General features: G+C 70.9%; 53 protein-coding genes (2 of these 53 running past the window's edge). 25 read left to right on the forward strand and 28 right to left on the reverse strand.

Annotation, left to right across the window (positions count from 1 at the left end):
- Positions 1-243: the 3' portion of a glutamine-hydrolyzing GMP synthase gene (guaA, locus tag PKF00_RS26105; protein ID WP_425582355.1), read on the forward strand. 1,347 nt of this gene lie to the left of the window's left edge; the window shows 243 of its 1,590 coding nt (coding positions 1,348-1,590); its start codon lies off the left edge, out of view; its stop codon occupies positions 241-243.
- A 66-nt stretch (positions 244-309) separates the two neighbouring features.
- Here guaA and PKF00_RS26110 read toward each other — a convergent pair whose 3' ends face one another.
- Positions 310-723 (reverse strand): hypothetical protein, encoded by a 414-nt coding sequence (locus PKF00_RS26110; RefSeq protein WP_271220273.1) that lies wholly within the window; start codon positions 721-723, stop codon positions 310-312.
- Positions 724-886: 163 nt separating this feature from the next.
- Positions 887-1,252: a nuclear transport factor 2 family protein gene (locus PKF00_RS26115; RefSeq protein ID WP_271220274.1), complete on the reverse strand. Its 366-nt coding sequence runs from the start codon at positions 1,250-1,252 to the stop codon at positions 887-889.
- A 318-nt stretch (positions 1,253-1,570) separates the two neighbouring features.
- Here PKF00_RS26115 and PKF00_RS26120 point away from each other — a divergent pair, with 318 nt between their 5' ends.
- A complete protein-coding gene (locus PKF00_RS26120; protein WP_271220275.1) occupies positions 1,571-2,833 on the forward strand; it encodes an acyltransferase family protein in 1,263 nt (420 codons plus the stop codon).
- Here the strand turns inward: PKF00_RS26120 and PKF00_RS26125 are convergent.
- Positions 2,737-3,540 carry a polysaccharide deacetylase family protein gene (locus PKF00_RS26125; RefSeq protein WP_271220276.1) on the reverse strand — a complete coding sequence of 268 codons (804 nt, stop codon included), beginning with the start codon at positions 3,538-3,540 and terminating at the stop codon, positions 2,737-2,739. The two genes, PKF00_RS26120 and PKF00_RS26125, sit on opposite strands and share 97 nt — an antisense overlap.
- A 238-nt stretch (positions 3,541-3,778) precedes the next feature.
- Here PKF00_RS26125 and PKF00_RS26130 point away from each other — a divergent pair, with 238 nt between their 5' ends.
- From PKF00_RS26130 to PKF00_RS26140, 3 genes are read left to right on the forward strand one after another with little or no spacing between them, the layout of a single operon-like run.
- Positions 3,779-4,573 (forward strand): CDP-alcohol phosphatidyltransferase family protein, encoded by a 795-nt coding sequence (locus tag PKF00_RS26130; protein WP_271220277.1) that lies wholly within the window; start codon positions 3,779-3,781, stop codon positions 4,571-4,573.
- 25 nt (positions 4,574-4,598) lie between these two features.
- Positions 4,599-5,609, forward strand: a complete 1,011-nt coding sequence (locus PKF00_RS26135) for a sulfotransferase family protein (RefSeq protein ID WP_271220278.1) — start codon at positions 4,599-4,601, stop codon at positions 5,607-5,609.
- Between the two features lie 2 nt (positions 5,610-5,611).
- Complete coding sequence (locus tag PKF00_RS26140) at positions 5,612-6,655, forward strand: sulfotransferase family protein (protein ID WP_271220279.1); 1,044 nt, start codon at positions 5,612-5,614, stop codon at positions 6,653-6,655.
- Between the two features lie 188 nt (positions 6,656-6,843).
- Here the strand turns inward: PKF00_RS26140 and PKF00_RS26145 are convergent, their stop codons facing one another.
- From PKF00_RS26145 to PKF00_RS26205, 13 genes are all read right to left on the reverse strand, one after another.
- A complete protein-coding gene (locus PKF00_RS26145; RefSeq protein ID WP_271220280.1) occupies positions 6,844-8,037 on the reverse strand; it encodes a glycosyltransferase in 1,194 nt (397 codons plus the stop codon).
- Entirely contained in the window at positions 8,034-10,808 is a 2,775-nt protein-coding gene (locus PKF00_RS26150; protein WP_271220281.1) for a bifunctional glycosyltransferase/CDP-glycerol:glycerophosphate glycerophosphotransferase, read from the reverse strand. The genes PKF00_RS26145 and PKF00_RS26150 overlap by 4 nt, the downstream gene beginning before the upstream one ends.
- A gap of 255 nt (positions 10,809-11,063) precedes the next feature.
- A complete protein-coding gene (locus PKF00_RS26155; protein WP_271220282.1) occupies positions 11,064-12,182 on the reverse strand; it encodes an SRPBCC family protein in 1,119 nt (372 codons plus the stop codon).
- A gap of 41 nt (positions 12,183-12,223) precedes the next feature.
- Positions 12,224-13,117: an FAD binding domain-containing protein gene (locus tag PKF00_RS26160; protein WP_271220283.1), complete on the reverse strand. Its 894-nt coding sequence runs from the start codon at positions 13,115-13,117 to the stop codon at positions 12,224-12,226.
- On the reverse strand, positions 13,114-15,594 hold the full coding sequence (locus PKF00_RS26165) for a xanthine dehydrogenase family protein molybdopterin-binding subunit (RefSeq protein WP_271220284.1): 2,481 nt from the start codon (positions 15,592-15,594) through the stop codon (positions 13,114-13,116). Before PKF00_RS26165 ends, PKF00_RS26160 begins: the two co-directional genes overlap by 4 nt.
- The gene (locus tag PKF00_RS26170) at positions 15,591-16,112 is read right to left on the reverse strand and encodes a (2Fe-2S)-binding protein (protein WP_271220285.1); all 522 of its coding nucleotides are present in this window, start codon (positions 16,110-16,112) and stop codon (positions 15,591-15,593) included. The genes PKF00_RS26165 and PKF00_RS26170 overlap by 4 nt, the downstream gene beginning before the upstream one ends.
- 259 nt (positions 16,113-16,371) lie before the next feature.
- On the reverse strand, positions 16,372-16,809 hold the full coding sequence (locus PKF00_RS26175) for a nuclear transport factor 2 family protein (RefSeq protein WP_271220286.1): 438 nt from the start codon (positions 16,807-16,809) through the stop codon (positions 16,372-16,374).
- Complete coding sequence (locus PKF00_RS26180; RefSeq protein ID WP_271220287.1) at positions 16,806-16,997, reverse strand: ferredoxin; 192 nt, start codon at positions 16,995-16,997, stop codon at positions 16,806-16,808. Before PKF00_RS26180 ends, PKF00_RS26175 begins: the two co-directional genes overlap by 4 nt.
- 70 nt (positions 16,998-17,067) lie before the next feature.
- Positions 17,068-17,952 (reverse strand): pyridoxamine 5'-phosphate oxidase family protein, encoded by an 885-nt coding sequence (locus PKF00_RS26185; protein WP_271220288.1) that lies wholly within the window; start codon positions 17,950-17,952, stop codon positions 17,068-17,070.
- A gap of 16 nt (positions 17,953-17,968) precedes the next feature.
- Positions 17,969-18,412, reverse strand: a complete 444-nt coding sequence (locus tag PKF00_RS26190; RefSeq protein WP_271220289.1) for a VOC family protein — start codon at positions 18,410-18,412, stop codon at positions 17,969-17,971.
- 275 nt (positions 18,413-18,687) lie between these two features.
- Positions 18,688-19,263 carry a CGNR zinc finger domain-containing protein gene (locus PKF00_RS26195; RefSeq protein WP_271220290.1) on the reverse strand — a complete coding sequence of 192 codons (576 nt, stop codon included), beginning with the start codon at positions 19,261-19,263 and terminating at the stop codon, positions 18,688-18,690.
- A 51-nt stretch (positions 19,264-19,314) separates the two neighbouring features.
- Positions 19,315-19,524: a hypothetical protein gene (locus PKF00_RS26200; protein ID WP_271220291.1), complete on the reverse strand. Its 210-nt coding sequence runs from the start codon at positions 19,522-19,524 to the stop codon at positions 19,315-19,317.
- Complete coding sequence (locus PKF00_RS26205) at positions 19,514-21,229, reverse strand: PspC domain-containing protein (protein ID WP_271220292.1); 1,716 nt, start codon at positions 21,227-21,229, stop codon at positions 19,514-19,516. The genes PKF00_RS26200 and PKF00_RS26205 overlap by 11 nt, the downstream gene beginning before the upstream one ends.
- Before the next feature lie 142 nt (positions 21,230-21,371).
- Between PKF00_RS26205 and PKF00_RS26210 the strand changes: the two genes are divergently transcribed.
- The 5 genes from PKF00_RS26210 to PKF00_RS26230 all read left to right on the forward strand — a co-directional run bounded on the left by PKF00_RS26210 (position 21,372) and on the right by PKF00_RS26230 (position 26,475).
- Positions 21,372-22,586, forward strand: a complete 1,215-nt coding sequence (locus PKF00_RS26210; protein ID WP_271220293.1) for an ATP-binding protein — start codon at positions 21,372-21,374, stop codon at positions 22,584-22,586.
- Between the two features lie 55 nt (positions 22,587-22,641).
- The gene (locus tag PKF00_RS26215; protein ID WP_271220294.1) at positions 22,642-23,280 is read left to right on the forward strand and encodes a response regulator; all 639 of its coding nucleotides are present in this window, start codon (positions 22,642-22,644) and stop codon (positions 23,278-23,280) included.
- A gap of 38 nt (positions 23,281-23,318) precedes the next feature.
- The gene (locus tag PKF00_RS26220; protein ID WP_271220295.1) at positions 23,319-24,788 is read left to right on the forward strand and encodes a glutamate-cysteine ligase family protein; all 1,470 of its coding nucleotides are present in this window, start codon (positions 23,319-23,321) and stop codon (positions 24,786-24,788) included.
- 510 nt (positions 24,789-25,298) lie between these two features.
- Positions 25,299-25,562 carry a WhiB family transcriptional regulator gene (locus PKF00_RS26225; RefSeq protein WP_271220296.1) on the forward strand — a complete coding sequence of 88 codons (264 nt, stop codon included), beginning with the start codon at positions 25,299-25,301 and terminating at the stop codon, positions 25,560-25,562.
- 76 nt (positions 25,563-25,638) lie between these two features.
- Positions 25,639-26,475, forward strand: a complete 837-nt coding sequence (locus PKF00_RS26230; protein WP_271220297.1) for a CPBP family intramembrane glutamic endopeptidase — start codon at positions 25,639-25,641, stop codon at positions 26,473-26,475.
- Between the two features lie 171 nt (positions 26,476-26,646).
- On the opposite strand, the gene PKF00_RS26235 is transcribed toward PKF00_RS26230, so the two are convergent.
- The 3 genes from PKF00_RS26235 to PKF00_RS26245 all read right to left on the reverse strand — a co-directional run bounded on the left by PKF00_RS26235 (position 26,647) and on the right by PKF00_RS26245 (position 29,997).
- A complete protein-coding gene (locus PKF00_RS26235; protein WP_271220298.1) occupies positions 26,647-27,396 on the reverse strand; it encodes an ABC transporter permease in 750 nt (249 codons plus the stop codon).
- A 286-nt stretch (positions 27,397-27,682) separates the two neighbouring features.
- On the reverse strand, positions 27,683-29,185 hold the full coding sequence (locus PKF00_RS26240; RefSeq protein ID WP_271220299.1) for a M1 family metallopeptidase: 1,503 nt from the start codon (positions 29,183-29,185) through the stop codon (positions 27,683-27,685).
- Positions 29,186-29,277: 92 nt separating this feature from the next.
- A complete protein-coding gene (locus PKF00_RS26245; protein ID WP_271220300.1) occupies positions 29,278-29,997 on the reverse strand; it encodes a PIG-L deacetylase family protein in 720 nt (239 codons plus the stop codon).
- A 121-nt stretch (positions 29,998-30,118) separates the two neighbouring features.
- Between PKF00_RS26245 and pcrA the strand changes: the two genes are divergently transcribed.
- Positions 30,119-32,374, forward strand: coding sequence for a DNA helicase PcrA (pcrA, locus tag PKF00_RS26250; protein WP_486389275.1), 2,256 nt, complete (start codon positions 30,119-30,121; stop codon positions 32,372-32,374).
- A 135-nt stretch (positions 32,375-32,509) separates the two neighbouring features.
- Here pcrA and PKF00_RS26255 read toward each other — a convergent pair whose 3' ends face one another.
- The 5 genes from PKF00_RS26255 to PKF00_RS26275 form a co-directional block, all read right to left on the reverse strand.
- Complete coding sequence (locus PKF00_RS26255) at positions 32,510-33,421, reverse strand: hypothetical protein (RefSeq protein WP_271220301.1); 912 nt, start codon at positions 33,419-33,421, stop codon at positions 32,510-32,512.
- A 321-nt stretch (positions 33,422-33,742) separates the two neighbouring features.
- On the reverse strand, positions 33,743-34,612 hold the full coding sequence (locus tag PKF00_RS26260) for a hypothetical protein (protein WP_271220302.1): 870 nt from the start codon (positions 34,610-34,612) through the stop codon (positions 33,743-33,745).
- A 431-nt stretch (positions 34,613-35,043) separates the two neighbouring features.
- Positions 35,044-36,126 (reverse strand): hypothetical protein, encoded by a 1,083-nt coding sequence (locus PKF00_RS26265; RefSeq protein WP_271220303.1) that lies wholly within the window; start codon positions 36,124-36,126, stop codon positions 35,044-35,046.
- 145 nt (positions 36,127-36,271) lie between these two features.
- Positions 36,272-37,099, reverse strand: coding sequence for a hypothetical protein (locus tag PKF00_RS26270; protein ID WP_271220304.1), 828 nt, complete (start codon positions 37,097-37,099; stop codon positions 36,272-36,274).
- A gap of 4 nt (positions 37,100-37,103) precedes the next feature.
- On the reverse strand, positions 37,104-37,961 hold the full coding sequence (locus tag PKF00_RS26275) for a hypothetical protein (protein ID WP_271220305.1): 858 nt from the start codon (positions 37,959-37,961) through the stop codon (positions 37,104-37,106).
- A gap of 170 nt (positions 37,962-38,131) precedes the next feature.
- Here PKF00_RS26275 and icmB point away from each other — a divergent pair, with 170 nt between their 5' ends.
- From icmB to sucD, 3 genes are all read left to right on the forward strand, one after another.
- Entirely contained in the window at positions 38,132-38,539 is a 408-nt protein-coding gene (gene icmB, locus PKF00_RS26280; protein WP_271220306.1) for a coenzyme B12-dependent isobutyryl CoA mutase small subunit, read from the forward strand.
- Positions 38,540-38,690: 151 nt separating this feature from the next.
- Positions 38,691-39,872: an ADP-forming succinate--CoA ligase subunit beta gene (gene sucC, locus PKF00_RS26285; RefSeq protein WP_271220307.1), complete on the forward strand. Its 1,182-nt coding sequence runs from the start codon at positions 38,691-38,693 to the stop codon at positions 39,870-39,872.
- Complete coding sequence (sucD, locus tag PKF00_RS26290) at positions 39,872-40,747, forward strand: succinate--CoA ligase subunit alpha (RefSeq protein ID WP_271220308.1); 876 nt, start codon at positions 39,872-39,874, stop codon at positions 40,745-40,747. Before sucC ends, sucD begins: the two co-directional genes overlap by 1 nt.
- A 70-nt stretch (positions 40,748-40,817) precedes the next feature.
- Here the strand turns inward: sucD and PKF00_RS26295 are convergent, their stop codons facing one another.
- Complete coding sequence (locus tag PKF00_RS26295; RefSeq protein ID WP_271220309.1) at positions 40,818-41,753, reverse strand: MBL fold metallo-hydrolase; 936 nt, start codon at positions 41,751-41,753, stop codon at positions 40,818-40,820.
- 525 nt (positions 41,754-42,278) lie between these two features.
- Between PKF00_RS26295 and PKF00_RS26300 the strand changes: the two genes are divergently transcribed.
- The 3 genes from PKF00_RS26300 (at position 42,279) to PKF00_RS26310 (ending at position 45,208) form a co-directional block, all read left to right on the forward strand.
- Positions 42,279-43,943, forward strand: coding sequence for a cell division protein PerM (locus PKF00_RS26300; protein WP_271220310.1), 1,665 nt, complete (start codon positions 42,279-42,281; stop codon positions 43,941-43,943).
- Positions 43,944-44,147: 204 nt separating this feature from the next.
- Positions 44,148-44,696 carry an NUDIX domain-containing protein gene (locus tag PKF00_RS26305; protein ID WP_271220311.1) on the forward strand — a complete coding sequence of 183 codons (549 nt, stop codon included), beginning with the start codon at positions 44,148-44,150 and terminating at the stop codon, positions 44,694-44,696.
- Between the two features lie 38 nt (positions 44,697-44,734).
- On the forward strand, positions 44,735-45,208 hold the full coding sequence (locus PKF00_RS26310; protein WP_271220312.1) for a TIGR00725 family protein: 474 nt from the start codon (positions 44,735-44,737) through the stop codon (positions 45,206-45,208).
- Positions 45,209-45,376: 168 nt separating this feature from the next.
- On the opposite strand, the gene PKF00_RS26315 is transcribed toward PKF00_RS26310, so the two are convergent.
- Positions 45,377-45,787 (reverse strand): hypothetical protein, encoded by a 411-nt coding sequence (locus tag PKF00_RS26315; RefSeq protein ID WP_271220313.1) that lies wholly within the window; start codon positions 45,785-45,787, stop codon positions 45,377-45,379.
- Positions 45,788-45,866: 79 nt separating this feature from the next.
- Between PKF00_RS26315 and purN the strand changes: the two genes are divergently transcribed.
- From purN to PKF00_RS26335, 4 genes are all read left to right on the forward strand, one after another.
- Positions 45,867-46,487, forward strand: coding sequence for a phosphoribosylglycinamide formyltransferase (gene purN / locus PKF00_RS26320; RefSeq protein ID WP_271220314.1), 621 nt, complete (start codon positions 45,867-45,869; stop codon positions 46,485-46,487).
- Positions 46,488-46,530: 43 nt separating this feature from the next.
- A complete protein-coding gene (purH, locus tag PKF00_RS26325) occupies positions 46,531-48,075 on the forward strand; it encodes a bifunctional phosphoribosylaminoimidazolecarboxamide formyltransferase/IMP cyclohydrolase (protein ID WP_271220315.1) in 1,545 nt (514 codons plus the stop codon).
- A gap of 199 nt (positions 48,076-48,274) precedes the next feature.
- A complete protein-coding gene (locus tag PKF00_RS26330; RefSeq protein ID WP_271220316.1) occupies positions 48,275-48,409 on the forward strand; it encodes a hypothetical protein in 135 nt (44 codons plus the stop codon).
- Between the two features lie 43 nt (positions 48,410-48,452).
- Positions 48,453-49,310: a bifunctional methylenetetrahydrofolate dehydrogenase/methenyltetrahydrofolate cyclohydrolase gene (locus PKF00_RS26335; RefSeq protein WP_271220317.1), complete on the forward strand. Its 858-nt coding sequence runs from the start codon at positions 48,453-48,455 to the stop codon at positions 49,308-49,310.
- Positions 49,311-49,549: 239 nt separating this feature from the next.
- Here PKF00_RS26335 and PKF00_RS26340 read toward each other — a convergent pair whose 3' ends face one another.
- On the reverse strand, positions 49,550-50,200 hold the full coding sequence (locus tag PKF00_RS26340) for an FHA domain-containing protein (protein WP_271220318.1): 651 nt from the start codon (positions 50,198-50,200) through the stop codon (positions 49,550-49,552).
- A 180-nt stretch (positions 50,201-50,380) separates the two neighbouring features.
- On the opposite strand from PKF00_RS26340, the gene PKF00_RS26345 reads away from it, so the two are divergent.
- From PKF00_RS26345 to PKF00_RS26355, 3 genes are all read left to right on the forward strand, one after another.
- Positions 50,381-51,502 (forward strand): citrate/2-methylcitrate synthase, encoded by a 1,122-nt coding sequence (locus PKF00_RS26345; RefSeq protein ID WP_271220319.1) that lies wholly within the window; start codon positions 50,381-50,383, stop codon positions 51,500-51,502.
- An 87-nt stretch (positions 51,503-51,589) separates the two neighbouring features.
- A complete protein-coding gene (locus tag PKF00_RS26350) occupies positions 51,590-51,937 on the forward strand; it encodes a DUF3017 domain-containing protein (RefSeq protein ID WP_271220320.1) in 348 nt (115 codons plus the stop codon).
- A gap of 111 nt (positions 51,938-52,048) precedes the next feature.
- Entirely contained in the window at positions 52,049-53,263 is a 1,215-nt protein-coding gene (locus tag PKF00_RS26355) for an NADP-dependent isocitrate dehydrogenase (protein WP_271220321.1), read from the forward strand.
- Positions 53,264-53,532: 269 nt separating this feature from the next.
- Here PKF00_RS26355 and PKF00_RS26360 read toward each other — a convergent pair whose 3' ends face one another.
- Positions 53,533-55,101 carry a sigma factor-like helix-turn-helix DNA-binding protein gene (locus PKF00_RS26360; RefSeq protein WP_271220322.1) on the reverse strand — a complete coding sequence of 523 codons (1,569 nt, stop codon included), beginning with the start codon at positions 55,099-55,101 and terminating at the stop codon, positions 53,533-53,535.
- A gap of 285 nt (positions 55,102-55,386) precedes the next feature.
- Between PKF00_RS26360 and PKF00_RS26365 the strand changes: the two genes are divergently transcribed.
- Positions 55,387-56,675: the 5' portion of a protein kinase domain-containing protein gene (locus tag PKF00_RS26365; protein WP_271220335.1), read on the forward strand. It continues 1,006 nt past the right edge of the window; the window shows 1,289 of its 2,295 coding nt (coding positions 1-1,289); it begins with the start codon at positions 55,387-55,389; its stop codon lies off the right edge, out of view.

The raw sequence follows: 56,675 nt of genomic DNA on the forward strand, positions 1-56,675 counted from the left end.
TGCCCGGTGGTCCTGCTGGCCGACGTCCGCTCGGTCGGCGTCCAGGGCGACGGCCGCACCTACGGCCACCCGATCGTCCTGCGTCCCGTCTCCAGTGAGGACGCCATGACCGCCGACTGGTCCCGCGTCCCCTACGACGTGCTCGCCCGCATCTCCACCCGGATCACCAACGAGGTCCGCGAGGTCAACCGCGTCGTCCTCGACGTGACCAGCAAGCCCCCGGGCACCATCGAGTGGGAGTAGGAACGACGGCGCGGCCCCCGGAGATCCTCTCCGGGGGCCGCGCCTTTTTCGTGGACGCGGAGGCCCTCACCGGCTCGCGCGGAGACCGAGGTACTGCAGGGCGGCGAAGCCGCCGACGGTGACCGCCTGCATGACGACCCAGAAGGCGCCGACGACTGTGACGTCCAGGCCGCCCAGCGCCAGTTCGGCGACGCTCGCCACGGTCCACAGGGCGTTGACGGCGACGACCCCCAGGACGGCGGTCCGGTTGACGGTCGCGGGGCGGGCGAGCAGCCAGACCGCGACGCCGTAGACGGCGAGGAACGCGCCGACGCCCCGCTGGAGGGGGACGGACAGGCCGAGCAGGTCGTTGATCGGTTCCGCCAGCAGCAGGTAGGCCAGGCCGTTGCCGCCGGTGACGACGGCGTCCAGGCGCAGGGCCAGGCGCAGGAGCTTGCCGGTGCCGGTGGTGGGAGGGGTGGCGGGGGCGATGGAGGCCATGTCGAAGTCCTTTCCGATCTGCTGCTGTGAGGTGGTCGGCCCGCGACGGAGGTGAGCCGGGACGGGCCGGAGGGGCGGACGCGCCCCTCCGGGGGGCGACGGGGATCACGGGGCCGGACGGGGATCACGGGGGCCGGTGGCCGGGGGGCGGAACCCGGAGGGATCAGGCGGCGGGCACCCGGTCGAGGAAGCCGTGGACGGTCCTGATGCGCCCGTCCTCGGTCAGCGCCGCGACGTCGAAGCCGACCACGATCGCCTCGCCGCCCTCGGGGCCCAGGTTCCAGGTGAAGCGGACCAGGTCGTGGTGGGCGTCGACGCCGTCGCCCAGGGTGAAGACCAGCCCGGGGAACTGCCCCTGGACGGCGGCGACGGTCGCGTCGATCGCGTCGCGTCCGGTCACGTCGACGAGGGGGTCGACGTAGCGGGCGTCCTCGGTCCAGATGTCGTCGATCTCCGCGCGGCGCTCGGCGGCGTCGGTGATGTTCCAGGTGGCGATGTAGCGCTCGACCAGCTTGACGGTGTCGCCCATGTCGTGTGCCTCCTCGGTGCCTGCGGTGTTTTCCGCTGTCGTTCTCGCAGGTCAAACGCTACGGAGATCCACGGCTGGAGGAATCAGTCATCCACCGGTACTTCCGGGGCTCCCTATCCGTCTCTTCGGGCGCCACCGGCTTCCGCCGACCGTCGGCGATCCGCGTGCGCGGTCCCCGGCATCGGAAGGCCTGGCCTGACGCCCGCCCGCCAGGACGGAGGCCGGACCATAGGGATTGGGAGTGGGAGTTGTAAAGATTGGGGTTCTTTGTAGGGGTTAATCCGGTTTAGGAGGGAATGGGTGGGTACCTTGGGGCGGGTGTCGAATCCCGCCGCTGTCCCCCTGCCCTCTCGAACCGCGCCCGGCGCGCGGCTGGCCTGGCTGGACGCACTCCGCGGGCTCGGCGCCGTCGCGGTGTTGCTGGAACACCTGCTGCCCTGGTTCCTGCCCGTGCTCCGACCATACTGGTTCAACCTCGGAATGTACGGCGTCATGGTGTTCTTTCTGGTGAGCGGTTACATCATCCCGGTGTCGCTGGAGAGTCGCGGGGACGTCCGCGCCTTCTGGATCGGCAGGGCGTTCCGGCTCTACCCGATCTACCTGGTCGTCGTGGCCCTCGTCCTGGTCATGGGATTCTGGCTGCCGGTCCGCGAACAGGTGCCCCGCGACCTGTCGGCCGTCGCGGGGCACGTCACGATGCTGCTGGACGTCGTGCACATGGGCGGCGTGACCGACACGATGTGGACGCTCTCCTACGAGATGGTCTTCTACCTGCTGGTGACCGCGCTGTTCGTGCGCGGGCTGCACCGGGGGAGCGGGGTCCTCGCCGTGGGCTTCGGCGTCGTGGCGGTCGTGGCGGGCCTGGTGCTGTACGGGCCGTCGGTCACGGGATCATGGCCCGCCCACGTGTCGGGGGCGCTGTTCTGCGTGGGCATGGTCTGCCTGATCAGCGGCCGGTTCAGGACCCTCGCCGCCTGCGTTCTCGGGGTGATGGCCGTCGTGCTCACGGTCTTCGCCGGGTTCACGCCGTGGATGGGGGCGGCGATCCTGGCGGTGATGTTCATCGGGACCGCGATCCGCCGCTGGGAGCAGGGCGAGGGCGGGCTCCTGCCGGTTCTCGTCGCGACCGTGCTCGTGGCGCTCGCGCCGGTGTGGTCGATCCAGGCGGACTGGTGGTGGGCCGAGCCCGGTGTGTGGCTCACCACGACGGCGCTCGCGGGGGCGACGTTCGCCGGGGCCATGGCCCTGCGCGAACGTCGCCTTCCCCGCTTCCTCGTCTGGCTCGGACTGGTCAGCTACTCGCTCTACCTCCTGCACCATCCGCTGCTGAAGCTCGTCTTCGCCGTCGTCGGCGACGTGCGGTTCATGCCGCTCGCGACGCAGGTGACGCTGTCGGCGGCCGTCGTGGCGGTGACGCTGGGCCTGAGCTGGCTCAGTCACCGCTACGTCGAGCTGCCCATGCAGCGGCTGGGCAGGAGGCTGGCTCAGAGGCCGTCCGCCGGAGACTCCGCCGCGCCGGGCCCGTCCTCCGAGGTCGGCGTGTCCGCGGAGAGCCTCTCGAGGTCGGCGTCCGCGGGGTAGATGTCGCCGGGCTCCAGCTTCCCGGCACCGCGCAGGGAGGAGACCGACACGATGTGGTAGCCCTGCTTCTGCAGCGCGGCGATCAGCTTGGGCATCACCTTGACGGTCTGCTCCACCCAGTCGTGCATGAGGATGACCCCGTCACGCTTGGCGTTCTTGAGCACCTCGTCGTAGATGGCCTTCTCGTTCTTGGTCGCCCAGTCGCGGGAGCCGCCGTTCCACAGCACGATCGGCAGGCGCATCTCCTTGGCGATCGCCTGGACCCGCTGGTCCAGCTCGCCGTACGGCGGGCGCAGCATCGTCGGCGTCTTGCCGGTGGCCTGCTTGACGATCTCCTGGGTCCGGGTCAGCTCCTCGCGGATCCTGTCCTCGTCCAGGTCGCGCAGGTGAGGGTGGGTGTAGCTGTGGTTGCCCAGCTCGTGGCCCTCCTGGGCCATCCGCTTGGCGAAGGCGGGCCTGGACTTCACGTACTGGCCCTCGAGGAAGAACGTGGCCTTCGACTTGGTCTTCTTGAGAGTGTCGAGCAGCTTGTCGGCGTACTTGCCGGGGCCGTCGTCGAACGTCAGCGCGATGCACTTGACCTTCGTGCAGTCCACCGAGTTGGTCTTGTCCGCTTTCGGCTTTTCAGCACTCCACGCTGCGGTGGGCGCGGACAGCAGGGCCGCCGTACACGAGGCGGCCAGGAGCAGTCGGGCGGGAGACTTCATGAGGGAGCTTCCGGGTCGAGTGATTTTTAGGAGAATTGGCATCCTATCGAGGCCGTACGGCTCTCCTGGGGCGCAAGTGTCACGATGTCCTGTGAAAAGCGGACACATGCGGATCCGGCATGGCAGGCGGGAGCCTGGCGTGACCGTATGACACTGCTGGTCAAGAACCGGTATGGAGATGCTCTCTTGGCGTCAGAGTGTCAGCATCCGATCGCTGTGGGTGGTCATGCTTGATGGCATGAGGGCCTATTCGTTGAACGACGTTCACGCGACCCGGAAACGAAAAGACTCCTGGTGGACTGTCTTCCTGGTCGACCCGGTGGCGTGCAGGCTGACGCTTCTCGTCGCGAACCACACCGACGTCACGCCGAACGGGCTCACCCGTCTGTCGCTGCTCCTCGGACTGGGGTCGGCGGCCTGTTTCGCGCTGGGGCAGCTCGTGGCGGGGGCCGCGCTGTTCTACGTGAGCTTCATGGTCGACTGCATGGACGGGAAGATCGCCCGTCTCAAGGGGACGGGGACCGCGTTCGGGCTCTGGCTGGACTACGTGGGAGACCGCATCCGGGTGGTCTGCTGCGCGGCGGGCCTGGCGTTCGGCCAGTACGCGGCGACGCAGGACGTCTCGTACGTCCTGCTCGGCGCCGGGGTCGCGGTGCTCGACCTGTTCCGCTACGTGAACGCGCCGCAGATGAGGCGCGTCAGGGAGACGGTCAGGGAGAACCGGGCCGAGCGCCCGCCGAAGGACCGCACCGGGGCGTACCGGCCGCCGAGACCTCCGAGTCTGCGACGCAGGATAGGGCGCCTCCTCGCCAACCACCGGGTGCGAAGTCACCTGATCAGCGGAATCGAGTTCCACGCCGCCGTCTTCGTGGTCGGCCCCCTGATCGGGACGGTGGCGCTTGTGCCCCTCTCGACCGTGGCGGGGGTGCTGCTCCTGCTGAACGAAATCTTTCTGATCTACCGGATGTGGCGGTTCGCCCGGCTCTCGCCGGCCGTGCCGCGCCAGGAAAACGCGCAGCGCGTACCTGTTTGATCATCTTTTACGGGGGTTCGTTGTCATGCAGTCCGACCGTCCGATCTTCGTGATCGGCTGTCCGCGTTCAGGCACCACCATGTTGCAGCTCATGCTGCACTCCCACCCGCGCATCGCGGTGCCGCCGGAGACGCGCTTCGTCGTGCCCGGCTACTACCGCAGGTTCGTCTTCGGCGACCTGCGGGAGCAGGGGAACCGGCGCAGGCTGGGCCGGTGGATCGTCAGCGACAAGGACACCAAGTTCAAGGAGCTCAGACTCGACGGGGAGAAGCTGGTCGAGGACATCGTCGCCGGTCCGCCCACGCTGGGCTCGGCGATGGGCATCGCCTTCCGCTCCTACGCCGAGCAGTACAGCAAGTGCCGCTGGGGCGACAAGCGGCCGAGCTACTTCCACCACGTGGACCTGCTGCTGCGGCTCTTCCCCGACGCGCAGTTCGTCCACCTGATCAGGGACGGCAGGGACTGCGTCGCGTCGCTGAAGGAGATGCCCTGGTACACCAAGGACGTCTTCCACGCGGTGACCAACTGGGCCGAGGCGATCGACTACGGCCGCAGGCACGCGAAGAACCTCCCCGCCGACAGCTACTACGAGCTGCGCTACGAGGACCTCACGGCCTACCCGGAGACCGAGCTGAGCAAGCTCTGCGACTTCCTCGGCGAGGACTACGACCCGGCGATGAGCGAGCCGTACCACGTCGCCCGGATGGCGATCCCGCAGCACAAGGTCTGGCACAGCAACACCCACGGCGACGTGACGACCGCCAGGTCGGGTTCGTGGAAGTCCAGGCTGGAGCCGTGGGAGATCTCGGTCTGCGAGACCGTGCTGGCCGAGCGGCTGACGGCCAACGGCTACGAGCTGAGCGGCGCGCCGAAGGCCGACAAGGCCCACGTCGAGGCGTGCGCCAGGGCCGCCTCGAAGCGGCGCTGGGCACGCAGGCGCAAGGAGCTCCGTGACCGCGTCAACCGGTTCCGTGAGCCGGGCCCGGTGGCCGCGCAGCTCACCACCCGGCAGCTGGGCGAGCTGGCGAAGGTCTGAGAATGCAGTCGGATCGACCGATCTTCGTCGTGGGCTGTCCCCGGTCGGGGACGACGCTGCTGCAGCTCATGCTGCACTCCCACCCCCGCATCGCGATTCCCCCGGAGACCCGCTTCATGGTCGCCGCCTACCAGCGACGGCTGCACTTCGGCGATCTGAACGATCCGGCCCGCAGACGCGAGCTGGCCGAATGGGTGGTCAACCGTAAGCAGTCGCGCTTTCACGAGCTGCGTCTCGACGGTGAGGAGGCGATCAGGCAGATCGTCGAGGGGCCGCCGACGCTCGGCTCGGCGCTGGGCATCGTGCTGCGTCTCTACGCGACCCAGCACGGCAAACCGCGCTGGGGGGACAAGCGGCCCTCCTACTTCCAGAACATCGACGTGCTGCTGCGGCTCTTCCCCGACGCCCAGTTCGTCCACCTGATCAGGGACGGCAGGGACTGCGTCGCGTCGCTGAAGGAGATGCCCTGGTACAGCGGGAGCGTCTACAGCGCGGTCGCCGCCTGGGCCGAGGCGATCGACTTCGCCAGGCACGGCGCGCCCAAGCTCCCCGAGGGCAGTTACCACGAGCTGCGCTACGAGGACCTGACGACGGACCCCGAGGCCCACCTGCGCAGGCTGTGCGACTTCCTCGGGGAGGACTTCGCCCCGGTCATGTGCGAGCCGAAGCGGATCGCGGGCGTCGCCGTGCCCGAGCACAAGACCTGGCACAGCAACACCCACGGCGACGTGACGACCGCCAGGTCGGGCTCGTGGAAGTCCAGGCTGGACCCCTGGGAGACCTCGCTGTGCGAGAGCGTCCTCGGCGACCGGCTCGAGACGTACGGCTACGAGCTGAGCGGCGCGCCGAAGACCGAGACCTCACGGATGGTCGCCTACGAGCGGACCGCGGCCAAGCGCAAGCTGGCCAGGGTGAAGAAGATGGCGTTCGACCGGTTGATGCGGCTGCGCGAGCCGAACCCGCTGGGCGCCCGGCTCACCTCGGGCCAGCTCGTGCTGGCCGGGGTCCCCCTGCCGCGCAACGAACCGGCCAAGGTCAACGGGTGACCTGTCCGGCCGGGGACGCGGCGCGAGCCGGAACCGGCTGACGGACGACCCGCCCGGTCCGGGGGGTGCGCCGCGCCGGAGACGGTCGGTGAAGGGGCCGCCCGGTCCGAAGCGTGCGCCGGGCCGGAGACGGTCAGACGGTCAGTGAACGGCCGCCGGGCCCGAAGCGTGCGCCGCGGCGGAGACGGTCAGCGGAGCACCTGCTCGAACAGGGCCTCCCAGCGGTCCAGGACCCGTTCCAGCCGGAACGCCTCGACGTGGACGCGGGCGGCGGCCCCCAGCCGCCGCCGCTCCCGCTCCGAGGCCATCAGCCGGGCCAGCGCGATCCCGAGGGCGGTCACGTCGGCCGGGGGCGCGAGCAGCCCGGTCCTGCCGTCGACGACCAGCGACCGCACCCCGCCGGAGACGTCGAACGCCACCGAGGGCACCCCGTGGGACGCGGCCTCGCCGAGCACCAGCGGCAGCCCCTCGTGCTCGCTGGACAGCGCCAGCACCGACCCCTCCAGGTACTCGCGGCCCATCTCCGCGGCGCGCACCGCGCCGCGGAAGACCACCCGGTCCGCCACCCCGCACGCCCGCGCGTGCGCCCTGAGCCTGTCCAGCTCGGCGCCCTCGCCGATCAGGTGCAGCTCCCAGTCGTCGGTCGCGGCGTCGGCGTTCCCCGTGACCTCCACGTCCCGCACGCCGTCCACGCCGTCCACGCCGTCCACGCGGCCGTTCACGGGGCCGGGCGTTCGCAGGGCGCGGCGGGCGTCGGCGAAGGCCGAGATCAGCCGGTCGAACCGTTTGACGCCCTCAAGCCTGCCGACCCCGAGCACCCGGTGCCCCGCCAGCGCGGCGGTCCGCGACGGCCACGCGGGCAGCGGGTTCGGGATCGCCCAGGTGTTGGGGAGCAGCGCGTGCTCGGAGAACAGCCACGCGTCCTCCTCGCTGAGGAACACCGCCTTCTCCAGCTCGCCGTAGTGGCGGCGGACCGAGCCGAGGTGCCACGATCCCCGCGCGTGCTCGTACGACCCGTGGTACTGGCCGACGGGCAGCAGCCGTTCGGGAAGCAGGTCCGCCAGCCGGGAGACCACGCCCGGCGAGGCGAGCACCGCGAAGCCGGGCCCCAGGGCCCGCAGCAGCCCGCGCAGCCTGAGGCGTTCCCCGCGTGTGCCCAGCCAGGAGACCCGGCCCGGCGGCGCGCGGTGGATCACGTGACGCCGGTAGCCGGGCCGCTCCACGTAGCGGAACGGATGCTCGGCGCGGTGCAGGCCGAGGACGTGGACGTCGTGCCCCCGCTCGGCCAGGCCCTGCGCCACGGTGTGGGTGACCCGCTGGATCCCCCCGAGGGTGTCGGCGTCCATGCAGGCGAACAGGACGGAACCGGGACCGCCGCTCACGGCGGCCGTCCCGGCAGGGAGGTCGTGACCGGCCGCCGTCCGGCGGGAAGGCCCGCCGCGGGCCCGAAGAAGGCGTCGACCACCCTCGCGGCGGCGTGCCCTCTCTCGTCCGCGCACCACATCCGGCGGAAGTCCGCGTACTTGGCGGCGTACCTGGCGGTGAACGCCGCGGCCCCGCCGCCGAGGTCGCGCAGCGCCTGGATCAGCTCCTCGGTCCCGGTGACGCAGGGGCCGGGGGCGATCGCGGGCAGGTCGTGGTTGACGCCTCGCTCGACGCGCCGGTACTCCTCCCAGTCGTCGATCAGGAAGATCATCGGCCTGCCGGTCACCGCGTAGTCGCACATCAGCGACGAGTAGTCGGTCAGCAGCGCGTCCGAGGCCAGCATCAGGTCGTTGACCTCGGGATACGACCCGGCGGGGCGGACGAAGTGGCGCAGGTGCTCCGGCACCGTGTAGCGCTCGACCGGGTGGGTGCGCAGGATCACCACCCAGTCGTCGGCGAGCGCCTCGGCCATCCTGGCCAGGTCGGCCCTGACCGACCGCCCCGAGAACTTGGCCCGGTCCCGATAGGTGGGCGCGTACAGCAGCACCCTGCGGTCCCGCGGGATCTCCAACAGGTCCCTGGCCCGCCGCGCGGCCTCGTCGTCGCCGTGGACGAGCACGTCGCACCGGGGCGAGCCGTACCGCAGGACCGGTCCCTCGTACCCGTTGGACGAGACGAAGATCCGCTCGAACTCGGCGCTGGGCATGACGAGCGCGTCCCACCGGGCGACGGCGGCCCGCCAGCGCGCCCTGGGCTCGGCGAAGTCGGCGCGCAGGTCGGGGGCGTCGAAGCCGACCGTCTTGACGCCCTGGCCGTGCCAGGTCTGCAGGTAGCGGGTCCCCGCGGGCTTGGGGTAGGCCAGCGGCAGACCGTGGCTGTCCACCCAGTAGCCCGCCCTGGCCATGGTCCACAGGTAGCGCCAGCTCATCCGCCGCACCAACCTGGCGTTCCCGGGGAAGTTCCGCCGGTTCCCGGCCACCGACCAGACCATGTCGAGGGGCGCGCGCCGCCGCCTGAGCTCCTCGTAGACGTAGCGCGGGTTCCCGGTGTATCCGGCGCCCACGTCGGCCTCGAACAGCACCAGGTCCTCGCGGGGCGGGACGATCCTCACCAGCCCCCGGTAGACGCGGAGCTTCAGGGCGGACCCGCTCAGCCGCCGCACCAGCTCGGCGCGTGCCCCGCGCAGCCAGGGGGCCGCCCGCCGCAGCAGGCCCTCGCGCCGCCACCGCACCCGCAGGAACGCCGCCTGCCCCTCGGGACCGAGCGTGACCTCGTGGCAGGGGACGGGAACCTTGACGGGCTCGGCCGCCGGATCGACGAGCACCCGGTCCGAGGTGACCCGCCCGTCGGCGCGGACGATCGAGACCTTCGGGTCGTAGTAGCTGTCGCGGCCGAAGCGCCCCTGCCCCAGCGCGGCGAGGTCGACGGACACCTCGCTCAGGTGGCTGCCGTCGCCGAGCCCGCGCGGCGTCAGCTCCACGCGCTCCCTGCCGAACTGGGCGAACGCGCTCCAGCCGGGGTTGGCGGTCAGCACTCCGAACGGGTCGTAGGTCCTGATCGTCAGCCTGACCCGCGGGCCCTCGCGGCGGAAGGCCGCCTCGTGGCGCAGCCGGGCCGCGCTGTAGGGCAGCTCGGCCATCCTGAGCGAGGTGATCTCCAGTCCCTCCGCCGGGGTCGTGCCCCAGTAGGTCCGCCCTCCCTCCCGTACGGCGAAGCGCGGCGCGGCCTTCGGCCCGTTCAGCGACCGGGCGGCGACCACGAGCTCGTCGGCCTGTCCCCCGAGGACGAACCGGCAGCAGACCCGGACGACCGGGTCGACGTCCTCGAACGCCGCCCGGTCCAGTTCCGCGAGGTAGGGGCGGACCAGTGCGATGAACTCCTCGGCCCACACCCGGTCGCGGGAGGGCAGCGGGTTGAGGTAGACCCGCAGGTCCTGGCGGACGAACCGGCGCTGCCGCTCCGGCACCAGCCCCGCGAGGCCGTTGTCGCGCAGGATGCCGTCGCTCAGCCTGGCCGCCCTGATCCGCTGCCTGACGTTGTCGAGCTCCCTGACGCTCAACGAGATCGACAGCCGTGAGTCGGCCTCCTCGGACGCCCGGTGCCAGAGGTAGACGACCCACGGGACCACGGCGAACCGCCGCGCCGCGCAGTAGAGCTCGGTGGTGAAGACGTGGTCCTCGTAGAGCAGGTCCTCCCTGAACGGCAGCCGCCTGAGCGTCTCGGTCCGGTAGAGCTTGTTGGTGCTGAAGGAGTCGAGGAACATCTCGGGCTCCTCGGCGATCCCCTCGACGGTCCTGCGGCGGGCGAACAGGCCGGGGTAGTAGCGCTGGGTCCTGCCGTTCCACTCGTACAGGCGGGATATCTGCCCGGTGACGAAGTCGGCGCCGGTCCGTTCCAGCTCCAGGAGCATGCTCTTGCAGGCGTGCCGGGTGAGCTCGTCGTCGCTGTCGAGGAACATCACGTACGGCGCGCGGGCCGCCGCGACCCCGTCGTTCCTCGGCGCCCCGCAGCCGCCGCTGTTGGCGTCCCTGCGCAGGTAGCGGACCCGTCGGTCCTGCCGCGCGAGCCCGCGCGCGACCCGTTCCGTGCCGTCGGTGCTGCCGTCGTCAGAGATGATCACTTCGATGTTCCGCAACGACTGGCCGAGCACGGACCGTACTGCCCTGGGCAGGCGGGCGGCGTCGTTGTAGGCGATGACGACCACGCTGCAGTCCGGCGGATTGATCACATTATGCGGTGTTCCCTGGGTTCAGGTATGCATTGTCCGCTTTATTGATCTCTGTATGGGGTTTTACTGCTTTCTGGCCCGGCAAGACACGCGGCCCGGGCGTTTCGTCCCGCCGTTCCCTCCCGCTCCTTCGGGTCGCCGTTCCCTCCCGGGCCTCCGGCGTCGGCACGGACGTCGCCGGCACGGACGCGGTCGCCGACACGCAGGTCTCGCCGACGCGGGTGTCCCCGTTCAACGGCGTGCGGGTGTCCCCGTTCAGCGGCGCGAGGACGTCCCCGTTCGGCGGCGTGCGGACACTCCCCGGCGGCGACGCAGGGCGCGGCGGACGAGCCATCCCGCCAGGACGACGCCGGCGAGGGCGGCCGCCAGCGGGGCGGCGCGTTTGAGGAGGGGGATTCCCGCGATCTCCAGGAGGTCGAGGGCCTCCTCGTCCGGGGTCAGAGAGGTGCGGGCGGTGCCCGCGGGATGGGTGTCGCGACCGAGGGACTCCTCGGCCGTCGCGGTCTCACGGGTCGAGGGCACGGCGGTGAGGTGGCGGCGCGACGCCTCCTGCTCGGAGAGCCTGTCACCGCCGTCCAGGGTCACGCCCGCGGGGCGGCCCCTGACCTCGGAGGCCGCCACCCCCTCGGAACCCGCCAGCCCTCCGGCGCCCGTGAGCTCCTCGGTGCCCGCCGGTCCGCCGGTTCCCGTCGGTCCGTTCGCGTCCGCCGGTCCCCTGACGCCCGCTGGTCCGCCGGTTTCCGCTGGTTCCTCCAGGTCCGCCGGTCGTTCCCGGCCCCCGGAAGGCTCAGGGGCCCGCGTCTCCCGCGCCGCCGCGCCCTCCGCCGCGGCCTGCTGGGGGACCGGTGAGGGAGCGGCCCCCTCCGTTTCCCCGGTTCCCGACGCTCCGGCCGCCGTGCTCCCGGCCTGCTCTCTTCGGCCTTCCAGCAGCGCGGACAGGTTCGCGGCGAACCTGTCGATCAGCTTCGCGCCGACCTCGGCCATCACTCCTCTGCCGAACTGGGCCGGACGTCCTGTCACGGTGAAGGCGGTCTCGACGGTCACCCGGGTGCCGGAGTCGCCGGGCCCCTCGGGGCGCAGCCGCGCGACGACCGCGGCGGAGGCCGTTCCCGGGCCGCGCGACTCCTTGCCCGACGCCCTGATGGTCAGGGTCCTGGCCTCCGCGTCCACGTCCTCGAACGTGGCCTTTCCCCGGTAGACGAGCGTGATGGGCCCGACCTTCACCTTCATCCGCCCGGTCATGTGGTCGTCCTCGACCTTCTCCAGCGCGGCTCCCGGCAGGCAGGGGGCGACCCGCTCGACGTCGAGCAGCGCGGACCACGCCCGCTCGACCGGCACCGGAACCGTGAACTCGTGTTCGAACCGCATCGCCATCGATCCGCTCCTTGTCGATCCACCGCTCGCGCGGCGTCACCTCAGCCTCCGGCGGCCCTGACCGCCCGGTAGGTCAGCACCCGGGCCAGGTGACGGCGGTATTCGGGGCCGCCGTGCAGGTCGGTCGGGGGCACGCTCCCCTCGTCCGCGCGGTCGCAGGCCTCCCTGATCCGGTCGGGCGCGCCGTTCGACCCGGAGGGCGCGAAGTCGGCGCCGCGCAGCGCGGCCTCGACCGCGTGCGCCCGCACCGGCGTCGGGCCCATGTTGGTCAGCGCGATCCGCGCCTCCTCGACGGTCCCTCCGCCCCCCTCGCCCAGCCGTACGGCCGCCGCCACGCCCACGGTCGCCCAGGACTGCGCGGTCCGGTGGAACTTCTCGTAGTGGAAACCCCAGCCGGGGCCGAGCTTCGGCACCCGGACGCCGACCAGGATCTCCCCGGGTTCGAGGGCGGGCTCCAGGTAGTCGACGAAGAACTCGGAGGCCGGGATCTCCCGCTCGCCGTCGACGGACCTGACGACGAACACGCAGTCCAGCGCCAGGGCGACGGCGGGCAGGTCCCCGGCGGGGTCGGCGTGGGCCAGCGAGCCGCCGAACGTGCCGCGGTGCCGTACGGCGGGGTCCGCCACGGTCGCGGTGGCCAGCGCGACCAGCGGGATCAGCTCCCTGACCACGCTGGAGCGCATCACCTCGTCGTGGGTGGTGAGCGCGCCGACGAACACGTGGTCGCCCCTGTCCTCGACGCCGCGCGGCTCGGGCAGCCGCCCGATGTCCACCAGCGCGGACGGGTAGGCGAGCCGCAGGCGCAGCAGCGGCAGCAGCGACTGGCCGCCCGCCAGCACCTTGACGTCGTCGCCCGCCTCCTCCGCGTCGCCGAGCGCGCGGCAGGCCTCCTCGAGGGAGGCGGGCCTGATGTAGTCGAAAGGCGCGGAGATCATCGGAGGCCTCCCTCTGAGGTGGGCGCGGACCCGGCGGCGGACGCCTCCGGCGGTCCGCCTGTCCCCGCGGGGCCGGTCGACCGGGCCTCGGCGATCGTCCGCCAGACCCGCTCCGGCGTGCACGGCATCCGCACGTCGTGCACGCCGTACGGGCGCAGCGCGTCCACGATCGCGTTGACGACGGCCGGGGTCGAGGCGATCGTGCCCGCCTCGCCGACGCCCTTGACGCCGAGCGGGTTGCTGGTCGCGGGGGTCTCGGTCCTGTCGGTGGTGAACTCGGGCAGGTCGGCCGCGGACGGGATCAGGTAGTCCGACATCGTCGTGGTCAGCAGGTTGCCCTCCGAGTCGTGTATCGCCTCCTCGAACAGGGCCTGCCCGATGCCCTGCGCGATGCCGCCGTGCACCTGGCCCTCGACGATCAGCGGGTTCACCACCGAGCCCACGTCGTCGACGGCGACGTACGACCTGATCCTGGACGCGCCGGTCTCGGTGTCCACCTCGACCGCGCACAGGTGGGTGCCGTGCGGGAAGGAGAAGTTGTCCGGGTCGAAGGTCGACTCGGCGTCCAGGCTGGGCTCGAAGCCGTCGGGCAGGTCGTGCGCGGCGAAGGCGGCCAGCGCAAGCTCCTGGATGGTGCGTCCCTGCGCGGTCCCGCGCACCTTGAACGAGCCGTCGCTGAACTCGATGTCGTCGGCTGAGGCCTCCAGCATGTGGGCGGCCAGCTCCCTGGCCCTGTCCTTCACCTTCTCGCAGGCGGACAGCACGGCGACGCCGCCCACGACCAGCGAGCGGGAGCCGTAGGTGTCCATGCCCTTGTGCGAGATCGCCGTGTCGCCGTGCAGCACCGTGACGTCCTCGAACGGCACGCCCAGCGCGTCGGCCGTGATCTGGCTCCACGCCGTCTCGTGCCCCTGGCCGTGCGGGCTCGTGCCGGTGACCACCTCGACCTTGCCGGTCGGCAGCATCCGGACCGTGGCGTGCTCCCAGCCGCCCGCGCCGTAGCTGAGCGAGCCCAGCACGCGCGAGGGCGCGAGGCCGCACATCTCGGTGTAGGTCGACACGCCGACGCCGAGCTGGACCGGGTCGCGCCTGGCCCGCCGCTCCGCCTGCTCCGCCCTGAGCGCGTCGTAGCCGAACAGCGCGAGCGCCCTGTCCGTCGCGGCCTCGTAGTTGCCCGAGTCGTAGGTCAGGCCGCAGACCGTGGTGTACGGGAACTCCTCATGGGTGATCCAGTTGCGGCGCCGTACCTCGACGGGGTCCAGGCCCAGCTCGGCGGCGAGCTCGTCGACGGCCCGCTCGATGGCGAAGGTGGCCTCGGGACGCCCCGCGCCCCGGTAGGCGTCCGTCGGCATCTTGGTCGTGAAGACGCCCGTGCAGGTGAAGTCGTAGGCGTCCATCTTGTAGATGCCGCTGTACATGAACGCCCCGAGCAGTGGGATGCCCGGCGTGACCAGCATCAGGTAGGCGCCCATGTCGGCCAGCAGCTCCACCTTGACGCCCCTGACGCGCCCGTCCCGCTCGGCGGCGATCCGGATGCGCTGGAGCTGGTCACGGCCGTGGTGCACGGTCAGGTTGCCCTCCGAGCGGGACTCGGTCCACTTCACCGGCTTGCCGAGCCTGCGCGTCAGCAGGAGCGCGAGCACCTCCTCGGCGGTGACCTGGAGCTTGGAGCCGAAGCCGCCGCCCACGTCGGGGGCGATCACCCGCAGCCTGTGCTCGGGGATGCCGGTGGTCATGGCCAGCATCACGCGCAGCACGTGCGGGATCTGCGTCGAGGAGTGCAGGGTGAAGGTCTCGCCGTCGGTCGCGGCCACGACCGCTCTGGGCTCCATCGCGGTCGGGATCAGCCGCTGCTGGACGTACTCGCGCTCGATCACCACGGGCGCGTCGCGGAACGCCGCGTCGATGTCGCCCTGGGCGAACTTCCAGGTGAAGGCGCGGTTGCCCGACTCGTGGACCCTGGGGGCGCCCTCGGCGAGCGCCTCGGTCATGTCGACGACAGCCTCCAGCGGCTCGTAGTCGACCTCGATGGCCTCCAGGGCGTCGGCCGCCCGGTGACGGTCGGTCGCGACCACGCAGGCCACCGCCTCGCCGGCGTAGCGGACCTCGTTCACCGCCATCGGCGGGTGGTCGGGGATGAGGATGTCCTCGGTGACGGGCCAGGCGCACGGCAGGCTGCCCTGCTCGTCGGCGAAGTCCTGGCCGCTGTGGACGGCGACCACGCCGGGCCTGGCCCGCGCGGCGGAGGTGTCGATCCGGGTGATCCTGGCGTGCGCCATCGGGCTGCGCAGGAACGCCACGTACAGCATGCCGGGAAGCTGGATGTTGTCGGTCCACGTGGTCCGGCCCGTGACCAGCCGGGCGTCCTCCTTGCGCCTGCGGGCCCTGCCGACCTCGTGCGCGTCGGAGGGACGGCCGAGCTGGTCGCTCTCCGCGATCCGTTCGGCGACCAGGCCCGCGTCGAGTTGCTCGGTCATGACGCCGGGGCCTCCTGCCGTGTCTCCGGCCGCGTCTCCCGTGGTGCTTCCTGGCGCGCCATCTCCCTGGCGCCGCGTTGTACGGCCCTGACGATGTTGGAGTATCCCGTGCACCGGCACAGGTTGCCCTCGAGTCCCCGGCGCACCGCCTCCTCCGAGGGGTCGGGATCGTCCTTGAGCAGGTCGATCGCGGCCATGATCATGCCGGGGGTGCAGTATCCGCACTGCAGCGCGTGCTCTGCGTGGAAGGCCTCCTGCATGGGGTGCCACTCCTGCCCCCGCGCCAGACCCTCGATCGTGACGACCTCGCTCCCGTCCGCCTGGACGGCGAGCACGGAACAGCTCTTGGCGCTTCTGCCGTCGAGCGTCACGGTGCAGGCGCCGCAGTTGCCGGTGTCGCAGCCGATGGGGGTCCCGGTCTTGCCGAGCCGGTCTCGCAGCAGGTGGACGAGGAGGAGGCGCGGCTCGACCTCTTCCTCGTAGGTGACTCCGTCCACGCTGACGGTGATTCGAGGCATACGTCCTCCCGGTGCACCCGTGACAGCTCAAGAGAGATGAGCTGACAGAAGTGAACGTACGCCCCTGTCCTGCCCGGTCAAGGCCCCGTTCAAGCTCGACGCCCACTCCTCGCCCGTCTCTTGCCCACCGCCTTGCCCGCCGCCGCGTTCACCGCCCTGCCCGTCGCCGTGCCCGCCCTCCCTCAGCCACCCTCCCGCCTTCCCTCAGCCGCCCTCCCGTTCGCGGCCCGGCCGCCTCGCCGCGCGCCCTCCGCCGGGCTCAGGCCAGGGGGAGGTCGTCCTCGTGGACGTCCTGACGGCGCGGACCCAGGATGCGGCGGTCGGCCTCGTCGATCCGGACGTCGTTGATGCTCGCCTCACGCCGTCGCATCAGCCCGTCGTCGGCGAACTCCCACAGCTCGTTGCCGTAGCTGCGCCACCACTGACCGTCCGCGTCGTGCCATTCGTACTGGAACCGTACGGCGATGCGGTTCCCGTCGAACGCCCACAGGTTCTTGCGGAGCGCGTAGTCCTGCTCCCTGGCCCACTTGCGGGCGAGAAACTCCTTGATCTCCTCGCGTCCGGTGAGGAACTCCTCCCGGTTGCGCCAGACCGAGTCCGGTGTGTAGGCGAGGGAGACCCGTTCGGGATCCCGCGTGTTCCAGGCGTCCTCGGCGGCCCGGACCTTGGCCCTGGCCGTCTCCTCGGTGAAGTTCACGATCCCTCCAGAGATATCGCCTGCACCGGGCAGGCCCGCGCGGCCTCCTCGACGGCGTCGGCCAGCGCGTCGTCGGGTTCCGCGACGTAGACCAGCCGGTCGTCGTCGTCAAGCTCGAACACCTCGGGCGCGGCGAACACGCACTGCGCGTGCACCTGACACAGCGCCCGATCAACGACCACCTTCATCTCGCCCCTCACCTCATTCCCTCCCCGCCGGTCCGCGACCCCCGGTCGCGGGCTTCCCCGTTCCGCCCGGTCACGTGATCCGCACCGATCCCGTGACCGGCGGGTTGAACCGGGAGTACCTGTCGAACCTCCAGCGGAGCGGGCTCGCCCCCCGGACGTGGACGGCCCGGTCGACCTCGAACTCCACGAGACGCTGCGCACCGGGGACGTCGCCCGGATCCCAGTCGACCCGCGCCCGTCCCGACAGGTGCAGCGCGTCGCCGTTCTCCCAGTCCAGGAAGAGCAGGCCGCAGGAGTCGTCCAGTTCCAGGTTCCCGAGCGTCATGTACATGGAGTTGCCGACGTAGTCGGGCCAGACCAGCCGTCGCTCGTCGAGCACCCGCACGAACCCCGGGTTGCCGCCCCGGTGCGACAGGTCGGCGCCGAGCCCGGGGGCGCGGGTGGCGACGAAGAAGGTGTCCGCGCCCCCGATCCACGCCCGCTGGCCGCCGGTGAGCGTCTCCGTGGTCGACACCTCGCCGGGCGGGCCCCCGGACTCCCCGGAGAGGTCGCGTGTCTGGATGTACTTCGGGCAGTTCGCGTACGTCTGCTCGGTGCGCACGACCAGCCGCCCGTCCGTCCTCAGCACCGTGCCGTTGACGCGCATCCTGCGCCTGCTGCCGAACTCGATCGCGAGCATCCCGATCTCACCCTCCTCCAGCCCGGCCAGCGGATCACCGTCGCCCGGCACCGCCCCGATCACGAGCGTCCGCTCGTCCGCGGCCTCGGCGAACCCCTCGTCCCCGGTCAGGAAGGTCGCCCACAGTCGCCCGTCCCGGTCGTCGGCCCCGATCACCAGCATCCGCTGCCGCCTCAGGAACTCGGCGGCGACCGCGGGGACCTCCGCCTTCGCCCCCGCGGAGCCCAGCTTCTCCGCGTGCACCCCCGCGCGTCTCTGCACGGCGACCTCTCCCATATGCCTCATGGCCGTTTTAGAAGAAGCCGCAGGTGGGGCCGCCCTCGGTTGGGGCGGGCCGCTCGTCGGCGCCGCTGGGGGCGTAGATCTCCAGCCGGATCCCGTCCGGGTCCTCGAAGAACACGCCCCCCGACGAGGCCCCCTCGCGGTGCGGCACCACGCCGTCGTGGTGGAGCGTGCCGCCGATCTCCCGGATCACGGTCTCCGCTCTGCGGACCGTCTCGATGTCCGGCACCTGGAACGCCAGGTGGTGCAGGCCGGGCAGGCCGGTGGCGAAGCGGCCCTCGCTCTGCTGCCAGAGGGTCACCAGGAGCTCCCCGCCGAGGCCGAGGAAGGCGTAGCGGCGCTCCGCCTGGTCGGACTCGCCGAGGACCTCGAAGCCGAAGACCTTCAGGTAGAACTCCTTCGACCTGTCGAGGTCGGAGACGTTGAGGCCGACATGGCCGGTCTTGAAAGACATCGCCGTTCTCCCCTCACGGCTTCTAACGGTCTGTTCCGTTAGAAGATGTGAGGTAAATATAACGGAACTTGATGGATTTTTCCGTTAGAAAAATGTGATGTGGATCACTGATCGTTAAGGGCGCGGCCTGGTGAGGGCTCAGGAAGAGGTCTGCCGGAAGCCGGGACGCGCGCCGCGGCGGGCCGTGGTGCGGGCCGTGGTGCAGCCCGTGCGGCCCGTACGGACCGCGCGGGGCCGTGAGGCTGGGGGCGTGGTGGGCGTGGTGGGCGCGGGGGTCAGGAGGTCCTGTGCTGGCGGTAGTGGCGGGCGGCGCGGGCCCGGTTGCCGCAGCCGACCGAGCACCACTCCTGACGGGGGTGCTCCCTGACGTAATAGAGCACGCAGCGCGGGGCCAGGCAGGCGCGCAGCTGCTCGCGGTGTGGTCCGGCCAGCAGTTCGATCGCCGCCGCCGCCAGGGCGGCCCTGACGCGCGCGGACTGTCCGGTCTCGCCGGCGGAGACGCTCACGGCCACGGGGACGCCGTCGGCGGGCCACTCCAGCCGCGGGGCCACCGGCACGGCGAGCGCCGTGGCGTTGACGAGGGCGAGGGACTCGGCGAACCCCGGAAGACGGTCGGCGTCCGCGCTGCTCACGGGGCCGGGCGCGACGGCTCTGGCGAACAGGGCCCGTACGGCCTGCCGCAACTCGACCACTTCGCGCCACAGCTCCTCGGAAGCGGTGAAGCCGGGGTCGAGCCCCAGCTCGGCGGCGTGCGCGCGGCCCCAGACGGTCATGCCCTCGACGTCGGAGAGCTCGTCCACCGGTCCGCTCCGTCTCGCGCGGACCGTGCTCACGAACTCCAGGGCCAGCATTCCCTCAGTCTAACGCCTGACACGGCCGCCACCCGTGAGACCAGCGGGGGCCTACTGACGCCGAACCGCCCTGGCCAGGATGGAGACCAGCCCCGCCAGGCCCAGACCCCCCAGGACGACGGGAAGCATGACCAGCGGCTCCAGGTCGGGCACGCTGATGAAGAGGATCCCGGAGACGATGAACAGCAGGCCGCTGAGCAGGGCCATCCAGTCGGTGCGGTGCCTTCGCGTGCGCCGCGCCGGATCCGTCTCAGGCGCCACGCCGTACCTCCACGTCTCCGATGCCCGCCTTGACGTTCAGGACCACGGTCGCCACGTCACCCTTCGGCGGCCTCTCGGGCTCCAGGACCCTGTGGTACCGGACGTCGGCCCCGCCCTCGACCGAGTGGTCGATCTTGACGTCGCCGAACTTGGTGTACCCGTTGACCTCGGCTCTGGCCGTCGCGGGCAGGATCACACTGATCTGGCCGACCGAGACGGACACGTCGAGGACGGTGCGCGATCCCGGTGGCAGCGGCAGCTCGCTCAGGTCCAGGGTTCCCTCGCCGACCCCCACCGAGTAGGTGCGGGCGATCTCCGAGACCTTCGTCGGCTCCCAGTGGTAGCTGCCGAACTTCTTCGGCATGTCGACCAGCGTCGACCCCGCCACCAGGGCGATCGCGATGACGGCGCCCGCCGCGACCAGGGCCGCGCCCCGGCCGAACCACGTGGCGACCAGCAGGCCCGCACCGATGGTGACGAGCATCGCGCCGCCGACGACCGTCAGGTTCACCGACCCTGACGTGGACTGCGTCGCCACGATGATTCCTCCGACGATCATGGCCAGGAAGATGGTGATGCCCCCGACGAACGACCTGGGCCGCTTCGGTCGGGGCGCTCTCTCGACCGGCTGGCCGTATCCGGAGAGGTCGTAGGGGGAGTAGGGCTGCTGTCGCCTGCGAGGGTCCAGCGGCCGGTAGGGGCCGTAGGGCGAGAACGGCTCCCCTGAGGAGTCGAACGAGATCCCTGCCGGGTGGTACGGGCCCGACGGCGCGCCCGCCGTCCGTGGAGCGTTTCCCGCCGGGGGCGCGCCCGCGGGCGTCGCCGGGGGCGCGGGCGGAGGGGCCGCGTGGGCGGCGTCGAAGGTCTCCGTCCGCTCCCGCGGGCCGGGGCCGGGCTCCGGCGGCGCGAGGCGCTCCCGCGCCTCCTCCCGGTACGGCCGGCTCTCCTGGTACGGCTGCGCCCGCGCGGGCGTGTCCGGCTCGGCTGCGGGCGGCTCACCGGACTCACCGGACTCACCGGACTCGGCGGGAGCGGAGACGGGGGCGGGAGCGGGAGCGGACGAGACGACGTCGGGCGGGGAGGCGAAGGGCGCGGAGGGTGTGAAGGCCGCAGGGGACGCGGAGGGTGTGAAGGCCGCGGGGGGCGCGGAGGACGCCGGCGGTGCGAAGGGCACCGACGGCGCTGACGGCTGTTCCGGGGACCGGGGAACCCGTCGTCCGCGCAGCCGGTCAGGCAGGGAACGGGCCACGGCCAGCAGGTCGACGCCGCGGGAGTGGGCGGTGAGCAGGGTGATGGCGAACAGCGTGCCGACGATCACCGTGCCGGTGCTGATGCCGTCGGAGGACAGGTTGATGATCAGGCCGAAGGCGAAGACGCCGGTCAGCAGGGCCATCACGGTCTCGGCGTCGAAGTCCCTGCGGGTCCACTGCTCCATGTATCCGGGACCGCCGTTCGTCTCCCGCATGAGCAGGAACGCCGCGACGTAGAGCATGACGCCGATCCCCGAGCCCAGGACCAGCACCGCGAAGCCGACGCGGAACAGCACGGGGTCGACCCCGGCGTAGCGCCCGAGGCCCGCGCAGACGCCGGTGAGCATCCGGCCCTCTTCGCCGCGCCTGAGCGTTCTCTCCTCATGCGGGGGCGAGAGGGGCGGCGAGTCGGACAGGGTGCTCGCCGGGTCCTGTGCGTTCCCGGTGTCGTTCATGTTCCTATCGTGGTCCTTCAGGGACCGTGACCGCATCCGGGAGACCCCTGAGTCGCCCCGGAGCGGGCGGGCCCCTCTCAGGGTCCCGTCAGGGGAACGCCTGATGCGGTGACCGCCCCCGACATGTGACGATGCTGATGATATGGCTGACAGGAAGACAATTCGCGACGCGGCGCCCGTGGCATCCGAGGAACACGCCTTCCCTCGGCTGATGAGGCCGGTTGAAGGGCGTCTGGTCGCCGGGGTCGCCCAGGGCGCGGCCGCCCAGCTCGGGCTCGACCCGGTGGTGCTGCGGCTGGCCTTCGTGCTGCTCACCGTTCTGGGCGGGATCGGCGTCGTCGCCTACGCGGCGCTGTGGATGTTCACCCCGCTCGAACCGTACGAGGGCAGGGAGCCGTCGAGGGACTGGAGCCAGATCGCCGCCTACGGGGCGATCGGGCTGGCGCTGATGGCCCTCGCCTGGCTCACCGGCGCCTCGACGGGCGGGGTCGGCGCGTGGCCGATCGCGGCCGGCGGCATCGGCTCGCTGATCCTGTGGCAGCAGGCCGACCCCGACCGGCGGCGGCGCTGGATGAGCACCACGGTCGGGCAGGTGCGTCAGAACCGGGCCCGCACGCTCGCCGGTCTGGCGCTCGTCGTCGTCGGAGCGATCGGCTTCCTGGCGGTGACCGACGAGCTGGACAACGCCCAGCCCGGCATCGTGTTCACGCTGGTGGTCGTGGGAGGCGTCGCCTTCATCGCGGCCCCCTGGCTGGCGGCGCTGTGGAAGGAGCTCCAGCGGGAGCGCCGCGAGCGCATCCGGCAGGAGGAGCGCGCCGAGTTCGCCGCGCACGTGCACGACTCCGTGCTGCACACCCTGACGCTGATCCAGCGCAACGCCCACGACTCGCGCGAGGTGATGCGGCTGGCCCGTTCCCAGGAGCGTGAGCTGCGCAACTGGCTCTACCAGCCGAAACAGGACGCCGACGTGTCGGTGGCCGCGGCCGTGCGGCGGGTCGCCGCCGAGGAGGAGGACGCGCACGGCGTGCCCATCGAGGTCGTCTGCGTGGGCGACTGCCCGCTGACGCCCGAGCTGTCCGCGATGATGCAGGCGGCCAGGCAGGCCATGGTCAACGCCGCGAAATACTCTGGATCGTCGGTCATCTCCGTCTACGCCGAGGCGGAGCCGGACGAGGTCGTCGTCTTCGTCCGGGACCGGGGCGTCGGATTCGACATGAAGGACGTCCCGGAGGACCGGATGGGCATCCGGCAGTCGATCATTGGCAGGATGGAACGCCACGGCGGCAGCGCCCGGGTGCGGACCGAGCCGGGCGAGGGTACGGAAGTGATGTTGACCATGAAACTGGAGAAGGCGTGAGCGAGCGGGCCAGCGGGCACGGCAGGCAGCGGACGTGGGCGGCGAGGGAGTTCTCATGAGCACCGTCAGGGTTCTGATCGTCGACGACCACCGTCTTTTCCGCTCGGGCGTCCGCGCCGAGCTGGGCGACTCGGTCGAGGTGATCGGGGAGGCGGAGGACGTCGAGTCGGCGGTCAAGGCCATCGCCGAGCTCCAGCCGGACGTGGTGCTGCTCGACGTGCACATGCCCGGAGGCGGAGGCCAGGAGGTGCTGCGCCGGGTCCTCGGGGCGGGTTCGCAGGTCCGCTTCCTCGCCCTGTCGGTCTCCGACGCGGCCGAGGACGTCATCGGCGTCATCCGCGGGGGCGCCAGGGGATACGTCACCAAGACCATCAGCGGTCGCGAGCTGACCGACGCGATCCGCAGGGTCGCCGACGGCGACGCGGTCTTCTCCCCGAGGCTGGCGGGCTTCGTGCTGGACGCCTTCGCCTCGAGCGAGGCCCCGCCGATCGATCCCGAGCTCGACTCGCTGACCCAGCGCGAGCGCGAGGTGCTGCGCCTGATCGCCAGGGGCTACGCCTACAAGGAGATCGCCAAGGAGCTGTTCATCTCGGTCAAGACGGTGGAGACGCACGTCTCGTCCGTCCTGCGCAAGCTCCAGCTGTCCAACCGGCACGAGCTCTCACGCTGGGCGACCGCGCGACGTTTGGTGTGATCTGTACTACCTGTAACTTATGTGCGACTCTGCGAAGTATGGGTCGTGACGTACCTGCCATGGTGTTCAGCCGGGAGGACCGCCGACGATACCGGGACAAGATCCGCCGGTCTCTCGACGCCCTCGCGCGGATGTTGCGTGAGTTCAGGTTCGAGGCCGACAGGCCGAGGGCCGGATTGGAGATCGAGCTCAACCTCGTGGACGACCGGGGCGAGCCCGCGATGAAGAACGCCGAGGTGCTGGCGGCGATCGCGCAGCCCGACTGGGCGACCGAGCTGGGCCAGTTCAACGTCGAGATCAACATCTTGCCGGAACCGCTCGAGGGGGACGGCGCCGTACGCCTTGAGAAGACGGTGCGCGACCGGCTCAACCACGCCGAGGAGCGGGCCGACACGGTCGGCGGGCACCTGGTGATGGTCGGCATCCTGCCCACGCTGCGCGAAAGCGACGTGCACGAGGGCACCCTGTCCGCCAACCCCCGCTACAGGCTGCTCAACGAGCAGATCTTCGCGGCCAGGGGCGAGGACCTGCACCTGTCGATCCGAGGCGACGAGACGCTCGACACCTACGCCGACAGCATCACCCCCGAGGCGGCCTGCACGAGCCTCCAGCTCCACCTCCAGGTCGCCCCCTCGGCGTTCGCCGCCACCTGGAACGCCGCCCAGGCCGTCGCCGGGGCCCAGGTGGCGGTCGCGGCCAACTCGCCGTTCCTGTTCGGCAAGCACCTGTGGCAGGAGACCAGGATCCCGCTGTTCGAGCAGGCGACCGACACCCGCCCCGCGGAGCTGAAGGCGCAGGGAGTGCGGCCGAGGGTGTGGTTCGGCGAACGGTGGATCACCTCGGTCTTCGACCTGTTCGAGGAGAACGCGCGTTACTTCCCGCCCCTGCTGCCCGTGTGCGACGACGCCGACCCGCAGGAGGACCTGGCCCGCGGCGTGCCTCCCGAACTGGGCGAGCTGACACTGCACAACGGGACCATCTACCGGTGGAACCGGCCGATCTACGCGGTCGTGGACGGCGTGCCGCACCTGCGGGTGGAGAACCGGGTGCTGCCCGCGGGGCCGTCCGTCGCCGACATCGCCGCGAACGCGGCGTTCTACTACGGCCTCATGCGCGTGCTGCCCTTCATGGAACGCCCGGTGTGGACGCGCATGTCCTTCGCCGCGGCCAAGGACAACCTGCACGCCGCCGCCAGAGGCGGTCTCGACGCCCGCCTCTACTGGCCCGGCATGGGCGAGGTGGTCGCGTCCGAGCTGATCCTGCGTCGGTTGCTGCCGCTCGCCCACGAGGGCCTCGCCCTGCGGGAGGTCGACGCAGACGTGCGGGACAAGCTGCTCACAATCATCGAGCGGCGGTGCGTGACGGGCAGGAACGGGGCGAGCTGGCAGACCGACGCCGTGAACGCGATGGACAACCTCGACAGGCACGAGGCGCTGCGCCGGATGACCCTGCGTTACATCGAGCACATGCACACCAATCAGCCCGTCCACGCCTGGCCCGCGATGTGAGGGACCCGGCCCTCCCGCCGTGACGTGAAGGCCTCCGCCGTTCCTGTCCGGGCGGGGCGAAATCCTTTTCCGATTGATTCGACGGCCGACGGCGCGGCATGCCAGGAAGACGAAACGTTTCTTTCACCTACGGTTGCGCTGACTTGGCGTGGCCTGATGAAAAAACGATGGAAATGACCGCGGCCGTTCTTCTCGCACCGGGAATCGTCTGGGTCACCGGGGCGACGGCCTCCGACGCGTCAGCGAGATTCCTCTACTCCTGCGATGACTTCTCCGTTTCCTCCGACCGGTGCCAGATCTCCATCAGGTGCCGGGGCGGGGCCGGTCCGCGTTTCCAGGTGCGCGGCTTTTCCGCACCTCGGGCGGCGGCCGCGGTGCCGGGACCGTCACGGGACGCCTCCGCCGGCGGTGATACGCCTCCGTGTTTACCCTGTGAATCCGCCGGAAGGCTGATGTCGCGCGGTCACGGTCCGCCTAGTCTGAGGCCGACGATCCACAGGGGGTGATGTCATGCGGAGGACGGTTCGCGAGATCGGTTGGGCCGTACGGGGCGCCTGCCGCGCGAGCGATCCCGAGATGTTCTTCCCGCTGACGCAGTCGGCCGAGCAGGAGGCGCGGGCGAAGGCGGTCTGCTCGGGATGCCAGGTGCTGGCCGACTGCCGGGCCTACGCCCTGCGCGCGGGCGAGCCCGAGGGCATCTGGGGCGGCCTCACCGTCCAGGAGCGGCGCAGCCTGCGCTTCCCCGCCGGGTGGCGGCAGCCCGCCGCCGGTTGACCGTCCGGCGCGTGGGCCGACCGTCCGGCGCGTAGCCTCGATGCGGGCGACAGAGGCGAGCCGAGAGGCGGAGAGCGTGGCTGTGCGGGGAGAGACGGACGAGAGCACGGCCGTGACGGTGGGAGCGCGGGCCGCGCTCGCGGGCGCGGTCGCCGTCCTGGCGGCGGCGAACGTGCTCAACAACCGGGTCGCCCCGAGGATGGCCCCGCTGACCTCGACCCTCACCGTGGGCGCCCTGCTCGCACTGGCCCGTCGTCACGGGGTCTCATGGTCGGAGATGGGGTTCCGTGAGCGTTCCAGGGGCCTGCTGATCGGCGGCCTCCTCGCCTCGGCCGTCGCCGGGGTCTACAGCGTGGGGATCGCCGTCCCGGCGACCCGTCGTTTCTTCCGCGACGAGCGGGCCCTGTCGCTGTCCCGCGCCCGCGCGATCGAGGAGGCGCTGCTCCAGGTCCCGTTCGGCACGGTCCTGCTGGAGGAGGTCGGTTTTCGCGGGGTGGTCCACGCCCTCGTCGCCCGCACCCACGGGACCGCCACGGCCACCGCCGTCTCCTCGGCCCTGTTCGGCCTCTGGCACGTCCTTCCCGCGATCGACATGATGGCCGCGAACCCCGCGCTGAGCCGTCTGGCGTCGGGGGAGGCCCCGCAGGACGGGGAGGCCGGAGCCGACCGCGCGCCGGATCCTCGGGGCGGCCCGTCCGCGGGCGAGGTGGCGCGGGTGGTGGCGGGCTCCGTGGCCGCGACGGCGGTCGCCGGGGTGTTCTTCTGCGAGCTGAGACGCAGGGGAGGCCTCGCCGCGCCGTCGCTGTTCCACTTCGCGACCAACTCGCTCGGCTACCTGTTCGCCCGCCTCGCGCCGCCCGACTCGACCCCCGCACCGGAGAGCCGCCCCCGCCGCGACGACCGCGAGCCCTGACCGGCCCGCCACCGTACGGGCGTCCCTGAGCGGCCCGTCACCTGGGGCGGCGACCGCATGCCTCCGCCGGGTTCTCGGTGTTCTCCGCGCGCCGGTACGGCGAGTGCCGACACGGGCGTGCCCGGCGCTTTCGCACGGTGCGCGACCCGGTGAACGTTCCCGGTCACGATGTCAGCCGGTGCGTCGCCGTACGGGGAAGCGGCCCCGGGCCGCCAGCTCGATCGTGACGAGCACGGCCACCGCCTCGGCCGCCAGCAGCGCGACCAGCACGACGAGCTGGACCACCCCGGCCTGGACCGGGCTCGCCCCGCCCAGCAGCATGCCCACGAAGGCTCCGGGAAGCGTGACCAGGCCCACGGTCGAGGTCTGGTCCAGCGGGGGCGTCAGCGCCTGGGCCGCCGCGGGACGGCAGATCTCCAGGGCCGCGTCCCGCTCGGAGAGGCCCAGCGCGAGCGCCGCCTCGACCTCGCCGTGCCGCAGGGCCAGCTCGTCGACCGCCCGCCGTCCCGCGAGCGCCGTGGCCGTCAGGCACCCGCCCAGCAGGATGCCCGCCACGGGGATCAGCGTGATGCCCCTGAAAGGCACGACGCCGGTGCCGACGAGCAGCGCGAGCACGGGCAGTGTTCCCGCGGCGACGGGAACGGCCGCCCACCGGACCGCGGGGCCGCGGGTGATCCTGCGTCCGGCGGTCCGGCTCGCCACGCCGTACATGACCGCGATGAAGGCCGCCACCGCCAGCGGCCGCTCGACGGCCCAGACGATGATCAGCGCGACCGCGCCGAGCTGGACGGCGGCCCGCAGGCACGCCACGAGCACGGCGCGCCCGTGTCCGAGGCCGCCCAGCCGGGAGACGGCCGCGCCCGCCACGGCCAGGAGGGCGACGACAACGGCGGTGAGGGGAGACAGGCCGATGGTGCTCATGGGAGCAAGGCTTCCACGCGGGCGGGGCCGCCGACGTGAGTGGTCCCCGTGCCCGGGGGAGCACGGGGACCACGGAGATCATGGATGCCGGCGTATCTCAGCGGATGTCGTCCAGGAGATCGCTCACCTGCCTTCCTCGTGTCGGCCTTCTCTTGTCGCCTCTCGTTCGCCTGCTGTCAGGCTCTTGTCCCGCTCCCTTCTCCCGTGCGTCCGGTCGGGCGTGCCCGTCCCGCCGGAACCCCTTCGGGGGACGGGCACGAGGTTCGTCCCGGTTGTCGCGGGACGGTCAGTGGGATCCGTGGTCGGACAGGCCCTCCCGCTGGATCTTCTTCCAGGACTTCGGCTCCTTGAGCTCGCCGGTCGGGGAGGCGCTCCTGGCGTTCGACGCCTGCGGGGCGGAGGCGGGCTTGCTCGGGGTGAACAGCCAGGTCTGGAAGAGAGCGCCGAGCTGCCTGCCGGAGGTCCGCTCCGCGTAGGCGACGAAGTCCTCGATGCGGGCGTTGCCGTACTTGTGGACCGTGGGCCAGCCCTTCAGGATCCTGAAGAAGGTCTGGTCGCCGACCTCGGCGCGCAGGGCCTGCAGGGCGATCGCGCCACGGTTGTACACCGCTCCGTGGAACTGGTTCTGCGCTCCGGGGTCACCCGGCTTCACCTGCCAGAACGGGTCGCCGTCCGGGTAGAAGGAGTAGGTCCACGCGGCGAGTTCCGCCGCCGTCCCCTCGCCCTCCTTCTCCGACCAGAGCCACTCGGCGTAGCGTGCGAAGCCCTCGTTGAGCCAGATGTCGCGCCAGGTCTTGAGCGAGACGTCGTCGCCGAACCACTGGTGCGCCTGCTCGTGCACCACGACGTAGGGGTTGGCCCCGAGTCGGAAGTGGCGGGGGCTGTAGAAGGGCCGCGTCTGGGTCTCCAGGGCGTAGCCGGTGGGCACGTTGGGGACGTACCCGCCGATCGCCTCGAACGGGTAGGGGCCGAAGACGCCGCTCTCCCAGTCGACGATCTCCGCGGTGCGCTCGACGCTGGCCTTGGCCGCGCCCTCGTCGGCGCCGAGGTCCCTGCTGTAGGCGTTGAAGACCGGCAGCCCGCTCTCGCTGGTGTCCCTGATGATCTCGAACTTGCCGGCCGCGAACGTGGTCAGGTAGGTCGCCTGGGGCTTGGACGAGCGCCAGTTGTAGCGGGTCCAGCCAAGGCGGGAGGCGGCCGACTGCAGGGTGCCGTTGCTGATGGCCTGGGTGCCGTCGGGGACGAGGATGGAGACGTCGTAGGTCGCCTTGTCGGACGGGTGGTCGTTGCTGGGGTACCACCACCAGGCGGCCTCGGGCTCACCGGCGGCGACACCGCCGTCGGGGGTGCGCAGCCAGGGGTTGTAGCCGTTGACCGACACCTGGGACGGGGTGCCCGCGTATCTGACGACCACGGTGATCGGCTGGTTCCTGCGCAGGGCCTGCGACGGGGTGATCTCCAGCTCGTGGGCGCCCGAGCGCGCGAAGGCGGCTTTGCGGTTGTTGACCAGGACCTCGTTGACGGTCAGCGCGAAGTCGAGATTGAACCGGGTCAGGTCCTGGGTGGCGGTGGCCGTGATGGTCGCCGTGCCCTCCAGGCGGTCGTCGGCGGGCTGGTACTTCAGCCGTAAGTCGTAGTGGCCGACGTCGTAACCGCCGTTGCCGTAGTCGGGGTAGTACGGGTCACCGACACCCGGGGCTCCCTGTCCTCCCGGCGCGGCGACGGCGGGCACGGCGGTGAACACTCCGGCGAGGGCGACGACCGCGGTGGTGAGCACTCTCTTGCGCACGTTTGTCTCCATCCAAGGATTAAGCATGCATTACCTACCTGAATACTAGGTAATACGGGTAAAGCTTACAAGAGACAGGCGCGATCTTTGTTTCAGACGGTCAGGACACGCTGGAAGGCTTCCGCGTAGCGGCCCTCCCCGAAGCCGGCCTCGGCTGCGATCCGGGAGGATCGGTCGCGTATGAGGCTTTCGGGATCCTCGAGGTGGCCGACCTGGCTGGCGTGGGCGCGCAGCGCGCTGAGCTTGCGGTCGAAGGTGTCGGTGACGTCGACGTAGTGGTCGGGCGTCTGACCGCCGTTGAGCCACACCTCCCTGACCGTCCACGCCTCCAGCCCCTCCTCGCCCAGGAGCGAGGGGAAGGTGTAGGGGTTGCGCGCGTCGGGGTAGACGGCGTCCAGCGTGGCGCCGCCGACCGCGCGGTGGTCGGGATGGCTGGGGGCGACGAACCTGTAGTTGCGCTCGGGCGTGTGGGTGATCACGAGGTCGGGCCTGACCTGACGGATGACCCGGGTGATGTCGCGCCGCAGGTCCAGGCTCTGCACCACGGTCCCGTCGCGGTAGCCGAGGAAGTGCACGTCGGTCACGCCGACGGCCTTGGCCGCGTTGACCTGCTCGGAACGGCGCAGCTCGGCCATGCCGCCGTTGTCCAGCACGCGGTCGAAGCCGCCCGCGTCGCCGTCGGTGACGACGCAGTACGTCACCTCGACGCCCCTGTCGGTGAACCGCGCGATCGAACCCGCCGCGGCGAAGTCCACGTCGTCCGGATGGGCGGTCACCACGAGCACCCGGTTGATCTCGTTCTCGGACAGCATGCGGGACTCCTCCGTTTTTCGCGCGTCGACGAATTCCCATAACCGTCCGCAGGTCCGGCGGCATTCCTTCCGCGCCCTGGACCCGGCTGTCGGCGGGCCGCCTTACCCTAGGGACGTGTCGATCCCAGCCGCTTCCCTGACCCACCCGTTGCTCGACGGGCTCAACCCCCAGCAGCGCGAGGCAGTCGTGCACCACGGCACCCCGCTGCTCATCGTCGCGGGCGCGGGGTCCGGCAAGACGCGGGTGCTGACCCACCGCATCGCCTACCTCCTGGCCGAGCGGGGCGCGCAGCCGCAGGAGATCCTGGCCATCACCTTCACCAACAAGGCCGCCAGGGAGATGAAGGACCGGGTCGACGCCCTCATCGGACCGCGCTCGGCCGCGATGTGGGTGATGACCTTCCACAGCGCGTGCGTGCGGATCCTGCGCCGCGAGGCCAAGCGGCTGGGCTTCCCCTCCGGCTTCTCCATCTACGACCAGGCCGACTCCCAGCGGCTGATGGCGATGGTCTGCAGGGAGATGGACCTCGACCCCAAGCGCTACCCGCCGCGCTCCTTCTCCGCGCAGGTCAGCAACTTCAAGAACGAGCTGATCGACTACGAGACGGCCGCGGAGCAGGCCTCGACGCACCTGGAGCGCACCCTCGCCGAGGCCTACCGCAACTACCAGCGGAGGCTGACCGAGGCCGGGGCGATGGACTTCGACGACCTCATCATGCTGACGGTCACGCTGCTGCAGATCTTCCCCGACGTGGCCGAGCACTACCGGCGCCGCTGGCGGCACGTCATGGTCGACGAGTACCAGGACACCAACCACGCGCAGTACACCCTGATCCGCGAGCTCGTCGGCTCGCCCGAGCTGCGCACCGTCGACGGCGAGACGGTCAGGGAGGGCTCGGCGGTGGAGCCCGCCGAGCTGTGCGTGGTCGGCGACGCCGACCAGTCGATCTACGCCTTCCGCGGCGCGACGATCCGCAACATCCTGGAGTTCGAGCGCGACTACCCCGACGCCAGGACGATCCTGCTGGAGCAGAACTACCGCTCGACCCAGACGATCCTGAGCGCGGCCAACGCGGTGATCTCCCGAAACGAGAGCCGCAAGCCCAAGAACCTCTGGTCGGACCAGGGGGCCGGGCCGAAGATCGTCGGTTATGTCGCGGACAACGAGCACGACGAGGCCATGTTCGTCGCGCAGGAGGTCGACAGGCTCACCGACGACGAGGGGGTCGTGCCGGGCCAGGTGGCCGTGTTCTACCGGACCAACGCGGCCTCCCGTGTCTTCGAGGAGATCTTCATCCGGACGGGCCTGCCCTACAAGGTCGTCGGCGGGGTGCGCTTCTACGAGCGCAAGGAGGTCCGTGACCTGCTGGCCTACCTGCGGGTGCTGTCCAACCCCAGCGACGTGGTCTCGCTGCGCCGCATCCTCAACGTGCCCAAGCGCGGCATCGGCGACCGGGCGGAGGCGATGGTCGAGGCGTTCGCCTCCCGGGAGCGGATCTCGTTCTGGGAGGGGCTGCGCCGGGCCGAGGAGGCGCCGGGCATGGCCACCAGGTCGCTCAACGCCATCAAGGAGTTCGTCGCGCTGCTGGACGAGCTGATCGCCAAGGTGGAGGGCACGCCGCCGTCCGAGCTGGCCCAGGAGGTGCTGGAGAGCACCGGCTACCGCGCCGAGCTCGCCGCCTCCGGCGACCCGCAGGACGAGAGCCGCCTCGAGAACCTCGACGAGATGATCTCGGTGGCCTCCGAGTTCGAGGAGGCCAACCCCGAGGGCACGCTCGTGGAGTTCCTCGAGCAGGTCTCGCTGGTGGCCGACGCCGACCAGATCCCGGCGGACGACGGCGGCCAGGGCGTGGTCACGCTGATGACCCTGCACACGGCCAAGGGGCTGGAGTTCCCCGTGGTCTTCCTCACCGGCATGGAGGACGGCGTCTTCCCGCACACGCGCTCGCTCGGCGAGCCCAAGGAGCTGGAGGAGGAGCGTCGCCTGGCCTACGTCGGCATCACCAGGGCCGAGCGGCGCCTCTACATCTCCAGGGCGGCGGTCCGCAGCTCCTGGGGAGCGCCCGCGTTCAACCCCGCCTCCCGCTTCGTCTCCGAGATCCCGGTCGAGCTGGTCGACTGGCGCGGCGACCCCGGCAAGAGCGCCTGGAACGCCGCCACCTCGCGCCGCGAGTCACGGCCCGCTCCCGCCAGGAAGCCGGGCGGGCGGCAGATCCCGGCCCTGAACCCCGGAGACCGCGTCACCCACGACGCGTTCGGCCTGGGCACGGTCGTCTCGGTCGACGGCGTGGCCGAGAAGACCAAGGTGAAGATCGACTTTGGGAGCGGCGGGGAGAAGACCCTGCTGCTGGCCTACGCGCCGGTGGAGAAGCTCTGACGCCGACGGGCGGGAGCAGGCCGGAGGGGAGGCCCGGCGCCGGAGAGGTCCCGGCGTCGACGGCCCGGGGAGCGGTGGCTCGCCGGGCCGTACGAGGGGCGGTCGCGGGCGGGGCAGCCGTCGGACGCCCTGCGGTCAGCCGTTGAAGAGCTGGACGTAGGCCTCCTCGGCCTCCTTGTCGCCGATCCGCAGTTCGTCGAAGTCGGCCACCTGGGAGGCGGGCGGCGCCTTGATGGCGGACTTCGCGCCCCAGTCGCTGTAGCGGCTGTCGTTGAGGTAGACGACGTCGACGCTGGTCAGACCCCGTATGGACTGCGTGTAGGAGGAGACGACCCGCCGGACGAGCTGGTCGGAGCCGATGTAGAGCTGCCAGCTCACCGGGAGCGGGGCGGCCTTGGCCGAGGGCTTCTTGCCGAGCAGCGTGCGGACCGTGGGGGAGATCCGGTACAGCTCGCCCAGCGTGATGGTCCCCGAGTGGACGACGGTCCGGGCGCCGTCCCACGTCCCGCCGGGACGCTTGGCCGTGGTGTGGGCCAGTGTCGCCTTCAGCGTCGCGGGCTCCAGGGGGTTGAGCAGTTTCTGCGCGGGGTTGAGCAGGGTGAGCGTGTTGTCGCGGTCACGCAGCCACTTCTTCCCCTCGGGGAGGGCGTCGCTGAAGACGCCGCCCGAGATGTACGAGACGCCCTTCACCGTGATCGTGCGGGAGGCGGTGAACAGGTCGCCGGTCTCCCCGGCGTCGCTGGGCAGGTCGAACTTGCTGGTCAGGTCCGTCGCCGTCACCCCGGTCCTGTCGAACTCCAGCACACCCCTGGTGCGGGCGTAGACCGTCCGCTGTCCCTTCCCCTCGCCGATGAGCTTGGCGGTCTCGGCGAGCTTCACGCCGTGGTGCGCTCTGAACTGGCGCTTCAGCGCCGACACGGGGTCGGTCCGGGTGGCCTGGGGGGCCGCCTGCGCGCTCTGGGCGCCGGCCGGTCCCGCGGCCACGAGCACGGGCAGGACCAGCGCGGTCACGGCGGCGCCGGCCAGCGCGGCGATCATTCGCCTCATCGGGGGAGTCCTTCGTGGATAGGCCCTCGCGTCGTCGCGGGGGGATCTTTGGGATTCTTCCTCAATACAGGAGATGCCGCAGCGAGCCGCCGTCCGCGCGACCGGACGGGGAGGGGCTGCCGAGCACGCGGGAAGGGATCCACGGGCGCGCCGGAAGGGGAGAGGGGCAGGCTCCGCGCGGGAGAGATCCACGGGCGTGCAGGAAGGTCCCCCGACGGGTGACGCCCGGCAGGCGGTGCCTGCCGGGCGTCGTGGTCACGCTCGGCCGGAGCGGTCGTCCCGGACGACCGGGTGTCGATCAGGACGACCGCTCGAGAGCGATCAGTTGTTGAGCAGCGGGATGGGCATGGTGCTGGTGTCGGCGCCCTCGCCCAGCTCGTTCGGCTTGGCGACCTGGTCGGCGGGCGGAGCCTTGACCGAGACCGGCGATCCCCAGCCGCTGTAGCGGGTGTCGATCGTCACGATGTTGTCGCGGCCGCCCCTGCTGTAGGTGGTCGTCAGCCGCTGGGGAAGCTGGTCGCCGCCGACGAACAGCTTCCAGTTCAGCACCGACTTGGCGGCCTTGCCGGACGGCTTGTAGATCGCCGTCGCGCGGTACCACGGCGAGACCTTGTAGAGCTCGCCCTGGGTGATCTTTCCGCTGTAGCTTCCGGGACGCTTGGTGACCGCGTGCGCGAGCAGCGCCTTGAGCGTCGCCGGCTCCGCGGGGTTGATCGGCTGGCCCGTCGTGCCGAGGATGCCGAGGTTGGCGCCGGGAAGGCGGAGCCAGGTCTTGCCCTCAGGGAGGTACTCGCCGAAGAAACCGCCGGAGATGTAGGTGGTGTTGCCGATGCGGACGACCCGCTCAGGCTTGGCCAGTCCGCGCAGGCCCTTGGCCTTCTCGTCCTCGGAGTCGCCGACGAGCGCCTCGATGTCGCTCGCCTTGATCCGCAGCTTCGTGGTCTGGTCGGACGCGCTGATTCCAGAGGCGCCGAACTGGAGCGTGCCCTGGCGGTCGCCGAGGACCTGGCGGATGTCGGCGCTCTGCACCTTCGTGATGTCGGAGTACTTCACGCCGTGGCCGCTGCGCAGCTGCTTCTTCAGCGCGGCCACCGGGTCGGCGGCGGCCTGGGCGTGGGCGGTCGACGCCAGGGCCGGAACGCCCAGCACGGCCGTGGCCGCGCATGCCAGACCGGCGATGTATCGCTTCAAAGGGGGATGCCTCCTGCATATACCCTCCGCCCCGTGTGGGAGGGATCAGGATATTTTCACCAGAAAAGATCACGCTGAAATCTCGTATTGGCGGAGACAAGCTAAATTAGTTGTGGATATTTCGTGCAGCACCCCCGCGGTCGTCATCGGTGAAGGCGTTGTGAAATGAAAACGCCGAACCGTGTGAACCGGTCGACGGGTTCGCGCCTGCACGTGCTGTACGGCGTGTGCTCAAGGAGGCGGCGTCGGACCGTGCCTGTCGCGGCGGGAGACGTCCGGGCGTGAATATGTCGGCGACGGCATAAAGGACGTCGCCCTGGAAAACGTCGCCGGGCGGCCGTATTCCGGGGACCGAAAACCGGCGGTCCCGGCCTTCCGAGCCGCCGCCGACCCCCGGCGCCGCATTCCGGCGCCGGGGGGCGGCGGTCGGTCTACCGCCGCTCCACCACTCGCTGCCCCTCGGACGGCACGGTGGTCGTCGGGCCGGATTCGCCGCCCTCCGCCGGGACCGCCCTGCCACGCTCGGTGCTCGCGACCGTTCCCTCACGCCCGGCGTCCGAGGCCGTTCCCTCACGCCCGGCGTCCGCGACCGTTCCCTCGCGTTCGACGTCCGGAACCGTTTTCTCGCGCCCGGCGTCGGATCCGAGCGACAGGCGGGCGCCCGCGTCTGCGGGGCCGCCCGTCCTCGCGCCCTCGATCACGACGCTCAGCGGGGTCCGCGGCTTGGCGTCATAGTCGACGTCGCGCGTGTCGATGACCTGGTCCGCGGGCGGCGGGGTGACGGTGACCAGGGATCCCCAGCCGGTGTAGCGGATGTCGTTCACCGAGTTGTCGAGGAAGCCGCCGAGCGTGTCCTCGGTCAGCACGCGGACGGGCAGCCCCCGCGTGTCGAGCCAGAGCCGCCACTTGATCTTCGACCGCCCCAGCTTGCCGAGCGGCCCGAGCCTCCACAGCTCACGGAAGGAACGGGAGACCTTGTGCAGCTGCGCCCAGGTGATCGTGCCCCGGTACTGGACGCCGCCCCGCTCGGGCAGGCGGAGAGCCGAGGTGCGCAGCATGTACCCCAGCGTGACCGGGTCGATCACGTTGAGGATCTGGTCGCTGTTGAGGGCGTCCCACGGGCCCTTCCAGTTCTCACGCACCCACGTCCTGCCCTCGGGGAGCTTGTCGAGCTCGGAGGGCTCGAAGTGGTAGTTCCTCCCGCCGACGGCGATCGTGCGACGCATGTAGACGCCCCTGCCGACGGAGGGCGTCGTGGAGGCCCGCCGTGTGATGTCCACGGCGACGATGCCCGAACGGTCGAACTGCAGGACGCCCCGGTGGCGCGCGGTCGTGACGGACCGTCCCGAGTAGCCGCGGTCCGTCTCGGTGATTTGAACGCCGTGTCCGGGGCGCAGCTGCTGCCTGAGCGCCTTGACCGGGTCGACAGGGGCGGCCTGGGCGGCCGAGGGGGCTGTGGTGACCAGCGCGGGCGCGAGCAGCGCCGCCGTCACCAGGGCGATCCATCGCCTCATGGGGTCAGCGATTCCTTACGTGAATTCTCAGGGAAGGGGAGGGGGTGCATCGTTCCATACAACGATCATGGTCGTGACGCGGGGCGGTCCGCCGACGTCCACCGTCCGATCCCTGAGGGGTTCGAGGCCGGGCGGTGGGCGGGGGTCAGCGGTCCTTCCAGGCCTTGGTCACGATGTCCAGCGGGGCCTCGGGGTCGAAGCCGAGCCGGTCCTGCACGTCGATGACCTGGTCGCCGGGCGGCGGGGCGACGGTGACACGCGATCCCCAGCCGGTGTAGCGGGTGTCGACCACCGCCTTCGCGAGGTCCTCCCAGCCGCGGTCGAAAAGGTCCTCGGTCACGACCCGGCTGGGCAGTCCCCTGTCGTCGAGCCAGAGCCGCCACCTGACCCGCCTGTGGGCACTGTCATCGCGGCGGGGGAAGGCGTCCCTGAAGGACGCGGAGACCTTGCGCAGCTCCGCCCAGGTGTTCTCGCCCCTGTACTGGACGCCGCCTCCGCCGGGCAGCCTGCGGCCCGATCCGCGCGTCAGGAACCTCAGGGTGGCCGGCTCGAACACGTTGAGGGACATCTGCTCGGTGCCGCTCCCGGCCACCCCCAGCGAGTCGCCGCGCACCCAGGTCTTGCCCACCGGGAGCCGGTCGCTCCATTCGTCGTCGGACAGGTCCGAGACGTACCACTTGCCGCCGACCTCGATCCAGCGTCTGGTGATGTCCCCTGTGCGGTATGTCAGATCCACCGCGACGATCCCGGGAGCGCCGAACTCCAGGTTGCCCGTGGTCCGGATGACCACCGGGCTTCCCTTTCCGGAGCGGATCCGCGTGGTCTCGTTGACCTGGACGCCGTGGGCGGGGCGCAGCCGTCGTTCGAGCGCCTTCACGGGGTCGGCGGGGGCGGCCTGGGCGGCCGAAGGGATTGTGGTGACCAGTGCGGGCGCGAGCAGCGCCGCCGTCACCAGGGCGATCCATCGCCTCATGGGGTCAGCGCTCCTTCCAGCCCTTGGTCACGATGTCCAGGGGAGCCTCGGGGTCGAAGCCGGAGTAGTCCTCCTGGTCGATGACCTGGTCCTCGGGTGGCGGGGCGACGGCGGAGGGCGATCCCCAGCCGGTGTAGCGGGTGTCGATCAGCGTCTTCACGCCCCCCTTCCTGCCGAGGTTGAGAAGGCCCTCGGTCACCACGCGGACGGGCAGTCCCCGCGCGTCGAGCCAGAGCCGCCACCTGACCTTCCTGCGGGCCCTGCTGTCGTCGTCGAGCAGGGTGGGGAAGGCGCGCCTGAAGGACGCGGAGACCCTGGACAGTTCCGCCCTGGTGTTCTCGCCCCTGTACTGGACGCCGCCGGGCAGCCTGCGGCCCGATCCGCGCGTCAGGAACCTCAGGGTGGCCGGCTCGAACACGTTGAGGAACGTCTGCCCGGAGCCGTTCCCGAGCGACAGCGACGAGTCGCTGCGCACCCAGGTCTTGCCCGTCGGGAGGTCGTCGTACGGGTCACCGGAGGTGTACCTCTTGTCGCCGACGACGATCTCGCGTGTGGAGAAGGTCCCTACCTCCTTGATCGGTGGCTGGACGCGGATGTTCTGCGTCTGGTCGGTGGCGACGACCTCGGTGCCGTGCCGGGAGACGCCGAACTCCAGGCTCCCCGTCAGCCGGCCGATCACCTGCGTCTTCTTGTCGAGGAAGAACCTCTGGGTCTCGGCGACCTGGACGCCGTACCCGGGGCGGAGGTGTGGTTTGAGCGCCTTCACGGGGTCGGCGGGGGCGGCCTGGGCGGCCGAGGGGGCGGTGGTGACCAGTGCGGGCGCGAGCAGCGCCGCCGTCACCAGGGCGATCCATCGCCTCATGGGGGGATGTCCTTTACATGAGCCTGGCTCGGGGGAGGAAAGGCATCCTTTCAGATGAGGATCATGGATGTGGCGTTATTTGTGGCGGCCCATGAAGTTCGGCGGAGCGTGGCCGGTTACGCTGCGGACAGCTCTTCCGTTGCGCGTGGAGCGCGGACAAGGAGGTCTGCATGAATGCCGAGTCGAGGATTCGCGTCGTCATCGCCAAGCCCGGACTGGACGGGCACGACCGGGGTGTGAAGATCGTGGCGCGGGCGCTGCGGGACGCCGGGATGGAGGTCGTCTACACCGGCCTGCACCAGACGCCCGAGCAGATCGTGCGCACCGCGATCCAGGAGGACGCGGCGGCGGTCGGGCTGTCCGTCCTGTCGGGAGCGCACATGACGCTCTTCGCCAAGGTGATCGAGCTGCTGGCGGAGAACGACGCGAGTGACATCGTGGTGTTCGGCGGTGGGATCATTCCCGAGGCGGACATGCCCGAGCTGGAGCGCATGGGCGTGGCCCGGGTCTTCACCCCGGGAGCGACGACGCAGGAGATCGTCGAGTGGGTGCGAAGCGCGATTCCTTCCCGTGTGTGACATTCGCGTCTCACCTACAAGGACCCGGTGACCTGGCCATGCCGCTCGGGGGGCTAGGCTTCATTGGCGCAAAAACGTCAGGCTCCCCCGAGAGCGTGGAGCCGGCCCGCCCACATCTGTACACCAGCCGCACAAGCAAGGACGGACCCTCGTGGACCTGTTCGAACATCAGGCGAAGGAGCTCTTCGCGGAGTACGGCATCCCGGTGCCGCGCGGTATCGTCGCCCACACCGTGGAGGAGGCGCGCGCCGCAGCCGAGGAGCTGACCGGCCGTGTCGTCGTCAAGGCCCAGGTCAAGACCGGTGGCCGCGGCAAGGCGGGCGGCGTGAAGGTCGCCGACGACGCCGCCGACGCCGAGCAGAAGGCCACCCAGATCCTCGGCATGGACATCAAGGGCCACACGGTCCACAAGGTCCTGATCGAGGAGGCCAGCGCGATCGCGGAGGAGTACTACTTCTCCTTCCTGCTCGACCGCGCGAACCGCACGTTCCTCGCCATCTGCTCCGCCGCCGGCGGAATGGACATCGAAGAGGTCGCGCACAGCGCCCCGGAGAAGGTCGCGAAGGTCCCGGTCTCCCCCCTCGACGGGGTCGACCGCGCCAAGGCCCGCGAGATCGCCGTCGCCGGCGGTCTGCCCGAGGTCGCGCTCGACGGCGCCGCCGAGCTCATCGAGAAGCTCTGGGCCGCCTTCGTCGACGAGGACGCCTCCCTGGTCGAGGTCAACCCGATGATCCTGTCCGCCGACGGCCAGGTGAAGGCCCTCGACGGCAAGGTCACCCTCGACGACAACGCCACCTTCCGCCAGGCCGACCACTCGGTCTTCGAGGACAAGGCCGCCGAGGACCCCCTCGAGGCCGCGGCCAAGGCGAAGGACCTCAACTACGTCAAGCTCGACGGCAGCGTCGGCATCATCGGCAACGGCGCGGGCCTGGTCATGTCGACCCTCGACGTCGTCGCCTACGCCGGCGAGGCCTTCCCCGGCCAGCCCAAGCCCGCCAACTTCCTCGACATCGGCGGCGGCGCCTCGGCCGAGGTCATGGCGGCCGGCCTGGAGATCATCATCTCCGACCCCGCCGTGAAGTCGATCTTCGTCAACGTCTTCGGCGGCATCACCGCCTGTGACGCGGTCGCCAACGGCATCGTCTCGGCCTTCCAGCTGCTGGAGGGGCGCGGCGAGGCCGTCAGCCGCCCGCTGGTCGTCCGTCTCGACGGCAACAACGCCGAACTCGGACGGAAGATCCTCGCCGACGCCAGCCTCAAGGGCGTCGAACTGGTCGACACCATGGACGATGCGGCCAAGCGTGCCGCCGAGCTCGCTGCGGTAGGTGCGTAATGGCTATCTGGCTGACCGAGAACAGCAAGATCATTGTTCAGGGCATGACCGGCGGCGAGGGCACCAAGCACACCCGCCGCATGCTCGCCTCCGGGGCCCGCGTCGTCGGCGGCGTCAACGCCCGCAAGGCCGGCACCACCCACGAGGGCCTGCCCGTCTTCGGCACCGTCAAGGAGGCCATCGAGCAGACCGGCGCCGACGTGTCGGTCGTGTTCGTGCCCCCGGCGTTCACCAAGGACGCGGTCAAGGAGGCCATCGACGCCGAGATCCCGCTCTGCGTGGTGATCACCGAGGGCGTCCCGGTCCACGACACCACCGAGTTCTGGGCCTACGCCGTCGCCAAGGGCAACAAGACCCGCATCATCGGTCCGAACTGCCCCGGCATCGCCTCCCCCGGCGCCTCCAACGCCGGCATCATCCCCGCCGACATCACCACCGCGGGCCGCATCGGCCTGGTGTCGAAGTCCGGCACGCTGACCTACCAGCTCATGTACGAGCTGCGTGACTTCGGCTTCTCCACCGCCGTCGGCATCGGCGGCGACCCGGTCATCGGGACCACGCACATCGACGCCCTCCAGGCCTTCCAGGACGACCCGGCCACCGACGCGATCGTGATGATCGGTGAGATCGGCGGAGACGCCGAGGAGCGCGCCGCCGCCTACATCGAGCAGCACGTGACCAAGCCGGTCGTCGCCTACGTCGCGGGCTTCACCGCCCCCGAGGGCAAGACCATGGGCCACGCGGGCGCGATCGTGTCCGGCTCGGCGGGAACCGCCCAGGCGAAGAAGGAGGCTCTGGAGAAGGTCGGCGTCCGCGTCGGCAAGACCCCGAGCGAGACCGCTCGCCTGATGCGTGAGGTCATGCAGTCCCGCTGACCCCCTGGCTCGCAGGCAGAGGCGCCCGTCTTCCCGCGGGCGCCTTTCCTGTCTCTCCGGCCCCGGACGCTCACCACCGTACGGCGGAGAAGTCGACGGGCCGGGGCCGGAGCGCCCGCACCCGCGTCGTGAGTTCCCTCAGCCGCCGGGACATCTCCTGGGCCGGAAGCCGCCTGCGGTCACCGTGGCCGGGAAGGAGCCACTCGAAGCGGAGCCGGTCAGCCGTGCGGGCCAGGGAGGCGGCCAGCTCCTCTATGGAGTACCAGGTGACGCTCTCGGCCACTTCGAGGTCCCCCGTGGTGCGCGACCAGTAGAAGCTGTCGCCGCTGAAGCAGTACCGCTCGTCGGCGACGTAGAGCACGCTCCCCCGGGTGTGCCCGGGGAGGGGGTGCGCCGTGACGTTCTCGGCGATCTCGATCGGGTCGACGCCCCGGATCACCTGGTCGGCGTCCGGCGCGGCGTCGAGGTCGCCCTCGTGGATCCACAGGCGGGCGCCGAAGCGGTCGGCGTAGCGGCGGCCGTGCGCGGCGTGGTCGCGGTGCGTGAGCAGCACGTCGGTGACGGGCCCCAGCCTTTCGTACCGCGACGCCAGGCCGCGGTCCCAGCGCGGGGTGTCGATCATCATCATGGTCCCGGAGGGACGGCGCAGCAGGTAGGAGTTGGCTCCCGCGGTGTGCTGGGAGTTGTGTCCGCACAGATGGACGGTGTCGTCGAGCGCGATCGGGAAGGGGTCCGCCTCCGGGGCCGGCGTCCGGGACGAGTGCCGGATCGACCGGGTGGGGCAGGCGAAGGCGGCCGCGTGCAACCGTCCGGTCTCCGCCGCGCCGTCCGGCTGGCGGAGCATCACCGAACGGCCGTCGACCTCGCCGACCAACCCCGGGGCGAGCTGCCGGGCGACGTCGCAGTTCGTGCAGCGGTCGTCCACGTACCACCCCTCTTCGCCGCCGGGCCGGTTCGCCGCCGCGTCGCTCTCCTGCGCCCGTACGGGGGCGGCTGATCTGTCCATGGTGCCCTCTCCTTCGTGAGCCGCCGAGGTCCGGCTGCCTGCCCTTCAGGAATATCGCGCAGTGCGCGAAAAAAGGAAGACGGCTCCCTTCTTGTGTTTTCCCGGCGACCCGTATCTCATCATCGCCCCTGGTCAGAGCGGGAAACCGTATTTTCTGGCGAATTCGGACAGCGATAATCGGCGGAAGTCTCGACCCGCCGTGTCCCCGGCTTCGAATTTCTCTCTGACATTCATTGAGAATCGTCCGGTGTCGCCCGGAGCCGCGTGCGGCCGGTCGCGCCGGACCGGCCGTCCGGACCCCGGCCCCGGATCCCGGTTCGGGGGCCGTCCGGACTCCTGTCCCGCGGCGCGCCCGAGGTCCACGACGCGGCCTTCCCGCCCGGCCCCGCCCGGCCCCGCCCGGCCCTGCCCGGCCCCGCCCGGCGCCGTACGGCACGCGGCCTGAGGGCCGGTCCACACGGCACACGCGACACGCGGGGCGAAGAAGTCTCTTCCATACGGAAGATCCTGAGACCATCGACTATTGTGACGGCCCTTCTCGATCAGCTCCGGACGGCTCCCCGCAACGTCCTCAGCCGCATCCCCCTGCCCGGCGGCGTCACGGGCGACGACGAGGACGTCCGCAGGCCGCTTCCCGTTTCCGGGATGCTCGCCGCGGCCTGGACGCTCAGCGTGGGGCTCGCGGTGCTCACCACCTTCACCCTGGTCGGCTGGATCGCCTCTCCCAAGGGCGCGCTCGGCACCGGCCTGCCCGGGGTGTTCCGCACCGCCGCGCAACTCTGGCTGGCGGCGCACCACGCCGGGTTCGCGATCCCCGGAGGCTCGGTCGGGCTGCTTCCCCTGGGTCTGACGGTCCTTCCCGCCTTCCTGCTGTACCGCGCGGGGATCTGGATGGCCAGGGACGCCGACCTGCGGCTGCGCCTGCCCGCCCGGCTGCCGAAGAACAGCCCGAAGGACGAGGCCAACGCCCGCAGGCGGGCACAGCTGGCGCTGGTCGCGCAGGCGGGCATCTCGCTGGCGGCGCCGTACGCGCTGCTGGCCGGGGTGATCGCGCTGATCACCGACAACGAGATCACCCAGCCGTTCCTCGGCGACGCCCTGCTCAGCCACCTGGTGCTCGCCTTCATCGCGGGCTCGCTGGCCACCGCCAGGACGATCGGGCCGTGGCGGCTGATGCTGCGGCTGCTGCCGGAGCGGCTGCGCGCGGTCCTGCTCAGCTCGGCCGTGGCGCTGGGGATCATGCTCGTGGCGGGAGCGGTCCTGGTGCTCGGCTCGATCGTGGTGAACTTCGGCCAGGTCAGAGCGCTGTCGGAGATCCTGTCGCCGGGCTTCGTCGGAGGCCTGCTGCTCCTGCTGATCCAGGTGCTCTACCTGATCAACGCGATCATCTGGGGGATGGCCTACATCACCGGCCCCGGGTTCGCCGTCGGCGCAGGCACACTGGTCGCGCCGACGGGAGTCCAGCTCGGCACCGTGCCCACCCTGCCGATCCTGGGAGCCCTGCCCGACGCCGGGCCGACCCCGGCGTGGGCGATGGCGGTGGTCGTGCTGCCGTTCGCGGCGGGAGCGGTGGCCGGTGTCCTGAGCGTCCGCATCGCGCCCTCGCCGTCCTACGAGGGCGCGCCGCTGTGGGGGTTCGTCTGCGGGCTGGCGACCGGGACGGCGGCGGGGGCGCTGGCGGCGCTGTCCGGAGGCTCGCTCGGCGGGGGCAGGCTCACCGCGGTCGGTCCCGCGGCGTGGGAGGTCATGCTCTCGGTGACGCTGGAGGTCGGCGTCGCCGCCGGGATCTCGGCGGGCCTGGCCAACTGGTGGCTGATCTTCCGAGGCCACAACACCGCCGTGACCAAGGCGGCGGAGAGGGTCGGCACGGCGACCGCGCCGGTCCGCAAGGCAGGCGTCAAGATCGCCAAGGCGGCGGGGTCGGTGGCGAGCAAGGTCGGACTCGCCGAGCCCGACGAACTCGGCAAGCTCCCCGGCCACTGGCTGGACGCCACCGAGTGCGACACCCAGCCGATCCCGGTCATCCGGGACGACTGGGAGGACGAGCACGCCCCGGCCGCGGAGGCCCCGCCGAAGGCCGCGCATAGGGAACCCCCGCGCCCGCCGCGCCGTGACATCGTCGACGAGTCGGACGACAAGGGCGGTCATGTGATCTACCTCGACCCCTACGCCTGGGACCGCGACGAGTGACCCGGCCCCCGGCGTCCGTCTCCCCTCTCCTGCCCCTTCCGGGGGCGAAGGGGCGACGAGTCCTCCGAAGACGCCTGCCGGTGGAGGGCGTGAGAGGCGCGTCGGCCATGAGGGCTGTCATGTCCTGGTCGGCGGACGAGGATCGCTGGCACGATCTCATCGTGGTGTTGAGGACGTCTGCCGTTACGGAACGGGGGCCTGAGCGTGTTTGACGCGGACAACCAGGTGATCGAACAGGTTTCCACGAAGGTCGCGTACGAGACGCGGTACCTGAGGCTGCGCGAGGACCGGATCCGGCGTCCTGACGGGTCACCGGGCATCTACTCCTACGTGGACAAGCCGGACTTCGCGCTCATCATCCCCATGGAGGACGACGGATTCCATCTGGTCGAGCAGTACCGCTACCCGATTCGCCGCCGTTCGTGGGAGTTCCCGCAGGGGACCATGCCCGGGATGGCGACGGCCGACCCCGAGCGTCTCGCGCGGGAGGAGCTCCGTCAGGAGACCGGTCTCTCCGCCGGTTCGATGCGGCACCTGGGGCATCTTCACGGTGGCGCCGGCATGACGAGTCAGGGCTTCGACGTTTTCCTGGCGACCGACCTCGTTCACGGCACGGCCGAGCTGGAGGTCGAGGAACAGGATCTCCGCCACCAGTGGTTCCCCCGGGAGAAGGTGGAGGAGATGATCCGCACCGGTGTGATCACCGAGGACTCCACCCTGGCCGCCTACACCCTTCTGCTGCTCGGCGCGTAGGGGAGCGGGCGGGCCAGGACGCTGGCACGATTTCCGGTGTGGCGATTCAGGTGTCGGTCTGCGGTCCCCGTGACTGCACCCCCGAAGAAGAGGCCGACGCGCGTGAGGTCGGGCGACTGCTGGCCGAGCGCGGCGCGGTGGTGATCTGCGGCGGCTACGGCGGGGTCATGGCCGCCGTCGCGGCCGGGGCGAGGGCGGCCGAGGGGACGGTCGTCGGCATCCTGTCCCGGCCCGACAGGCAGGACGCCAACCCGGACCTGAGCATCGTGATCCCGACCGGGATCGGCGAGGCGCGCAACCTCGTCATCGCCAACTCGGGAGACGCGGTGATCGTCGTCGGAGGTTCCTGGGGCACCCTGTCCGAGCTGGCCCTCGCCATGCGTCACGGCCGCGTCCCCGTGGTCCAGCTCGGCGGCTGGCGGCTCCTGGACCGCGACGGCCGCCCCGTGCCCGGTGTACGGCACGCCGCCTCACCGGCGCAGGCCCTGGACATGACAGGGCTGTGGCCCTGAGGCGACGGTCTCGACACGAGGGTCTCGACACGGTGGGCGCGGCCGTGCCGGAGCTCGCCTGGAAGCGCGGGCGAACTCCGGGGGCGGAACCGGGCCTGTCATGTGACAGCCGGTGAGAGCGGGCAGGGACGGAGAAGGGAGGGGAGAGGGAAAGGAGAAGGGAGAGGGTCAGGGCGGGAAGGGGAACTGCACCTCACCGGGGCGGACGAAGGGCATCTTCTTCTCCATGGCCCGTTCGAGTTGCTCGACGCACTCGTTCTGGGCGGTGACGGTGCCCGCGCCCCTGCGACACTCGGCGTAGGAGCCCAGTTCGTCGCTGAAGTAGAACTGCATCGCGGTCACCCCGAGAGAGATCAGCAGGGCCAGCGACGCCAGGATGATTCCGACGACGGCGATTCCCACCGGCCTGGTCACCGAGCGCAGGGCCGGGATCGCGCGGATCGAGACGACAAGGGCGAAGATCGCCATGACGAGCCCCGCGAGGGGGAGCATGAACGTCATCACCACCGAGGCGATCGCGAGCCACAGGGCCCGCCGTCCCGCGCTCTCCGCCGGGCGTGCCTGGACGGGTGTCGTCAACTGACCTCCTTGCGTCATACGAGCACACAGGCCGATACCCTTGCAACGGCGTGAGTCCCCGTCCGAATGGAGTGCGTCGGTGTCATCCCAGGCCGCTCGGCTTGTGGTCCTCGTATCCGGTTCTGGAACCAACTTACAGGCCCTGCTGGACGCTTCGGCAGACGAGGCTTACGGGGCCCGCGTCGTGGCGGTGGGAGCCGACCGCGACGGCATCGAAGGATTGGCCCGCGCCGAGCGCGCGGGGGCGCCCTCCTTCGTCGAGAGACTGCCCGACCATGAGAGCAGGGACGCCTGGGACAGGGCGCTCGCCGCGCGGATCGCCGAGCACCGTCCCGACCTGGTCGTCTGCGCGGGGTTCATGAAGATCCTCGGCGCGCCGACGCTGACCGCCTTCACCGTCGTCAACACCCATCCCGCGCTGTTGCCGTCCTTCCCCGGCGCCCACGGAGTCCGTGACGCCCTGGCGTACGGCGTGCGCGTCACCGGCTGCACCGTGATGCTCGCCGACGCGGGGGTCGACACGGGCCCGATCGTCGCCCAGGAGGCGGTGCCCGTGCTCGACGGCGACGACGAGGAGACGCTCCACGAGCGCATCAAGACCGTCGAGCGGAACCTGCTCGTCGAAACCGTCGGCCGGATGGCCCGTGAGGGCTGGACGGTGACCGGACGGACCGTTCGTCTCGGACGATCCGGCGGATGAGCCGGGCGGCCGGAAAACCGGAACCAAACAGGAGGACCACGAAGTGACCCGCATCGCCATCCGGCGCGCGTTGATCGCGGTGTATGACAAGAGCGGGCTGGAGGAGCTGGCCCGTGGGCTCGACGCCGCCGGTGTGGAGATCGTCTCCACGGGCGGCACCGCCACGAAGATCGCCTCGTTCGGTGTCCCCGTCACCCGGGTCGAGTCGCTGACCGGGTTCCCCGAGTGCCTGGACGGCCGCGTCAAGACCCTGCACCCGCGCGTGCACGCCGGTCTGCTGGCCGACAGCGGCAACCCCGCGCACGTCAAGCAGCTCGAAGAGCTGGAGATCGAGCCGTTCCAGCTCGTCGTGGTCAACCTGTACCCGTTCCAGGAGACCGTGGCCTCCGGCGCCTCGGACAGCGAGTGCGTCGAGCAGATCGACATCGGCGGCCCCGCGATGATCCGCGCCGGGGCCAAGAACCACGGCACCGCCGCCGTCGTGGTCGACCCGGCGGCCTACGGCGACGTGCTCGCCGCGGTCGCGCTCGGGGGGTTCACCCTCACCGAGCGTCGCCGCCTCGCCGCGGCCGCGTACGCCCACACCGCCGCCTACGACACGGCGGTCGCCTCCTGGTTCGCCGACGTGTACGCGGCCGAGGAGGGCGCCTGGCCCGCCTACATGGGCGCGGCGTGGACGCTCAAGTCGTCGCTGCGTTACGGCGAGAACCCGCACCAGGGCGCGGCCCTGTACTCGGGGCAGCGCGAGGGCCTGGCCAACGCCGAGCAGCTGCACGGCAAGGAGATGTCCTACAACAACTACCTCGACGCCGACGCCGCCTGGCGGGCCGCCTGGGACTTCGCCGAACCCGCCGTGGCGATCATCAAGCACCAGAACCCGTGCGGCATCGCGGTCGGCGCCGACGTCGCCGAGGCGCACCGCAGGGCCCACGCCTGCGACCCGGTCTCCGCCTACGGCGGCGTGATCGCGGTCAACGGCGAGGTCACCGAGGAGCTGGGCCGGCAGATCGCGGAGGTGTTCACCGAGGTCGTGGTCGCCCCCGGCTTCACTCCCGAGGCGCTGACCCTGCTCACCGCGAAGAAGAACATCCGCCTGCTCGTCTGCCCGAAGGGGCCGGACAACCGGGCCGAGTTCCGCCGGATCGACGGCGGCCTGCTGGTGCAGACCACGGACAGGGTGGACGCCCCCGGCGACGACCCGTCCACCTGGGAGCTCAAGGCGGGCTCCGCCGTCTCCGCCGAGGTCCTCGCCGACCTGGCCTTCGCCTGGAAGGCCTGCCGTTCGGTGAAGTCCAACGCGATCCTGCTCGCCTCGGGCGGCGCGAGCGTCGGCATCGGCATGGGCCAGGTCAACCGGGTCGACTCGGCGCAGCTGGCGATCACCCGCGCCGGTGACCGCGCCCGGGGCTCGGTCGCGGCCTCCGACGCGTACTTCCCGTTCGCGGACGGCCCGCAGTTGCTCATCGACGCCGGGATCACGGCGATCGTCGAGCCGGGCGGCTCGATCCGCGACGCGGACGTGATCGCCGCCGCCGAGGCCGCCGGAATCGCGCTCTACTTCACCGGCACCCGCCACTTCTTCCACTGATCTCCTTGATCCTCCTGGTCGCACGGCTGCCCCGCACCGCTGGGGCAGCCGTGCACCGGAGACAAGAAAGTGGCGAAACGGACATAATTTTTTGGCATGAGAAGGTTTAAGGCACGGTTAGGGTGAGGCGTTCCTGCTGTCGTGCCGCTGGAGATCTCCTATGCCCTTCCTTGGTCCCGTCCTGAATACCTTCGTGATCATGAACGGGTTCTGGGAGAGCCCCTGGCTGCTCATCGTCTTCGCCCTCGGCGCCGCCTACCTCGGCGCGAAGGTCGTGGAGTACATCCCCTTCACGCGCCGCATCATCGAGCGCAGGGAGGCCAGCGGCGGGTGATCTCTGGAGGGGGCGCGGGCGATCTCATGGAAGGATTGACATCATGAGCGCGCAGATTCTGGACGGCAAGGCCACCGCGGCGAAGATCAAGGCAGACCTCACGGCGAGGGTGGCCGCGCTGGCGGAGCGGGGTGTCACCCCCGGGCTCGGCACCGTCCTCGTCGGAGACGACCCCGGCAGCCAGATCTACGTGGCAGGCAAGCACCGCGACTGCGCCGAGGTCGGCATCGCCTCCATCCGCAGGGACCTGCCCGCGACCGCCACCCAGGCGGAGGTCGAGGCGGTCGTCGACGAGCTCAACGCCTCGGCGGAGTGCACCGGCTACATCGTCCAGCTCCCCCTGCCGCGGCACCTCGACACCCTGGCGCTCATCGAGCGCATGGACCCCGCCAAGGACGCCGACGGTCTGCACCCGGTCAACCTGGGCCGCCTGGTCCACATGGTCGACGCGCCGCTGCCGTGCACTCCGCACGGCATCGTCCTGCTGCTGCAGGAGTACGGCGTGCCCATCAAGGGCGCGGAGGTCGTCGTGGTCGGGCGCGGCATCACCGTGGGCCGCTCACTGGGCCTGCTGCTGACCCGCCGTTCGGAGAACGCCACCGTCACCCTGTGCCACACCGGCACCCAGGACCTGGCCGCCCACGTCAGGCGCGCCGACATCGTCGTCGCCGCGGCGGGCGTTCCCCACCTGATCACGGCCGACATGGTCAAGCCGGGAGCGGCCGTGCTCGACGTCGGCGTCTCCCGCGTCGACGGCAAGATCGCCGGTGACGTCGCCCCCGACGTCAGCGAGGTCGCGGGCTTCCTCACCCCCAATCCCGGCGGCGTGGGCCCGATGACCCGGGCCCTGCTGCTCACCAACGTCGTCGAGGCCGCGGAGAAGCAGGCCGCCGGGCGATAGGTCCCGCGACGGGCCACGACCGCGCCCGCCCACCGCGCCCACGACGGGCCACCACTGCGCCCACGCTGCTCGCCCGCCGCGCCCACACCGCCTGCCCGCAGCGTGCTCACCCGTCCTGCTCACCCACCAGGCGTCCGCCCCCTGTGCCCGCCCACCGTGCCCACCCGCGGGGCGGGCACGGTGAAGCACGGCATGCCGGAAGAGCGCATGCCGCAGGGAACGGACCGCCGGGAGAGAGCTCAGGACGCCCGGCGGCTCGTGGTGGTCGCGGGCTGGGTCTCAGGCGGCCCCGCCGCGCGCTGTGGCGGCACCACCGGCGTCGGCCTGACCAGCCCGAGGGCGACCACCTCGTTGGCCAGTCTGGTGCGACGGTTGGTGCCCTCCGGGATCCGGAACTTCTGATAGAGGCGCAGCAGGTGTTGCTTGACCGCGGCCTCCGTCACCACCAGATCGTCGGCGATCTCCCGCGCCGTCGCGGGCGCGACGAACGCCTCGTCCGACAGCGCCGGACGACACAGCGACGTCAGCACGTCGACCTCCCGCCGGGTCAGCTCCGGAGCCGCGGCGCGGCGGAGCTCGACCTCCGGGGCGAAGTCCTCACGCGGGACCCCGCCGATCCTGCCCCTCGCGGCACCGAAGGAGACGACGTCGCCGTCGTCGAGCACCCTCCGGGCGATCGGCCTGCCGTTCACCCGTGTGCCGTTGCGGGACAGGCCCAGATCAACGACATACAGGTAGGGGCCGCGCCGGACGAATTCCGCGTGCAGCCGGGAAACACTTGGATCGTTGAGCCGGATGTCTACTCCCCGGCCACGCCCGATCGTCGTGATCTCGGGGCGCAACGGGACCACCTCGCCAGTGTCCTCGATGCGTATGAACGGCCCCTCCACGGCAGTTCCTCCCCAGGTAGCCCGCCGTAACTATTCCTACAGCTGCGGCTTACCCAAACGAGGGGATGGGGAATCGCCTTTGCCAGAAGGAGAATCCCACGTGAAATTGGTCTGGACCTCCCGGGAAGGTTTCCCCTGCTCACAGGTAGACTTCGCTCAAGATAAGCGGAGGAAACAGTCATGGCGGACAAGTCCACAAAAGGCCTCGCCGATGTCGTAGCCGCGTCAACAGCGCTGAGTGACATCGACGGCCAGGCCGGCCGTCTCTTCTATCGTGGTTACGACATCCACGATCTTGCCGGCCGCACCACGTTCGAAGAGACCGCGCACCTGCTGCAGCACGGCAGGCTCCCGACCAGGGAGCAACTGGCGGACTACGGGGCCGAACTCGTCAGGGGGCGCGCGCTCGGCGCCCTCGCCGAGGCGAACATCCCGGAGATCGCCGAGAAGCAGGCTCCCATGGAGGCGCTGCGCACGCTGGTCTCACTGGCCTCAGGCGACGATCCGGACAAGGACTCCAACAGTCCCGAGGCCAACCTGAGAAAGGCCGCCAGGCTGACCGCCCAGCAGCCGATTTTGGTGGCCCGCTACCACGCGGCCAGGACCGGCGCCGAGATCCCCGAGCCCGATCCCGATCTGAGCGTCGCCGCCAACTTCCTGCTGCAGATCACCGGGCGCACCCCGGACCGCCATGAGGTCGAGGTCTTCGACGCGTGCCTGGTCCTGCACGCCGACCACACGATGAACGCCTCGACCTTCGCGGCCCGCGTCTGCGCCGCGACGCTGTCCGACATGCACTCGGCCATCGTGGCGGCCATCGGCACCCTGAAGGGCCCCCTCCACGGGGGCGCCAACGAGCAGGTCATGCGCACCCTGGAGTCCCTGGACCCGGGCGCCGTCGCCCAGTCCGTGCGGGACAGGCTCGCCGCCCACGAGAAGATCATGGGCTTCGGGCACCGGGTCTACAAGACGGAGGACCCGCGCGCCACGCACCTGCGCAGGATGTCGCAGGAGCTCGCCGAGGCCTCCGGCGACGACAAGTACTACCGGATGTCCAAGGAGATGGAGGAGGTCGTCTTCGAGACGAAGGGCCTCTACCCGAACGTGGACTTCTACGCCGCGACCGTCTACCACTACCTCGGCATCCCGACGGACCTGTTCACCCCGGTCTTCTCGGTCAGTCGCATGTCAGGATGGACCGCGCACGTCATCGAACAGCACGCCGACAACCGTCTGATCCGTCCGGACAGCGAGTACGTCGGCGAGCGCGACCAGAAGTGGAAGCCGATCGACGAGCGATGAGCCGGGTGCCACGAACGAGCCTGCGGACGCCCGGACCGACGCGGTCACGGGTGCGAACGAATCATGGGTGCGAGCGATGAGCCGGATGTGCCGGAGCACGGAGAGGCCGACGACGGCTCGGCCGAACGACGGTCACGGACGCGAGCGGTGAACGCGGCGAGCGCGCGGAGCGCGGCCGACGACCGCTGGGGACCCTACCCCCTGGTGCTGGTGGGCGCGGTCCTCGCCGTGACCTTCGCCGTCCTGGTCGATCCCGAGTGGGGAGGGTTCTCCCTCGGGGCGGTCATGACACTGGGCGCGCTGCTGCGTCTCACCGGGGGCGGGCGGCTCGCCGTACGCCGCAGGACGACCGACACCCTCACGCTGGCGCTCTTCGGCGCCGCGCTGATGGCGGCCTCGCTGGTCCTGCAGTACCCGTGGCTCATGCCGCGATAAGTCGGATGACCGGGCGGCCCGCAAGGCGGTCAAACCCGTCCGATAACCTCAACGGCCAGTGAGCCTCAAGGTCTGTCTGGCCAGTGTTAGTTCAGAAGGGGAACCACACGCATGCCCAAGATCAAGGTAGAGGGTCCCGTCGTCGAGCTCGACGGCGACGAGATGACCCGGATCATCTGGCAGTTCATCAAGGACCAGCTGATCCTTCCCTACCTGGACGTCGACCTGAAGTACTACGACCTCGGGATCGAACACCGTGACGCGACCGACGACCAGGTGACGATCGACGCCGCCAACGCGATCAAGCAGTACGGCGTCGGCGTCAAGTGTGCCACGATCACCCCGGACGAGGCGCGGGTCGAGGAGTTCGGCCTCAAGAAGATGTGGAAGTCCCCGAACGGGACCATCCGCAACATCCTCGGCGGCGTCATCTTCCGTGAGCCGATCATCATGTCCAACGTGCCGAGGCTCGTCCCCGGCTGGACCAAGCCGATCGTCGTCGGCCGTCACGCCTTCGGCGACCAGTACCGCGCCACCGACCTGAAGGTCCCCGGCGAGGGCACGCTGACCCTCACCTACACCCCGAAGGACGGCTCGGAGCCGATCGAGCTCGACGTCTACGACTTCCCGGGCGGCGGCGTCGCGCTGGCCATGTACAACCTGGACGAGTCGATCCGCGACTTCGCGCGGGCGTCCATGCGGTACGGCCTGGCCCGCAACTACCCGGTCTACCTCTCCACGAAGAACACGATCCTGAAGGCCTACGACGGCCGCTTCAAGGACATCTTCGCCGAGGTCTACGAGACCGAGTTCAAGGCCGAGTTCGAGGCCGCCGGCATCACCTACGAGCACCGCCTGATCGACGACATGGTCGCCGCGGCGCTCAAGTGGGAGGGCGGCTACGTCTGGGCCTGCAAGAACTACGACGGCGACGTCCAGTCGGACACCGTCGCGCAGGGCTTCGGCTCGCTCGGCCTGATGACCTCGGTCCTGCTGACCCCCGACGGCCAGACCGTCGAGGCCGAGGCCGCCCACGGCACCGTGACCCGTCACTACCGTGAGCACCAGAAGGGCAACCCCACCTCCACCAACCCGATCGCCTCGATCTTCGCGTGGACCCGGGGCCTCGCCCACCGCGGCAAGCTCGACAACACCCCCGCGGTGATCGACTTCGCCGAGAAGCTGGAGCAGGTCTGCGTCGAGACCGTCGAGGGCGGTCAGATGACCAAGGACCTCGCCCTGCTCGTCGGCGGCGACGCCAAGTGGCTGACCACCCAGGACTTCCTGGCGGCCCTGGACGAGAACCTCAAGAAGAAGATGGCCTAGTCGGCATCGCGAAAGGGTCGCCCCTGGGGCGGCCCTTTTCGGTTTTCCGGCCCTTAATGGCCTTTCCGGGCAGCTGTTGCCGGTTTCCCCGGGTACGGGCCTCCTTCGCCCCTCACAGCCTCTTCTGGGGCCCGTGACGGCGCTTCCGGTGCTCCGCCCGTACGGCATGGCCATGAGCAGTGGCAGGGGCGCTGGCGGGGGCACTGACCGAGACACTGCCGGAGCCTGCCGAGACAGTGTCGCGCTATCGGGGAGCCGCCGGGGAACGGTCAGGACGAGGTCAGGTCGCCGAGCACGATCGACTCCCCGTCGGGCAGGCCGGGGACCCGGTGCATCCGCCCGTTGACGGCGTCGACCCTGAAGAAGCCGAGAAGGTCCCCCGCCGCCTTGTCCGTCAGCCTGACGACGACCTCGCGGGCGTTCAGCCAGCCGACGACCTCTGCGGCGGTCGGGTCTCCCAGCGAGGGGAGCCGCAGGTCCCGGAAGACCTGCCGGGTCCTGGCGTCGATGACGTGCAGGCTGTCGCTGCCGTCCTTCGCCGGCTTGACCGCGGCCGAGTACCTGCCGCTGGGGGAGTCCCGCCAGACCTGGTAGTTCTGGCGCAGCCAGTCCGCCGACCGCTCGACGGCCGTCGCGTGCCCGGGGGGCAGGGAGGTCACGCCGCCGGTCGCGAAGTCGGTCCGCAGCCTCCGAGCGCCGAGCTCGACGGTGAACAGCCGGCCGTCGGGGGAGACGCTCACCCGGGTGCCCGTCTCGGTGTCGCCGGGGACCAGGGCGGGCGACAGGTACCGCTTCTCGCCGCTTCGCAGGTCGTGGGCGACGTACCTGCCCTCGGCCGCGCTGAGGTAGGCGATGCGCCGCCCGTCCCTGCTGATGGCGGGCGTGAGACGCCAGTAGCTCCAGTCGTCGCCGTGCGCCAGGTGCTGTGCCGCGTCGGGGACGTTCACCGTGGACTCGCAGTGTCCCGGACGCTCGCACTCGACCGACTCGAGCGCGGGACGACCCTCGTCGCCGCCCGCCAGCTTCAGCGTCCATCCCGCGCAGGTGACCTTCCCCGCCCGCGAGGGCGCGGGCTTGCCGTCGGTCGACGCCCCGTCGTCCGGGCACTTGCCCGGCACGGCGTAGCGGATCGTGAAGGAGGTGCGGGGAGTCTGCCACGGTTCGGGGCCCGAGCCGGGCCCCGGGCTCGCGAGCGCCCGAGGGGTGTCCGGGCCGTCCGTCGTCCTGGTCGAGGGGGGCTGGTTCCGCTCGCCGAGCGCGGAGTTCCACACCTGTCCCTGCTGGAGCAGGGTGAAGGCGGCGACGAGACCGATCGGGACGAGCGCCGTGACCGCGGTCAGGAGGGTTCCCCTGGTACGGCGACGCCGCAGGGCCCGCACGGCCCTGACGCTGAGGTCGGGAACGGACGCCTCGTCCGCGAGCGCGGCCAACCTCGTGGCCAGGCGCTTCGCGTCGCCCTTGCTGAGCGCGGCCACCGCCTCGGTGATCTCCGACTCCACGGTCTCGAGGGGGAGGCCGAGGACGGTCGCCATCTCCTCGCGCGTCCTGCCGTCGTGCAGGCAGGCGACCACGAGCACCCGTCGTCGCGGGGGGAGTCGCAGCAGCGCGGTGGCCCCGGTCGAGGCGGGCCGCCGCAGATGGCGGCGGTACATCGTGATCTGGGCGTGGGTGGTGGGGTTCTCCCAGAGGGTGGGAGGCCAGCTCAGCCCGACGGAGCGCAGGGACCACAGGACGAGCCGGAGGGCGTGCTCGTGGCTGCCGGTGAGGAGGAGGGCCGTGCCGACGAGGGAACGTTGATCGCGCTGGACGAAGTCGCGATAACCGGTGTATCGGCGCATTGGGGATTGGCTCCGGCGTGACTGAGGGATCCGGGTTGATCGAGGGAACGGTCAACGGTAGCGATCTAAGCGCGTGGAGCGCCATCTTGAGGTGATTTGTCGCCAATCGGGTGGTCGGTGTGTCCGGTCGCTCCCGGTTTAGGGGCACTACGGCAGGGGTGCGGGCCGTACGGGACGGGTCGTCCGGGACACGACGCGGCGAGGAGTCTGAGCGTATCGCGGCGGACATGGAGCCAAGGGGTCGTAAAGTTTGGCTCGTCGGGGAGTCACCGGATCGTGAGGACGATGATGCCGCAGATCGCGCCGCTGGAGGCGGGGGAGCCGAGGCAGCTCGGGCAGTTCCGCATCGTCGGCCGGATCGGCGAGGGCGGCCAGGGGATCGTCTACCTGGGGGAGAACACCGAGGGGAAACGGGCGGCGATCAAGCTGCTGCACGTGAAGTTCTCCGGTGACGCGATCGCCAGATCCAGGTTCGCCAGGGAGGCGCGGGCGGCGCAGCGGGTCGCCTCCTTCTGCACGGCGGGCGTGGTCGACGTCGACCTCGAGGGCGACACCCCCTACATCGCGAGCGAGTACATCGAGGGCAGGTCGCTGCGGGAGGTCGTCGAGGCGGAGGGCCCGCTCCGCGGCGAGGCGCTGCAGCGCCTGGCGATCGGCACGGCCACCGCGCTCACCGCCATCCACCAGGCCGCGATCGTGCACCGCGACTTCAAACCGGACAACGTGCTCATCGCCGCCGACGGCCCCCGGGTCGTGGACTTCGGCATCGCCCGCATCCTCGACTCGACCGGCACGATCACCAGCCGGGCCATCGGCACCCCCGCCTACATGGCGCCGGAGCAGATCTCCGGCGCGGACGTCGGTCCCCACACGGACGTCTTCGCCTGGGGGGCGACCATGGCGTTCGCCGCCACCGGGGAGACCGTGTTCGAGGGCGGCTCGATCGCGGTGGTGCTGAACCGCATCCTCAACCACGACGTCGACGTCGACGTCATGCCGGAGCCGCTGCGCGGGGTGGTCCGTTCCGCGCTGTCCAAGGCACAGGGGGAGCGCCCCTCGGCCGACCAGATCCTGCTGCGGCTGCTCGGCCATCCCGAGAGCGTGAGCGCCTCGCCCGCCGTGCTCAACCAGGGGGCGCAGATCGCCGGCCCGGACGACGCCACCAGCCCGATCAGGATGCCGGGAGCCCTCTCGGGCCCGCCCGCCCGGACCGATCCGTCGCCGCCGCCCCCGCCGTTCACGGAAGGTCGCGCGCAGCGCCCCGGGTACGGCGAGCGGGCCTCCTCTCCCGGGGGCGTCCAGCGCCCGTCGTCGCCCGCGGACGACCGGCAGGGCCCGGCCCAGGGCCACGCCGAGCACGCCTCTCCCGGCCACGTCTCGGATCGCGTCGGGCGCTTCCCTCTCGGTGGCGTCGAGCCTCCCGCCCTGACCGAGCCGTCGTCCCAGGGGCACGCCCCGCCCCGGTCTCGCCCCCCGGCCTACGGCGAACGCGCGCAGCCTCCCGCCTACGGCGAGCACGTCTCGTCCCCGGCCTACCGTGAGCACCCGTCGGTCCCGGTCCACGGCGAGCACGT

It is taken from the genome of Streptosporangium carneum (genome assembly GCF_027922005.1).
GTDB lineage: Bacteria > Actinomycetota > Actinomycetes > Streptosporangiales > Streptosporangiaceae > Streptosporangium > Streptosporangium carneum.

Coding starts and splice junctions, on each gene's coding strand:
- PKF00_RS26110 (WP_271220273.1), bottom strand. CDS start 723: ATGGCCTCCATCGCCCCCGCCACCCCTCCCACCACCGGCACCGGCAAG.
- PKF00_RS26115 (WP_271220274.1), bottom strand. CDS start 1,252: ATGGGCGACACCGTCAAGCTGGTCGAGCGCTACATCGCCACCTGGAAC.
- PKF00_RS26125 (WP_271220276.1), bottom strand. CDS start 3,540: ATGAAGTCTCCCGCCCGACTGCTCCTGGCCGCCTCGTGTACGGCGGCC.
- PKF00_RS26130 (WP_271220277.1), top strand. CDS start 3,779: ATGAGGGCCTATTCGTTGAACGACGTTCACGCGACCCGGAAACGAAAA.
- PKF00_RS26135 (WP_271220278.1), top strand. CDS start 4,599: ATGCAGTCCGACCGTCCGATCTTCGTGATCGGCTGTCCGCGTTCAGGC.
- PKF00_RS26140 (WP_271220279.1), top strand. CDS start 5,612: ATGCAGTCGGATCGACCGATCTTCGTCGTGGGCTGTCCCCGGTCGGGG.
- PKF00_RS26155 (WP_271220282.1), bottom strand. CDS start 12,182: ATGGCGATGCGGTTCGAACACGAGTTCACGGTTCCGGTGCCGGTCGAG.
- PKF00_RS26160 (WP_271220283.1), bottom strand. CDS start 13,117: ATGATCTCCGCGCCTTTCGACTACATCAGGCCCGCCTCCCTCGAGGAG.
- PKF00_RS26165 (WP_271220284.1), bottom strand. CDS start 15,594: ATGACCGAGCAACTCGACGCGGGCCTGGTCGCCGAACGGATCGCGGAG.
- PKF00_RS26170 (WP_271220285.1), bottom strand. CDS start 16,112: ATGCCTCGAATCACCGTCAGCGTGGACGGAGTCACCTACGAGGAAGAG.
- PKF00_RS26180 (WP_271220287.1), bottom strand. CDS start 16,997: ATGAAGGTGGTCGTTGATCGGGCGCTGTGTCAGGTGCACGCGCAGTGC.
- PKF00_RS26185 (WP_271220288.1), bottom strand. CDS start 17,952: ATGGGAGAGGTCGCCGTGCAGAGACGCGCGGGGGTGCACGCGGAGAAG.
- PKF00_RS26190 (WP_271220289.1), bottom strand. CDS start 18,412: ATGTCTTTCAAGACCGGCCATGTCGGCCTCAACGTCTCCGACCTCGAC.
- PKF00_RS26195 (WP_271220290.1), bottom strand. CDS start 19,263: ATGCTGGCCCTGGAGTTCGTGAGCACGGTCCGCGCGAGACGGAGCGGA.
- PKF00_RS26205 (WP_271220292.1), bottom strand. CDS start 21,229: ATGAACGACACCGGGAACGCACAGGACCCGGCGAGCACCCTGTCCGAC.
- PKF00_RS26210 (WP_271220293.1), top strand. CDS start 21,372: ATGGCTGACAGGAAGACAATTCGCGACGCGGCGCCCGTGGCATCCGAG.
- PKF00_RS26215 (WP_271220294.1), top strand. CDS start 22,642: ATGAGCACCGTCAGGGTTCTGATCGTCGACGACCACCGTCTTTTCCGC.
- PKF00_RS26220 (WP_271220295.1), top strand. CDS start 23,319: ATGGGTCGTGACGTACCTGCCATGGTGTTCAGCCGGGAGGACCGCCGA.
- PKF00_RS26225 (WP_271220296.1), top strand. CDS start 25,299: ATGCGGAGGACGGTTCGCGAGATCGGTTGGGCCGTACGGGGCGCCTGC.
- PKF00_RS26235 (WP_271220298.1), bottom strand. CDS start 27,396: ATGAGCACCATCGGCCTGTCTCCCCTCACCGCCGTTGTCGTCGCCCTC.
- PKF00_RS26245 (WP_271220300.1), bottom strand. CDS start 29,997: ATGCTGTCCGAGAACGAGATCAACCGGGTGCTCGTGGTGACCGCCCAT.
- PKF00_RS26255 (WP_271220301.1), bottom strand. CDS start 33,421: ATGAGGCGAATGATCGCCGCGCTGGCCGGCGCCGCCGTGACCGCGCTG.
- PKF00_RS26265 (WP_271220303.1), bottom strand. CDS start 36,126: ATGAGGCGATGGATCGCCCTGGTGACGGCGGCGCTGCTCGCGCCCGCG.
- PKF00_RS26270 (WP_271220304.1), bottom strand. CDS start 37,099: ATGAGGCGATGGATCGCCCTGGTGACGGCGGCGCTGCTCGCGCCCGCA.
- PKF00_RS26275 (WP_271220305.1), bottom strand. CDS start 37,961: ATGAGGCGATGGATCGCCCTGGTGACGGCGGCGCTGCTCGCGCCCGCA.
- icmB (WP_271220306.1), top strand. CDS start 38,132: ATGAATGCCGAGTCGAGGATTCGCGTCGTCATCGCCAAGCCCGGACTG.
- sucD (WP_271220308.1), top strand. CDS start 39,872: ATGGCTATCTGGCTGACCGAGAACAGCAAGATCATTGTTCAGGGCATG.
- PKF00_RS26295 (WP_271220309.1), bottom strand. CDS start 41,753: ATGGACAGATCAGCCGCCCCCGTACGGGCGCAGGAGAGCGACGCGGCG.
- PKF00_RS26330 (WP_271220316.1), top strand. CDS start 48,275: ATGAACGGGTTCTGGGAGAGCCCCTGGCTGCTCATCGTCTTCGCCCTC.
- PKF00_RS26335 (WP_271220317.1), top strand. CDS start 48,453: ATGAGCGCGCAGATTCTGGACGGCAAGGCCACCGCGGCGAAGATCAAG.
- PKF00_RS26345 (WP_271220319.1), top strand. CDS start 50,381: ATGGCGGACAAGTCCACAAAAGGCCTCGCCGATGTCGTAGCCGCGTCA.
- PKF00_RS26355 (WP_271220321.1), top strand. CDS start 52,049: ATGCCCAAGATCAAGGTAGAGGGTCCCGTCGTCGAGCTCGACGGCGAC.
- PKF00_RS26360 (WP_271220322.1), bottom strand. CDS start 55,101: ATGCGCCGATACACCGGTTATCGCGACTTCGTCCAGCGCGATCAACGT.